This is a genomic window from Chryseobacterium sp. NFX27 (assembly GCF_049887855.1).
Taxonomy (GTDB): Bacteria; Bacteroidota; Bacteroidia; order Flavobacteriales; family Weeksellaceae; genus Chryseobacterium.
In genome coordinates this window covers 1-57,671 of sequence record NZ_JAGEKK010000016.1, presented here as the reverse complement: position 1 = coordinate 57,671, position 57,671 = coordinate 1, and the positions used below count along the sequence as shown (strand labels likewise).

At 36.8% G+C, this 57,671-nt stretch carries 55 protein-coding genes, 1 tRNA gene and 1 pseudogene (1 of these 57 running past the window's edge); 17 read left to right on the top strand and 40 right to left on the bottom strand.

The features are described 5' to 3' along the window. A protein-coding gene (locus J4Q03_RS16440) for a serine hydrolase (protein WP_426049209.1) crosses the window boundary here: on the top strand, positions 1–717 show its final stretch. Its footprint begins 828 nt before the window's first position; only the last 717 of its 1,545 coding nucleotides appear in the window; its start codon lies off the left edge, out of view; it ends in the stop codon at positions 715–717. A 173-nt stretch (positions 718–890) separates the two neighbouring features. Here J4Q03_RS16440 and J4Q03_RS16435 read toward each other — a convergent pair whose 3' ends face one another. Beyond that, complete coding sequence (locus J4Q03_RS16435; RefSeq protein WP_426049208.1) at positions 891–1,367, bottom strand: SixA phosphatase family protein; 477 nt, start codon at positions 1,365–1,367, stop codon at positions 891–893. Positions 1,368–1,482: 115 nt separating this feature from the next. On the opposite strand from J4Q03_RS16435, the gene ruvX reads away from it, so the two are divergent. From ruvX to J4Q03_RS16405, 6 genes are all read left to right on the top strand, one after another. Beyond that, positions 1,483–1,899: a Holliday junction resolvase RuvX gene (ruvX, locus tag J4Q03_RS16430; protein WP_426049207.1), complete on the top strand. Its 417-nt coding sequence runs from the start codon at positions 1,483–1,485 to the stop codon at positions 1,897–1,899. Continuing rightward, the gene (gene def / locus J4Q03_RS16425) at positions 1,896–2,468 is read left to right on the top strand and encodes a peptide deformylase (protein WP_426049206.1); all 573 of its coding nucleotides are present in this window, start codon (positions 1,896–1,898) and stop codon (positions 2,466–2,468) included. The genes ruvX and def overlap by 4 nt, the downstream gene beginning before the upstream one ends. An 80-nt stretch (positions 2,469–2,548) precedes the next feature. Beyond that, complete coding sequence (locus tag J4Q03_RS16420; RefSeq protein WP_426049205.1) at positions 2,549–3,106, top strand: DUF5606 domain-containing protein; 558 nt, start codon at positions 2,549–2,551, stop codon at positions 3,104–3,106. Positions 3,107–3,256: 150 nt separating this feature from the next. Further along, on the top strand, positions 3,257–4,024 hold the full coding sequence (mazG, locus tag J4Q03_RS16415; RefSeq protein ID WP_426049204.1) for a nucleoside triphosphate pyrophosphohydrolase: 768 nt from the start codon (positions 3,257–3,259) through the stop codon (positions 4,022–4,024). A gap of 1 nt (position 4,025) precedes the next feature. Beyond that, positions 4,026–5,108 (top strand): FUSC family protein, encoded by a 1,083-nt coding sequence (locus J4Q03_RS16410; RefSeq protein WP_426049203.1) that lies wholly within the window; start codon positions 4,026–4,028, stop codon positions 5,106–5,108. Positions 5,109–5,110: 2 nt separating this feature from the next. Continuing rightward, positions 5,111–5,986 (top strand): hypothetical protein, encoded by an 876-nt coding sequence (locus tag J4Q03_RS16405; RefSeq protein ID WP_426049202.1) that lies wholly within the window; start codon positions 5,111–5,113, stop codon positions 5,984–5,986. 38 nt (positions 5,987–6,024) lie between these two features. Here the strand turns inward: J4Q03_RS16405 and J4Q03_RS16400 are convergent, their stop codons facing one another. Continuing rightward, a complete protein-coding gene (locus J4Q03_RS16400) occupies positions 6,025–6,744 on the bottom strand; it encodes a hypothetical protein (RefSeq protein WP_426049201.1) in 720 nt (239 codons plus the stop codon). Positions 6,745–7,013: 269 nt separating this feature from the next. Further along, entirely contained in the window at positions 7,014–10,727 is a 3,714-nt protein-coding gene (locus tag J4Q03_RS16395) for a metallophosphoesterase (RefSeq protein ID WP_426049200.1), read from the bottom strand. A gap of 25 nt (positions 10,728–10,752) precedes the next feature. Here J4Q03_RS16395 and J4Q03_RS16390 point away from each other — a divergent pair, with 25 nt between their 5' ends. Both J4Q03_RS16390 and J4Q03_RS16385 read left to right on the top strand, forming a co-directional pair. Continuing rightward, positions 10,753–11,922 (top strand): Pycsar system effector family protein, encoded by a 1,170-nt coding sequence (locus J4Q03_RS16390; protein ID WP_426049199.1) that lies wholly within the window; start codon positions 10,753–10,755, stop codon positions 11,920–11,922. Positions 11,923–11,937: 15 nt separating this feature from the next. Next, a complete protein-coding gene (locus J4Q03_RS16385; protein ID WP_426049198.1) occupies positions 11,938–12,861 on the top strand; it encodes a bestrophin family protein in 924 nt (307 codons plus the stop codon). Here J4Q03_RS16385 and J4Q03_RS16380 read toward each other — a convergent pair. From J4Q03_RS16380 to J4Q03_RS16295, 18 genes are all read right to left on the bottom strand, one after another. Beyond that, positions 12,858–15,164: a GAF domain-containing protein gene (locus tag J4Q03_RS16380; RefSeq protein ID WP_426049197.1), complete on the bottom strand. Its 2,307-nt coding sequence runs from the start codon at positions 15,162–15,164 to the stop codon at positions 12,858–12,860. The two genes, J4Q03_RS16385 and J4Q03_RS16380, sit on opposite strands and share 4 nt — an antisense overlap. A gap of 537 nt (positions 15,165–15,701) precedes the next feature. Further along, positions 15,702–17,087: an NADH-quinone oxidoreductase subunit N gene (locus tag J4Q03_RS16375; RefSeq protein WP_426049196.1), complete on the bottom strand. Its 1,386-nt coding sequence runs from the start codon at positions 17,085–17,087 to the stop codon at positions 15,702–15,704. 157 nt (positions 17,088–17,244) lie between these two features. Further along, positions 17,245–18,738, bottom strand: a complete 1,494-nt coding sequence (locus J4Q03_RS16370; protein ID WP_426049195.1) for a complex I subunit 4 family protein — start codon at positions 18,736–18,738, stop codon at positions 17,245–17,247. Then, positions 18,738–20,651, bottom strand: a complete 1,914-nt coding sequence (gene nuoL, locus J4Q03_RS16365) for an NADH-quinone oxidoreductase subunit L (protein WP_426049194.1) — start codon at positions 20,649–20,651, stop codon at positions 18,738–18,740. Before nuoL ends, J4Q03_RS16370 begins: the two co-directional genes overlap by 1 nt. 3 nt (positions 20,652–20,654) lie before the next feature. Further along, the gene (gene nuoK / locus J4Q03_RS16360; protein WP_099765818.1) at positions 20,655–20,984 is read right to left on the bottom strand and encodes an NADH-quinone oxidoreductase subunit NuoK; all 330 of its coding nucleotides are present in this window, start codon (positions 20,982–20,984) and stop codon (positions 20,655–20,657) included. 3 nt (positions 20,985–20,987) lie between these two features. Next, the gene (locus J4Q03_RS16355) at positions 20,988–21,485 is read right to left on the bottom strand and encodes an NADH-quinone oxidoreductase subunit J family protein (RefSeq protein ID WP_116012811.1); all 498 of its coding nucleotides are present in this window, start codon (positions 21,483–21,485) and stop codon (positions 20,988–20,990) included. Beyond that, positions 21,485–22,042 carry a NuoI/complex I 23 kDa subunit family protein gene (locus J4Q03_RS16350; protein WP_040996950.1) on the bottom strand — a complete coding sequence of 186 codons (558 nt, stop codon included), beginning with the start codon at positions 22,040–22,042 and terminating at the stop codon, positions 21,485–21,487. Before J4Q03_RS16350 ends, J4Q03_RS16355 begins: the two co-directional genes overlap by 1 nt. Before the next feature lie 110 nt (positions 22,043–22,152). Then, on the bottom strand, positions 22,153–23,217 hold the full coding sequence (gene nuoH, locus J4Q03_RS16345) for an NADH-quinone oxidoreductase subunit NuoH (RefSeq protein ID WP_426049193.1): 1,065 nt from the start codon (positions 23,215–23,217) through the stop codon (positions 22,153–22,155). 77 nt (positions 23,218–23,294) lie between these two features. Next, entirely contained in the window at positions 23,295–24,296 is a 1,002-nt protein-coding gene (locus J4Q03_RS16340; RefSeq protein WP_426049192.1) for a 2Fe-2S iron-sulfur cluster-binding protein, read from the bottom strand. A 44-nt stretch (positions 24,297–24,340) separates the two neighbouring features. Beyond that, complete coding sequence (locus J4Q03_RS16335; RefSeq protein WP_426049191.1) at positions 24,341–25,231, bottom strand: hypothetical protein; 891 nt, start codon at positions 25,229–25,231, stop codon at positions 24,341–24,343. Between the two features lie 11 nt (positions 25,232–25,242). Continuing rightward, positions 25,243–26,601, bottom strand: a complete 1,359-nt coding sequence (nuoF, locus tag J4Q03_RS16330) for an NADH-quinone oxidoreductase subunit NuoF (protein ID WP_426049190.1) — start codon at positions 26,599–26,601, stop codon at positions 25,243–25,245. A gap of 12 nt (positions 26,602–26,613) precedes the next feature. Continuing rightward, positions 26,614–27,123, bottom strand: coding sequence for a complex I 24 kDa subunit family protein (gene nuoE, locus J4Q03_RS16325; protein ID WP_034703555.1), 510 nt, complete (start codon positions 27,121–27,123; stop codon positions 26,614–26,616). A gap of 128 nt (positions 27,124–27,251) precedes the next feature. Continuing rightward, positions 27,252–28,475, bottom strand: coding sequence for an NADH dehydrogenase (quinone) subunit D (nuoD, locus tag J4Q03_RS16320; RefSeq protein ID WP_426049189.1), 1,224 nt, complete (start codon positions 28,473–28,475; stop codon positions 27,252–27,254). Between the two features lie 68 nt (positions 28,476–28,543). Beyond that, positions 28,544–29,038 (bottom strand): NADH-quinone oxidoreductase subunit C, encoded by a 495-nt coding sequence (locus J4Q03_RS16315; protein WP_426049188.1) that lies wholly within the window; start codon positions 29,036–29,038, stop codon positions 28,544–28,546. A 7-nt stretch (positions 29,039–29,045) separates the two neighbouring features. Beyond that, positions 29,046–29,606, bottom strand: a complete 561-nt coding sequence (locus J4Q03_RS16310; protein WP_047397471.1) for an NADH-quinone oxidoreductase subunit B — start codon at positions 29,604–29,606, stop codon at positions 29,046–29,048. Between the two features lie 100 nt (positions 29,607–29,706). Beyond that, the gene (locus J4Q03_RS16305) at positions 29,707–30,078 is read right to left on the bottom strand and encodes an NADH-quinone oxidoreductase subunit A (protein ID WP_048502955.1); all 372 of its coding nucleotides are present in this window, start codon (positions 30,076–30,078) and stop codon (positions 29,707–29,709) included. A gap of 121 nt (positions 30,079–30,199) precedes the next feature. Continuing rightward, a complete protein-coding gene (locus J4Q03_RS16300; RefSeq protein WP_306846607.1) occupies positions 30,200–30,376 on the bottom strand; it encodes a hypothetical protein in 177 nt (58 codons plus the stop codon). Between the two features lie 109 nt (positions 30,377–30,485). After that, positions 30,486–31,622, bottom strand: coding sequence for a GTP cyclohydrolase (locus J4Q03_RS16295; protein WP_426049187.1), 1,137 nt, complete (start codon positions 31,620–31,622; stop codon positions 30,486–30,488). 108 nt (positions 31,623–31,730) lie between these two features. Between J4Q03_RS16295 and J4Q03_RS16290 the strand changes: the two genes are divergently transcribed. Beyond that, positions 31,731–32,438 carry a zinc metallopeptidase gene (locus J4Q03_RS16290; protein WP_426049251.1) on the top strand — a complete coding sequence of 236 codons (708 nt, stop codon included), beginning with the start codon at positions 31,731–31,733 and terminating at the stop codon, positions 32,436–32,438. On the opposite strand, the gene J4Q03_RS16285 is transcribed toward J4Q03_RS16290, so the two are convergent. The 9 genes from J4Q03_RS16285 to rbfA all read right to left on the bottom strand — a co-directional run bounded on the left by J4Q03_RS16285 (position 32,435) and on the right by rbfA (position 40,886). Further along, a complete protein-coding gene (locus J4Q03_RS16285; RefSeq protein ID WP_426049186.1) occupies positions 32,435–33,040 on the bottom strand; it encodes an IMPACT family protein in 606 nt (201 codons plus the stop codon). The two genes, J4Q03_RS16290 and J4Q03_RS16285, sit on opposite strands and share 4 nt — an antisense overlap. 121 nt (positions 33,041–33,161) lie before the next feature. Continuing rightward, entirely contained in the window at positions 33,162–33,344 is a 183-nt protein-coding gene (locus J4Q03_RS16280) for a bacteriocin-like protein (protein WP_426049185.1), read from the bottom strand. 19 nt (positions 33,345–33,363) lie between these two features. Next, positions 33,364–33,525: a bacteriocin-like protein gene (locus J4Q03_RS16275; protein ID WP_426049184.1), complete on the bottom strand. Its 162-nt coding sequence runs from the start codon at positions 33,523–33,525 to the stop codon at positions 33,364–33,366. A gap of 163 nt (positions 33,526–33,688) precedes the next feature. Next, a complete protein-coding gene (gene ribD / locus J4Q03_RS16270; RefSeq protein WP_426049183.1) occupies positions 33,689–34,723 on the bottom strand; it encodes a bifunctional diaminohydroxyphosphoribosylaminopyrimidine deaminase/5-amino-6-(5-phosphoribosylamino)uracil reductase RibD in 1,035 nt (344 codons plus the stop codon). Positions 34,724–34,785: 62 nt separating this feature from the next. Next, positions 34,786–36,591 (bottom strand): DUF349 domain-containing protein, encoded by a 1,806-nt coding sequence (locus tag J4Q03_RS16265; protein ID WP_426049182.1) that lies wholly within the window; start codon positions 36,589–36,591, stop codon positions 34,786–34,788. A gap of 75 nt (positions 36,592–36,666) precedes the next feature. Then, complete coding sequence (locus J4Q03_RS16260; RefSeq protein WP_426049181.1) at positions 36,667–37,404, bottom strand: shikimate dehydrogenase family protein; 738 nt, start codon at positions 37,402–37,404, stop codon at positions 36,667–36,669. Between the two features lie 62 nt (positions 37,405–37,466). Next, positions 37,467–39,248: an endonuclease gene (locus J4Q03_RS16255; RefSeq protein WP_426049180.1), complete on the bottom strand. Its 1,782-nt coding sequence runs from the start codon at positions 39,246–39,248 to the stop codon at positions 37,467–37,469. A 69-nt stretch (positions 39,249–39,317) separates the two neighbouring features. Continuing rightward, a complete protein-coding gene (locus tag J4Q03_RS16250; protein WP_426049179.1) occupies positions 39,318–40,523 on the bottom strand; it encodes an ABC transporter permease in 1,206 nt (401 codons plus the stop codon). A gap of 3 nt (positions 40,524–40,526) precedes the next feature. Then, positions 40,527–40,886: a 30S ribosome-binding factor RbfA gene (gene rbfA / locus J4Q03_RS16245; protein ID WP_116012826.1), complete on the bottom strand. Its 360-nt coding sequence runs from the start codon at positions 40,884–40,886 to the stop codon at positions 40,527–40,529. 95 nt (positions 40,887–40,981) lie between these two features. Between rbfA and mce the strand changes: the two genes are divergently transcribed. From mce to J4Q03_RS16220, 5 genes are all read left to right on the top strand, one after another. Further along, positions 40,982–41,380 carry a methylmalonyl-CoA epimerase gene (gene mce / locus J4Q03_RS16240; RefSeq protein WP_034742337.1) on the top strand — a complete coding sequence of 133 codons (399 nt, stop codon included), beginning with the start codon at positions 40,982–40,984 and terminating at the stop codon, positions 41,378–41,380. 62 nt (positions 41,381–41,442) lie between these two features. Beyond that, positions 41,443–41,516 (top strand) — tRNA-Ile (locus J4Q03_RS16235). Positions 41,517–41,629: 113 nt separating this feature from the next. After that, the gene (locus J4Q03_RS16230; protein WP_426049178.1) at positions 41,630–42,574 is read left to right on the top strand and encodes a hypothetical protein; all 945 of its coding nucleotides are present in this window, start codon (positions 41,630–41,632) and stop codon (positions 42,572–42,574) included. Between the two features lie 214 nt (positions 42,575–42,788). Then, positions 42,789–43,097 carry a helix-turn-helix domain-containing protein gene (locus J4Q03_RS16225; protein ID WP_426049177.1) on the top strand — a complete coding sequence of 103 codons (309 nt, stop codon included), beginning with the start codon at positions 42,789–42,791 and terminating at the stop codon, positions 43,095–43,097. A 22-nt stretch (positions 43,098–43,119) separates the two neighbouring features. Then, positions 43,120–44,655, top strand: a complete 1,536-nt coding sequence (locus tag J4Q03_RS16220) for a primase-helicase family protein (RefSeq protein WP_426049176.1) — start codon at positions 43,120–43,122, stop codon at positions 44,653–44,655. 201 nt (positions 44,656–44,856) lie between these two features. Here the strand turns inward: J4Q03_RS16220 and J4Q03_RS16215 are convergent, their stop codons facing one another. From J4Q03_RS16215 to J4Q03_RS16205, 3 genes are all read right to left on the bottom strand, one after another. Then, positions 44,857–45,564, bottom strand: a complete 708-nt coding sequence (locus tag J4Q03_RS16215) for a metallophosphoesterase (RefSeq protein ID WP_426049175.1) — start codon at positions 45,562–45,564, stop codon at positions 44,857–44,859. Between the two features lie 597 nt (positions 45,565–46,161). Next, positions 46,162–46,587, bottom strand: coding sequence for a hypothetical protein (locus tag J4Q03_RS16210; protein WP_426049174.1), 426 nt, complete (start codon positions 46,585–46,587; stop codon positions 46,162–46,164). A gap of 46 nt (positions 46,588–46,633) precedes the next feature. Next, on the bottom strand, positions 46,634–47,098 hold the full coding sequence (locus J4Q03_RS16205; protein ID WP_426049173.1) for a hypothetical protein: 465 nt from the start codon (positions 47,096–47,098) through the stop codon (positions 46,634–46,636). A gap of 150 nt (positions 47,099–47,248) precedes the next feature. Here J4Q03_RS16205 and J4Q03_RS16200 point away from each other — a divergent pair, with 150 nt between their 5' ends. Next, positions 47,249–47,503, top strand: coding sequence for a helix-turn-helix domain-containing protein (locus J4Q03_RS16200; RefSeq protein ID WP_164463263.1), 255 nt, complete (start codon positions 47,249–47,251; stop codon positions 47,501–47,503). A 452-nt stretch (positions 47,504–47,955) separates the two neighbouring features. Here J4Q03_RS16200 and J4Q03_RS16195 read toward each other — a convergent pair whose 3' ends face one another. Together J4Q03_RS16195 and J4Q03_RS16190 are read right to left on the bottom strand one after the other, a co-directional pair. Then, positions 47,956–48,402, bottom strand: a complete 447-nt coding sequence (locus tag J4Q03_RS16195) for a JAB domain-containing protein (RefSeq protein WP_426049172.1) — start codon at positions 48,400–48,402, stop codon at positions 47,956–47,958. Positions 48,403–48,647: 245 nt separating this feature from the next. Next, positions 48,648–48,998 carry a hypothetical protein gene (locus J4Q03_RS16190; protein WP_426049171.1) on the bottom strand — a complete coding sequence of 117 codons (351 nt, stop codon included), beginning with the start codon at positions 48,996–48,998 and terminating at the stop codon, positions 48,648–48,650. Positions 48,999–49,503: 505 nt separating this feature from the next. Between J4Q03_RS16190 and J4Q03_RS16185 the strand changes: the two genes are divergently transcribed. Beyond that, positions 49,504–50,670, top strand: coding sequence for a WG repeat-containing protein (locus tag J4Q03_RS16185; RefSeq protein ID WP_426049170.1), 1,167 nt, complete (start codon positions 49,504–49,506; stop codon positions 50,668–50,670). A gap of 91 nt (positions 50,671–50,761) precedes the next feature. Here J4Q03_RS16185 and J4Q03_RS16180 read toward each other — a convergent pair whose 3' ends face one another. The 5 genes and pseudogenes from J4Q03_RS16180 to J4Q03_RS16160 all read right to left on the bottom strand — a co-directional run. Then, a complete protein-coding gene (locus J4Q03_RS16180) occupies positions 50,762–51,259 on the bottom strand; it encodes a hypothetical protein (RefSeq protein ID WP_426049169.1) in 498 nt (165 codons plus the stop codon). Positions 51,260–51,263: 4 nt separating this feature from the next. After that, positions 51,264–53,480 carry a cysteine peptidase family C39 domain-containing protein gene (locus J4Q03_RS16175; RefSeq protein WP_426049168.1) on the bottom strand — a complete coding sequence of 739 codons (2,217 nt, stop codon included), beginning with the start codon at positions 53,478–53,480 and terminating at the stop codon, positions 51,264–51,266. Positions 53,481–53,941: 461 nt separating this feature from the next. Next, complete coding sequence (locus J4Q03_RS16170) at positions 53,942–54,325, bottom strand: hypothetical protein (RefSeq protein WP_426049167.1); 384 nt, start codon at positions 54,323–54,325, stop codon at positions 53,942–53,944. 2 nt (positions 54,326–54,327) lie between these two features. Further along, positions 54,328–57,123 carry an RHS repeat domain-containing protein gene (locus J4Q03_RS16165; protein ID WP_426049166.1) on the bottom strand — a complete coding sequence of 932 codons (2,796 nt, stop codon included), beginning with the start codon at positions 57,121–57,123 and terminating at the stop codon, positions 54,328–54,330. A gap of 225 nt (positions 57,124–57,348) precedes the next feature. Then, a pseudogene (locus J4Q03_RS16160) lies at positions 57,349–57,543 on the bottom strand (DUF6443 domain-containing protein); the annotation flags it as partial. Positions 57,544–57,671 lie beyond the last annotated feature (128 nt).

The following is a 57,671-nucleotide window of genomic DNA, read 5'->3' as shown; positions in this document are numbered from 1 at the left end:
AAACTGGTTTCAGATAAAAACGTACAGCAGTTATGGAGTTTACAGATCCCTGATAGGGTCGCGACAAAAAATCCTTATGATACAAGCTTTTATGGATATGGATTAGGATGGTTCCTGAGTGACGTGAAAGGACACAAACAGATTCAGCATACGGGAGGATTAATTGGAACTGTTACCCAATTTACGCTGATTCCGGACCTGAAACTGGGAATTGTAGTATTAACAAACCAACAGTCCGGAGCCGCTTTTAATACAGTTACCAACACCGTAAAAGATTCTTACCTGGGAGTAGCAGACAGAAACTGGCTGAAAACCTATGGTGAAAGAATGACCAAAGTAAATGCTGAATATGAAAAGCAGAAAAAAGAAGCTTTTGCCCAATCAGAGGCTTTTAAAAAAGAAAAAAATCTTCATCCTAAAGCCGAACAGTTCATTGGAAAATATAATGATCAATGGTTTGGCGATGTAGAAATTTCTCAACAGGGAAATACATACAGGATCTCCTGCCAGAACTCTCCAAGACTGAAAGGCGAACTGCTTCCGTATTCCAATAATTCTTTCATTATAAAATGGGATGACAGAAGCTATGATGCCGATGCCTATATTATTTTCAATTACAATGAAAATGGAAAAGCAGAGTCTGCAAAACTAAAACCAATATCAGATATTACAGATTTCAGCTTTGATTTTGGTGATCTGGATCTCAAAAGAAAATAACTGAAATGAAATTGCTGAAAGCAAAATTGTGAGTAAAAAGATAATTCAATAGGAGCGGGCTTTAGCCCGCTTTTTTATGAATGAAATTTGGCTTTAGCCAAAATATAGATCAATATAGGTTTTCTCCTTTTGATACATGAAAAAGGAATAGAAACAGACAACAAAAGATATCATTATATTTTTCCCGGCTCATAAAAGAACAGGAGTTTCTTCTTGGCACCATCAAACTCAGACCATGAATTGCAGTCTATTTCAAAACCGGCAACTCCGCAGGTTGGAAAATGGAAAATATCTTCTGAGATGGAATTGGCAAAATTGGAAATTCCGTTGTTATGGGAGAAAAGAGCTACGGAGCTCACCTTGTCATCCAGGTCGTAGATCACAGATTCAAAATTTCTTTCCGAGGGATTATAGAGCTTATCCTCCGTAGAGACATTAAGCTGATAGGTCTGGTTAAAGATTTTACACGTATTCAGAGCACGCACAGCCGGGCTGGAAACAAACTGGTCAATAGAAATATTATTGTTTTTCATGAATCTGGACATGTTCATAGCATCTTTTAATCCTTTGTCTGCCAAAGGTCTGTCGAAGTCCTCCGTTTCTTCCGGCCAGTCGCTCTTCGCATGTCTTACGAGGATGAGTTTCTTCATATTTTCGTTTTTTGGAAGATTAAAATTATAAAAAAAATAATGGAATAAAACATGATTTTTATAAAAAAACTGCGTTATGAATAAAATCATTAAATTTTACTAAATTTGCACACTTATGGGACAGATCCTTGCAATAGACTATGGAAAAGCACGCTGCGGTATCGCTGCAACAGATGATATGCAGATTATTGCAAGTGGCCTGGATACCGTTGAGACCCGGTTTTTGATGGAATTTCTCAAAAAATATTTCACCGAAAATAAAGTGGATGACTTGGTAGTAGGCCTTCCTACAGATTTGAAAGGAAATGTTTCCGAAGTGGAGACGGATATTTTAAAATTCATTGAAGAATTTCAGAAAGAATTTTCAGGTATCCCGGTTCACCGTTTAGACGAAAGATTTACCTCCAAAATGGCTTCTTTTTTTATCTCCCAAAGTGGAAAAAGTAAAAAAAAGAAACAGGAAAAGGGGTTAATAGATAAAGTAAGCGCAACGATTATATTGCAGAATTTTTTAGAACAAAGAATAAGATGATTTTACCGATAAGAGCTTTTGGGGATCCTGTTTTAAGAAAAGTGGGAAAAGATATAGATAAAGATTATCCCGGTTTACAGGAACTTATAGATAATATGTTCGAAACGATGTACAGTGCGAATGGCATAGGACTTGCAGCACCGCAAATCGGGTTGGACTTACGCCTGTTTGTGATCGACGTGACTCCACTTGCAGATGACGAGGATTATGAAGATATCAAAGACGAATTGGCTGAGTTTAAAAAAGTTTTCATCAATGCTACGATTCTTGAAGAATCCGGAGAAGAGTGGAAATTCAATGAGGGATGTCTTTCTATTCCGGATGTAAGAGAAGATGTGAAGAGAAAAGGAACGATCGTTATTGAATATTATGACGAAAATTTTGTGAAACATACAGAAACTTTTTCCGATATTAGAGCCCGCGTAATTCAGCATGAATATGATCATATTGAAGGTGTGCTGTTCACCGATCATCTGAGCGTATTGAAGAAGAAACTCGTAAAAGGTAAGCTGGCAAAAATCTCACAGGGTGATGTAAGCATCAACTATAAGATGAGGTTTCCAAAGTAATTTAAAACAAGGATTAAAAAACAAAATAATAAACAGCAAAAAGCCCCGTGCTGATTGCAGAATTTACAAAAAATAAAATTATGCTGTTAGAAAAAATAATTTCAATTTCTGGAAAGCCAGGACTTTTCAAATTAGTTTCCCAACTAAGAAACGGTTTCATCATTGAAGATGTTACGACTAAGAAGAAAGTTAGCATTGGGAACTCAAGTCAGGTGAGTTTATTGGATAATATCGCTATGTTTACATTTGATAAAGAAGTTCCTTTGTTCGAGGTTTTTGAAAATATTGCTAAAAACTACGATTATAAAGAAACAATTTCTCATAAGTCTTCTGACGATGTTCTGAAAGAATTCATGACGGCTTCTCTTCCTAACTATGATACAGAAAGAGTATATGCTTCAGATATCAAGAAACTGGCTCAGTGGTATAACCTTCTTCAGAAAGCAGGATATATTACTCCTGAGAGCTTCGTAAAAGCAGAGCCTGAAACATTGGATGGTGCACAGGAAGAAGTAAGCATTGAAAAAGAAGCTCCTAAAAAAGCAGCTCCAAAAGCAGAAAAGCCTTCAGCTCCAAAAGTAAAAGCTACTTCTGCAGCCAAAGCAGCTCCAAAAAGTACACATACTAAGAAAGGATAATTTTTCCCGAATTGTAAATATAAGCCCTGTCAAGATTCTTTGACAGGGTTTTTATTTTCAACACAAATTACTTTTCATTCTTTTTGTTTCAAGACAAAAGAACTTAATTAAAGATTTACCCTAAATTTGCATCACTTTGAATCCTCAATTATGAATACCAGACAAGAAAAACTAGAAGCTTTCGGAAGATTATTAGACATTATGGATGATCTGCGCGAAAAATGTCCGTGGGATCAGAAGCAGACCCTTCAGTCACTCCGCCATTTGACCCTTGAAGAAACGTACGAGCTTTCGGATGCCATCCTGCAGGAAGATTTACAGGAAATCAAAAAAGAGCTGGGCGATGTTTTGCTTCATCTTGTCTTTTATGCTAAAATAGGATCTGAAAAAGAAAGTTTCGATATTGCAGATGTCATCAATTCTTTAAACGAGAAATTAATTTTCCGTCATCCCCATATTTACGGTGATACAGAAGTGAAAGATGAAGAAGAAGTAAAACAGAACTGGGAAAAGCTAAAGCTGAAAGAAGGTAATAAATCTATTTTGGGTGGTGTTCCGAAAAGTCTTCCAAGTTTGGTAAAAGCCTACAGGATTCAGGATAAAGTAAAAGGAATCGGGTTTGAATTTCATGATGCAGAAGACGCCTGGAAAAAAGTGGACGAAGAGATTCAGGAATTTCATGCAGAAACAGATTCAGGTAAAAAAGAACTTGAGTTGGGAGATGTGTTTTTCTCTCTGATCAACTATGCAAGAATTTCAGGATTGAATCCTGATTCTGCGCTGGAAAGAACCAATTTAAAATTTATCTCAAGGTTCCAGAAAATGGAAATGCTCGCAGAAGAATCAGATGTAAAGCTGGCCGATCTGTCTCTGGAAGAAATGGACGTGTTGTGGGAAAAAGCAAAACTGATGTCATAAAATGAAGGTACAGCGTCCCGTACATCACAGATTTCAGTATCTGCTGGAATTCAAAAAAACAGAAAGAAAATGGCATTTTCCTTTCCTTGCGGCACTTTGTATAGGAAGCTGTCTTTTTATCGGTTATTTTTTAGGAAAACCCAACTACGGCAGTCTGTCGAGTCTGGGAGCTCTGACGATTTTATATTTTACTTCAGCACCGATCACACAACGGATGGTGCATCTGGCAGTTTGTGCATTCGGGATGATTTTTTCCTTTACTATAAGCCTGTTTTTCAGCTTTAATGCTTATGCAGCGGGATTATCTTTAGGAATTGTATCTTTTCTGGCGCACTTTATAACTTCCTATTTTAAAGTTCCTCCACCCGGAAATTTTTTCTTTATCATGCTCGCGGCTATGGCAAGCACCTACCAGTTCGATCCGGAAATGATCCCGACAAGAGTAGGACTCGTGGCTATGGGAGCCATTCTGTCATGCACACTTGCTTTTCTGTATTCTGTTTTTATAGAGAAAGAAAATGTTATATCCATTCCAAGGAGAAGACGGTTTAATAAAAGAAGATATACCAAATTTGTAGAAAGCAGCATTATCGGTTTCTTTATGATGCTGACCCTGATTGCAGGACATCTTCTGAAATTTGAAAACACCTACTGGATCTCCATTGCTGCAGTAGCCATTATACAGGGACGGAATTTTGAGCATGTACGCCAGCGGAATATGCACAGGATTCTGGGGACCTTTATTGGAATAGGTTTTGCATGGCTTATCCTGCTGTTTGATCCTGCCAAAATAGAGATGATCATTATTATTACGGTACTGCAGTTTATTATAGAATTGCTCATTGTGAGGAATTACGGTTTTGCGGTGGTATTTATAACTCCCTTAACGATTCTTTTAACGGAAACCGGAAGCCTGATTCAGCATAATGTAGAAAACCTGATGCATGCAAGACTGCTGGATACCATTATCGGAAGCTTAATTGGTTTGGCAGCCGGCTTTTTCCTCCATCATCAGCAGATTATTAATAACTTAGAGAAAAATATACGGTACTCGTATTTTCAGTTTAAAAAATTAAAAAAATAGCTATGTTGCGTATTCTTACCTTATCCGCTTTTTTACTGTGGAGCTGTAATCCGAAAGCTCAGGACAGTCCTAAAACCGATGAATTGACAGTGGAATTTTCCCTGCCGAAAAAACTGAAAGAAGTTTCAGGAATTGTTCTGTCTCAGGATAAAAATACCATTTGGGCTATAGAGGACCAGGGAAATAAAAATGTAGTTTACGGCTTGGATAAGCAAGGCCAGCTGGTAACGGATGTCCTGGTAGAAAATGCTGAAAACAATGATTGGGAAGATATTACCAAAGATGCCCAGGGAAATATTTACCTTGGTGATTTTGGAAATAATGATAATAACAGACAGAATCTGGCTATTTTAAAGCTGGATTTAAAAGATGCATCTCAAAAAAACACTAAGGCTGTTCAAACTACAAAATTTCATTACGAAGGGCAGACTGAATTTCCTCCAAAGAAATCGAACTGGCTCTATGACTGTGAAGCTTTCGTAGAAATGAACGGAAACTTCTATCTTTTCACCAAAAACAGAAGCAAAGGTTTTGACGGAACTTTCCTTGTATTCCAGATTCCCAATAAAGAAGGGGATTTTGAAGCCAAATTGGTGGGGAAACTTAAGCTTGAAGGAAAATATAGCGATGCAGCCATCACGTCGGCGGCTGTGAACAGTACCCATGATAAAATAGTTCTGCTTACCCATAAAAATATTCATGTACTTTCCGGATTTACGGCAGATAATTTTAATGCTGCTAACATTGAGAAGGTATCATTAAATCATAATTCGCAGAAAGAAGCTGTTGTTTTCCTGGATGATAAAACCCTGCTGATTGCAGACGAAAAAGATAAAGAAACAGGAGGAAATGTCTATAAATTTGAATTGAACCCTTAGGCTAAATAAATAGCTCAAGGGTTAAATTCAAAAAAATCTTATGGGGTAAGATAAGAAATATGAATGTTTCCAGCGGATAACCTGAAATTTTGGGTGTATACGCAGCGTACTCTAAATGTATCATTCGTATTAAAATACGTAATTGAAGACAGATTATGGTTGACTGCTAATGTCCGTTCACCGTGCCCGGTAGATATGGATGCCAGTGTTTCTGCAGCTGGAGAAACCTTTTGAATAGAAGACTTGGCTGTTCCTGCCGTATACCCGTTGCCATTTAAGCTGAGGTCATACGTGACATAGGGAACAATATTATAATAACCGGGTTTTACAACAGTAAACAAACCTGTAGTTGAATTGTACTTGAGATAATTGTTGTCTATCTTATTACTTACATTGTATACATAAGTTTTTGTATAGCTCTCGTGAGTGCTTATCGGATTGCTTCCGGTACCGGTATAACTTCCTGAACTGGGATTGATATCGGTCTTATTCCCGACAAATATTACTTTTAAAAAGTTCTGAGATTCAATAGTCCCCCATGAAGGAGCGCTGCCTGATCCGTTGGACATCAGGACTTCACCACGGTTTCCTGAATTTCCTTTAGTTTTCGCATCGCCGCCCACATTAAGATCTTTTACAACCTGAAGGCTCCCGTTAACATGCAATGTATTCTGGGGCGTTGGTGTTTCTATGCCCACTTGTGCTTTTACGTTTAAAGACATGACCAATAGTGCCATGTATAATAGCGTTTTTTTCATCCAATAGTTTTTTTGTTGAAATAATTTTAAACAAATATAGATTCTTTTAAAAACTTGGAATTTTTAAAAGATACATAAGCATATAGCCCTATGGATGTGCTCTTTTAAAGCAGTAAAAAATATGAGTCAGTTTTTCTGACTGTATTTAGTTTATACGTAACGATATACAAATGGAAAATAAAGATTAAAAATATATTAAAATTAATACACAAATTAACCTTTCTGTATGGTAAATACAGATCTAAACGTAAATAAAAAAATGGATTAGGTTAGAAAGTCATTCCTACACCTGCAGAAATCCGTCCTCCGTCAGAACCGTAAAAATAATTCAGTCTTGCGGAAAACATTTCTACAACGCTCAACCAGAACCCTGCTCCTACAGACTGATGCCACTTTTTAGAATCCTCACCGTCATTCCAGACACGTCCAAGGTCATATCCGATCAGGACGCCCATATTGGCAGGAATAATATTATTTCTCACCCTTCCGAAGTCCCAGCGGATCTCAGAATTGTTGGTGAAGTAAGACTTACCTGAAAACCTGTCGTTCCGGAAAGCCCTCATCCCATTGTTGCCGCCTATGCTTGCTGCTTGATAGAATTCAAAGTTATTATTGCTGATCCACATGGCATTGCTGGAGTTCGCAAACACAAAGTTTCCTCTTTTGTCAAGCCTGTGGTCTATAGTCAGTGTCCCGTTCAGGGTAAAGAAATTTTTGTCGGTATCGGACAGATTGGTTTTCCAGTCTGCATTCATCAGTAATTCCATTCCTAAAGTAGGAAAGGCATTGTTATCCAGATTTTTGAAGCTGAAGGTATAATTAGCTCCTGCGAACTGCTGGCTTTTGAAAACTTCAGGCCTCACGTCAGGTGACTGATCTACAAAACGGTCTCCGTTCCTCTGTACCTTATTATCTTCAAACGTCAGCTGGAACTGGTGCTGAAGATTCATCCAGCTCTTTTTAGAGATCGAAGGGGCGAAATTGAATTTAGAAATTCTGGCCCTGTTGTATTCCCTTTCCGTATTTTCCTTGTCGTATTTACTTTCATTGGACAGTCCGAAGAAGTTTTCAGAAAACCGGGGCGTCGTATAAGACGCATCAAGGTTGAAATCCCATCCGGATATTGCTTTTTTGAAAATCCCCTTATAAACCGCGTTAAAACCTCCGGTTGCTGTATAAAAATTTAGTTTAAGGCTATGTTTTTGGGTGTAAGGGGCACGGATGAAATTATTTACTGTATAATTGGCGAGAACCCCTAAGATCACACCGTCATCCGGATTGTAATCTGCATTCGGATAGCCTGCATAGAAGTTGTATTTCGGATGCTTATAATTGTAGGTGTTGATGTCGTAATCATCAGAAATATTTTTCGTTCCGGAGCCGTTGTATGTGTTTTTCTGACTTTTAAAGTCATAAATTTTTACACTTTTTCCGTCCGCAATATTATAGACATCGTGGTTGTAACCGCCAATCAGCCTTATATTTGTCTTAGGTCTTCCTTCACCGGACACTTCATACATATCATCATCTTCAAGACCGTAGATCCAGAGCTCCTTTGTTTTGGAATCTTCGTATGTTTTTTCAAAAACCAATTCAGGATTCTCCTTGTTTTTATCTAATTTATACTGCTTTACATTAATGGAATGGGCCGTTTTTGTAATGACGAACTTATCAGGATTCACCGTCCCGGCAAGAGGAACCTTTTCCTGCAGTACATCATAATACCGGGCAGCATAATCCTGCAGCTTTGTTTTTCTGATTTTTAATTTACGCTGGATATCGGCAATGGTCTCGTCTTTTACTTCTTTAGGAAGATTAACGAATGCTTCATCAATGTCCGCATCAGTAAGATGCTCCTGGATATACTTTGCCTGCGCAGTCCATTCTTCCTGTGAAGCACCCTTTAAAAAGATGAGATCCAGCGGATATGGCTCCATATTCATCCACTTTACATTTTTGATTTCCTCCTTAAAGGTCTTCATGTGACGGATAGCCGGAACATTCATAATAAGCTTGAAAGCAGCGCCGTCATAGCGGCTGAAGGCCTGATCCCGGTCTTTCGGAATCGGTTTGTAAACAACATTGTCACCATTCTGATATTCTGCCCATTTCCACTGATCCGAATGCCTGTCCCAGTCGCCGATCAGCATATCAAAGATTCTTGCTCTTATGTACGATTCGCGGTCTACGGAATATTTATAATTTTTGGTGAAGTTTTTCAGAACATCATCTGTAGAAACAATGTCTTTAGCATTGTCCAGCGAGGCCAGGGTTTTAGGATCAGAAGAAAAACGCTCCTCGATCATGTACATTTCATCACCATAGTTTTTATTATATTCTCCTAAAGTATATTGCTTCGGAATGTAATATAATTTAGGATTGCTATGGAAAATACCGACTTTATCAGCCATATTTCCTACTGAAAAAGGAGTAAACGGATGATTGGTCGTATAAAAGTCAAGCAGGAACTTTTCAGGAAACGTATTGTTCAGCTCGTTTCCGAAAGTACTCTTTTTGAAGGCCATATTATTCAGAAAACGGACTGCACTTTTTTTCACGCCCCGCATCACAAATTCCTGCCCGTCTGCTGCCTTCAGTCTTAAGCTGTTCGACTGGTTTCCTCCGCCTTCTCTGAAAGGGGTAAAGCCACCATTCAGGAACGCAAGATCAGCCGTAGGTGCCTCAATTGGAATTCCGTAATATTTCCTGTAATGCTCGCCCCATAACCAGCGGTAAACAGGCCCTTTTTGGGTAAGCTTCACAGGATAAATACTTGAAGTAGCTGTGGCCGGAAAATCTTTTGGGTAATTATTCACAAAAACATCCGGTTTGGAGATCACCGAAATATGGGCAAGCTTTTTAATGCTCTTATCTTTTGTTGAAAAGTATTCTACATCTGTACTCTGGTCTTTTCTGATATTCAGAACGGCAAATCCACTGCCTCCGTAAGAGAAGTCAGTTTTTTCAGCAATGGTGGCAGGATCTGTTTTGGAGCCCGCACCGCTGATGATCTGCCTGATATTCCTTTCCTCGTGATACTGCAGATTATGATCATGTCCGGAAACGAAAATAATATTTTCCTTATCCTGAACGATGCTTTTTAACCGGTTGGCCAGATCTGCATAGTGCTGATTATTAATATCCTCCGGATTTGCTCCTGAAGAACTTCTTAGTATATTGATGAAACTTGCTGCAATAGGAAAAGGAACCTTGCTTTTCAGCGGATAAAGATGTGCCTTTGCAGAATTGAATCCTGCATGTGTTCCGCTGCTGATCACAGGATGATGCAGGGCAACGATGATTCTTTTATCCTGGTTTTTGGTAACAAGATCTTTAAACTCTGTGAAGAAATCCTCACGTGTTTTAATCGTACAGTTTTTATTGATCCCAGGATATTGATCCCAGTTTGCAAGTGCCCATTCGGAATCAATGACGATAAGTTTGATATCTTTCGATAAGTTGATATCATCAATTCCGCAGGAATTTTTAGGAAGAAAAGCTTTTTTGTCATTAAAATAGGCTTTCACAAGATCTTCCTGTGCTTTTAATCCGTCCAGACCACTGTTCCAGTCATGGTTTCCCGGAATAATCAGAGTTTTCCCTTTGAAATTTTTGGTAATGGCAAGCTGGTTTTCCATTTTTTGTTTTGCCAGTGCATACTCTTTATCAGATTCTTTCGGCAATCCGTTGGGGTAGATATTATCACCCAGGAAAATCAGCATGGAATTACTGTCTGCTGAATCCAGTTTGCTTTTGAGTAAATTTAATGTGTTTTGTGCCTGAGGTTCATCCGAATTTCCGGCATCCCCAATCAGGAAAACTTTAAAATCATTCTCAGATTTTACATCAGAATTTTTAACTTCAAATAAGTTTTTACCCTTTTTTACGTTATATGTTGCGCAAGAATAGAGAACTCCTGCAGATAATACGGTCCGAAAGGCAATAGAAGTTTTTTTTAAATGAGTTTTAAAGGATAAATTCATAAATTTACATTAACAAAAATTCAGGATGAATATTTTACACAAAGCTAAAGATTATGTAGAAATCTTATTCAAAGATAAGTTATCTTCTGTATACTTTTATCATAATTTTATTCACACGACCTATACGGTAAATAAGGCCGAAGAGATCATGCGGAATACACCTGTTTCCAAAGAAGATCAGGAAAAGGTGCTTCTGGCACTGTGGTTTCATGATACAGGCTATGTAGAATGTGCACAGAATCATGAAGAAAAAGGAGTGGCCATCCTTACCGATTTCCTGAAGCAGGAAAATTATCCTGAAAGCTTTATTGAAGATGTCTCTCAATTGATTCTTGCCACAAAAATCACCTATGAACCGCGGAATCTTCTGGAAAAGATTGTAAAAGATGCGGACTGCAGTCATTTTGCCAGCCACGATTATAATGATATTTCCGATGCGCTCAGAAAAGAATGGGAGCTGACCAACGTAAGATGTTTTTCCAATGACGAATGGAACGCCGGAAATCTTGAAATGCTTAAAGACAAGCATCATTATTATACAGACTATGCCAGGGAGAACTGGGAACCGCTGAAAAAGAAAAATATAAAGAAAATAGAAAAAAAGCTTGAAAAAGAAGAGGATAAAAAAGAAAACGCAGATAATAAAAAAGAGTCCAAAGAGCCAAAATCTGACCGCAGCGTAGATACCCTGTTCAGAGTAACGTTGAATAACCACACCAGGCTTAGTGATATTGCTGACAGTAAGGCGAATATTCTTCTTTCCGTTAATGCTATCATTATTTCAGTCTGTCTTTCTGTACTGGTTCCTAAATTGGATACCCCAAAGAATGCACACCTGATCATTCCTAGCTTTGTATTGCTTACATCTAGTGTTCTGACCATTATATTTGCGATTCTGTCCACCAAACCGAATGTGACGAAGACCAATTTTACGGCTCAGGATATTGCAGACAGAAAAGTAAACCTGCTGTTTTTTGGAAACTTTCATCAGATGCTGTTCAATGACTATCATGATGCCATGAAAGATTTGATTAAAGACAGAGATTATATTTATGACTCTATGGTGAAAGATCTTTATTTCCTGGGAAAAGTTCTCGACAGAAAATACAAGCTTTTATCTGTAACCTATAAGATATTTATGGCAGGAATTATTATTTCTGTACTTTCTTTTGCCTATGCTTTTCTTTCCCTTTAATAAAAACAGAGACCAATGATTGTAAGACAGCGGACCAACTGGCTGAAAATGTTGTTTATATGGAGAGGTTCCGTATTGAAGAAGATTGTTGTACAGCTGGGTGTTATTCTAATATTTTCACTGCTGATCTATTTTTTTAAAGGAAAGATCTTTGATTATAAAGTACATCTTAATCCTACTATTTTTACACTCATAGGCCTGGCACTGGCTATTTTCATGGGGTTCTGCAATTCTGCAAGCTACGACCGTTTCTGGGAAGGACGCAAGCTGTGGGGATCTTTGGTGATAGAAACAAGATCTTTTACAAGACAGATCCTTTCATTGGTGAATGATTCTTCACCTGAAGCTAAGGCAGAAAAAGAGAAAATCATCAAAATGGTTTCGGCATTCTGCTGGTCGCTGAATGATCAGCTGAGAGACAAATCCGGAACAGAACATTTAACGAGACTTCTTTCTCCAGAACATACAGAACAACTGAAAGGTAAAAAATTTATCCCCAGCATTATTCTCGGTTTTATTGCCGACTGGCTGAATGAACTGCAGCAGAAAGGAAATATAGATACAATCGTGATGACTTCTATGGATCACCAGCTGAACCAGTTTTCCAATATTTCAGGAGGATGTGAGAGAATTTACAATACACCTCTGCCTTTTGCTTACAGTGTTCTGCTTCACCGGACGGTTTATCTGTACTGTTTCTGGCTGCCGTTCGGGTTGGTAGACAGCCTTGGCTGGATGATGCCTTTGATCGTTCTGCTGATCAGCTATACATTTATTGCGCTGGATGCCATTATCCAGGAAATAGGGGAGCCGTTTGGAGAGGAGGAAAACGACCTTGCCCTGAACAGCATATGCAGAACGATTGAATATTCTATTTTCGAGCAGGCTGGAATGCCACAGGGTGAGCTGAAAAAGCCGGATTCTTATTTTATAGATTAATCTTGAGCCAAAGAAATCCTCAATGCCAGCAATCCCGTAATTCCCTGAAGGTCTTCCACTTTTAAAAATTCTATATCATTCTGCAGAATTCCTTTTTTCTGAAGCTTATTGATGTATTCCAGGTATTCTTTCTGGTTTTCCATACCGAAATAAACGATGGTAATTTTTCCGGGGCAGGTAATTCTTTCCGAAGAATCTTTGACATGGGCTTTATCCAGGCGTTTTTTTACAATTTCATAATACGAATTGTAGGCACCGTCTACATCGAAACGCTTTTCATCCATTCTGAAGCGGATGTCTATCTTTTCATTATATACAAAAAGCAGTGAGGCAATATCGAGCTGTATCGGCAGGCTTTTCTTAAAGGTCTGGAATTCACGTTCCATGCTGCAGATTGTCTTGAGCTGCCAGTATCTTAATTTGTGGACCACTTTGGATGTATAGCTGAGATCCGGAGCAATATTATGTCCGATATACAGATTGTGCTCTACACCATCGGATTTAAACCTCTCATAATAGTGCGGAAAGATCTGCTGGGCTTTGACCTGGCCTTCATCCAGCATATCGGCCAGTTTTCTGTTGACCAGCGTTATAGAATCATCTAAATTTTTTCTGTTGGCATAAAATAAATCGGTCTGGGTAAAAACCTGCACAAAATAATCTTTGATTTTATTTTTTATTTCCCTGTCGGTTTTCAGTTCGAGTTTCCCTTGCAGATAAGGATGTATTTCTTCCCTCAAAAGGCGCTGAAGGCGCTGTTCCGTATCAGCTTTGATCTCGTTGTTCAGTTCGTTTTCAAAAACATCAAGAGCCAGAAGGTATTTTTCTGAATCGGAATTGATGAGTGTGAAAATATCATGAAGGCTTTCAAGCTGCTGGTTGAGGTCTTCAAGCATCAGATTAAAACGCTTGTCTGAAGAGGAGCGGATATCCGAGAACCCAAACAGGGGTGTCAGGTTTTTGAAGGAGATCTGTTTCAGCGTGTACATTTTTTTTCCCAGCGAGGCATTGAAATATTTTTCGGCTTCATTTCTGAATTTCCAGACCACACTGTCGTGGATGGAGGTATATTCGCGTTGGATAATGGCTTCTATCTGGTAGTTTTTTTCAAAGCTGAATCTGTTGAGGGAAAAGAGAATCATATCGGTGAAAAATTCCATTTTTTTCAGCTTTAATCCGTTGAAACTGTTAGCTTGCGGAGATGTAAATTCCATAATGGCCAAAAGCTCGTTATCTTTCATGATCGGGATTACCATGAAGCTGTTGATATTGTTGTCCCTTAAAATACTGAAAGAGGGAAGATCTTTGATGTTGTCATCCAGATTGTCCACATTCGAGATGACGATTGGCTTGGAATTGTGATTTAAATTGGTAAAAGTACTTTTTCGGGTTTCCTCGTCAAATGCATTGATCCAGAAATCCAGAACATGATGGGTGAAAACATTTTCGTAGATCGGAAGTCTGCCGAGCTTCTGATCTTTCTTATCGAAAAGCATCAGCCCGAAATTAAGTTCCGGGACCTCAAAATAAGATTTAAAAATTTCAACAAGATTTTCATCCGGGCTCAAATCTTCCGGATCAATTTCTATCATGCTCGATTTAAGATCGGACAGGGCCACCTCAGAAGTACAGTCTACCAGGGAAACAATAGTGAAGCCTTTTAAAACCCATGATTTTGAAGGGAAATATTTTTTCCAGAGTTTAAAATCATCGAGGTTTTCCAACAGCATATCCAGTACATCATCAGACGGTATTTTTGCCTCTTCAGTAGGATATATATCTGTAAAATCTGAATTGACCGTGATCTTATAATGTTTCATGATTCCCAGTCTGTTCGGGATATCATAATAAAGAGGCATGGTAATTTTGATATCTCTTTTGAAATAACTCTGAAGGATAAGACAGCAGCAGAATACATAAAATTCATCGTCCCCGATATTCCTCAGCTCTATTTCAAAGTCTTTTCCGGCATCTTTAAGTATCCCTTTAAATCTTTCGGTATAGTTGAAAGTGGTTTTGGAAAGCGGAATACTGGCGGCTTTAATTTCATTGTGTGTAAGGCCGGTAGGGAAGAGGTCTGCAAGCAGCTGCCTGATGAGGTCTTCATGTTTTTTGAGAAGGGCTTCATCCAGGAATCCGTCTCTGAGCTCAGGAAATTTCTTTGTGCTCTCAATTAAAGACTCAGCATAATTGACACGGTATTCCAGGCGGTCATTATAACGGATATGTTCCAGAACATCCAAATATTTTTTGAATGATATGAGAACCTGAAATGGAGCGTCTTTTTTGTAAAGGTTGGCCAAGGGCTGAAATTTAAAGTAAAGTTATGAAAAAAAGATCACTTCCGACTGTATTACAAATTGATGAAAGCCATCTTTATAAGAGCTTTGCCTATTCTTCTTAAACAAAATTCGAATATTAATAAAGAGTTATTTGCTAATTATTTTCTTTTTAAAAAATTCTGCAGTTTTGTCAAAAAATTAGGATAAAATTCTAAGGTTCCAATTTTAATTCTCTGATTACAGGGAACAGCAATTTCATAAGCGGAACAGTAAATATGAAGGGCGAAAGCTGCGAGTATATTTTTTAACGCAAAGTTTTATTTTGATACTTTATATTTTAGGTTGCAAAGAAGAAATCAATCTTTGATTGATTTGATGAAGCACATGTTTTATCCTGCAGCTTAATCAGCGGATTGTTGAGCCTCTTGCTTTCCTTAAATTGAGCGGTATTTAAAATAGAACTTTGCATTAAAAATCTATTAAACTTTAATATCCGTTATAGCCACAAAAAAAGCACAACCGAAAAAGTTATGCTTCTGTATATTTTATATTGGGATTTTATAATCCGAACTGTCTTGCAAAGAGATCAGGGAAAACGCCCAACAGAATTATTGATGCAATGACAAATACCGCTACGATATTGTAAGTAAGGGTTACTTTTTCTGAAGATTTGAATGTAGAATCTTTGAAGAAGAACATTGAAATAATCAGTCTTAAATAGTACGCAATAGATACTGCGGAACCTAATACGGCTACCAATACTAAGAAAACTCCATGCGTTGAATTCATCGCCTGAGAGAATAAAGCAAATTTCCCCATGAAACCGGCTGTTAGCGGAACTCCTGCCATTGAAAGCATAGAGATAGCAGCAACTGTGGCCAATAGAGGTTCAGATTTTGCCAACCCTTTGAAAGCTCCGAAAGAAGTTTCTCTTTTTAATTTTTCTACATAAATCAGGCACATGAAAACGCCTACCGTTGATAAAGCATAAGCAAATAAATAGAATGCCAAATTATAAGTGGAAAGGCTCGTCATTCCGAAGAAAACCAATCCGATATATCCTGCGTGGGAAACCGAAGAGTAAGCCAGCATTCTTTTTGCATTGGTCTGGGCAAGACCCATAACGTTAGCTAAAAGCAGTGTGATGATCAGAAATACGCCAAACACATTGATCCATTCTTCAGTAACACCTCCGAATCCGATGGTCATTAATCTGAATAAAGCAAAGAATCCTGAAATCTTTACCACACTCGCCATAAATGCCGTGATGAGTGAAGGGGCCCCATAATATACATCAGGGCTCCACATATGGAAAGGTGCCAGGGCTACTTTGAATGCCAGTGCGCAAAGAATAAGAAGAACTCCTAAAATGAACATGACATCTTTAGGGTTTTTAACTCCAAAGTCCTGGATTTTATATAAATCAAAGCTTCCGGTGCTTCCGTAGATAAATGCAATTCCGAACAGTAAGAAACCTGTCGCAAATGCACCCATCAGGAAATACTTGATCGACGCTTCATTTGATCTTAAATCTGTTTTGTTGGCACCCGCCATTACATACAACGGAATGGAAAGGATTTCTACCCCTAAGAATAGAGTAACCATATTCTGGAATCCAAAAAGAATAATTCCTCCGCATAATGCAAAAAGCATCAGTGCATATAATTCCGACTGGTGGCTTCTGTGATTGCTGAACGCAAAACCTCCCAGGAAGAATAACAATAAGGTTGTTACAATAGATATCTTGGTGAATAACGCTGTATTTGCAGTATATTCATACATGTGTCTGTACTTTTCAAAGAAAGCACATTCAGGTAAGAAGCTTACATATAAAGCGGCAATCAATCCTAAAATCCCAATGTATCTTGCGAATTTTCCCTGTTCAAAAACTCCTGAAAATAACGCAATAACTGCCGTTAGGAAAACAATAATTAAAACACTCATAATATAGATTTGAGATGTGAGATTTTAAGTTGAGATTAAGTTTAAGGTTCAGAGTTTAAAGTTCAGTGGAATAATCTCCAGTCTCTAATCTCCTTGTCTCCTTTCTTTTACTCTTCTCTGATCTCTTAATTTTTTAATTTTTAAATCTTTTAATTTTTTAGCTGGCCATCGCTGTATAGATAAACGTCAGCGAACTATTCACCATATCGATTATCGGTTGCGGGAAGATACCAAATACAATCACAAAAACCGCTATACTTGCCAATACAGAAAACTCTACTGCAGATAAGTCTTTTACGGAATTCAATACTGCATCATTTCCCTGTCCGAACATTGCTTTTCCGTAGAATCTCAATAAATATACAGCCGCAAGAATTACCGTAAGACCAGCAATTACTGCTGCCAAACCGTTAAAATCATAAACCGATTTCAACAGGATAAATTCTCCGATGAATCCATTGGTTAATGGAACTCCCATTGAACCTAATATAATGATCAGGAACAACACCGCAAATTTAGGGGCCACTTTCGCCAGACCTCCCATTTGTCTGATGTCTCTTGATTTAAATCTCTTGTATAAAATATCACAGCAGTAGAACAATCCAACTACGTTGATACCGTGGGCAAAAGTCTGTACCAATGCTCCTTCAGCTCCTTCAATATTAAATGTTCCTCTTAAAGTGATCACAGCAGAAGAGAAAATCCCTGCCACCATTAATCCAACGTGGGAGAAAGAAGAGTATGCGATGATTCTCTTCATATCTGACTGGATGATTGCGATAAGCGCCCCGTGAACAATTCCTATGATAGCCAAAATAATGACGATCTGCCCCGAAATTCCGGCAATTGGAAGCGGAGTGATAGGAAGAAGATAACGGATAACTCCATATATCGCCATCTTCAGCATGATCCCTGATAAGAGCATGGATCCCTGAGTAGGAGAGTAGGTATACGTATCCGGCTGCCACGTGTGGAAAGGGAATACCGGTAACTTCACTGCAAATGCAAAGAAAATAAACCAGAATACCACTGTTTGCTGTACTTCATTAAGCTGAGCATTATAAAGATCTGTTAAGGCAAATGATGCAGAGTGATTGTACACATAGATCAATCCTGCCAACATAAATAATGACCCAACGAATGTATACACGAAGAATTTCGTAGTGAATTCAAATCTTTTGTTTTCCTGGCCCCAAAGTCCGGCAATAAACCAGATCGGAATCAGGGTTACTTCCCAGAAAATGTAGAACAATAGTCCGTCTAAAGAAGTGAACACCCCAACAAGACCGAACTGCATCAGCAGGATCAGACCGTAGAATGTATTTCTGTAGCTTACATTTTCGTTGAAAGATGATAAAATAATGATTGGCGTCAAAATATTGGTCAGCAATAATAGAAGCAGACTCATTCCGTCTATTCCGAAATGAAGTGAGCTTTTAATGAATTGCGACCAAGGATAATTGATCTCATGCTGCAGTACACTGTCTACCGTTGGATTAAAATCAAAATCCGCTGTGATGTAGAAAGTAATAAGCATCTGGACCAATGCAATTCCTAGCGCCAAATATTTGCTGGATTTATTTTTCCATGCAAAAACTAATCCCGAACCTACTAGAGGTAATAGTAATAATGTTAATAATAAACCAGACATTATTGTAATATAAAGTTAACAATCAGTATAATTCCCACTGCTAAAGACATGATAAGAATATAAGTCTCCACATTTCCGTTCTGGATACGCTTCATCGCTTTTCCGCTGTCTTCAGCGCCTTCGCCCACGAAGTCTACAAAACGGTCTAAGATCCCTTTATCAAACATCTTTCCTCCGCGTCCTAATCCTTCAACAGTTTTTACAATCAATGCATTGTAAAGTTCGTCTATATATAATTTCTTAGCAGAAAGTTTCTCCCATCCGGTGTAGCTTTCTTCTGCCAGAGCCATCTTTTTCTTTTTCACGTAGGTATTTTTTACGATAAACCATACGGAGAAGAACATCAGTACTGTAGCGCCTAATAAGATCATTTCAGTTCCAAACGGAACTCCCGAAAGGGTAGCTTCCATCTGTTTGTAGCTCTGCTCGGTAAGAACGGGCTTCAGCCATTCCATTAATTTTGCATAATGACCGTGCCCGATGAAGTGAGGAAGGTTAATAAAACCTCCCAGCACAGAAAGGATAGCCAGAACGATCAACGGAAGGGTCATATTGGAAGGGCTTTCGTGTAAGTGATGCTTCTGATCTTCTGTTCCTCTGAACTCCCCGTGGAATGTCAGGTAATACAGTCTGAACATATAGGTGGCAGTCATTGCCGCTAAAACAAATAAGATCACCCAGTAAACAGGATTTTTAGCGAATGCTGCTACTAAAATTTCGTCTTTTGAGATCATCCCCGATAATAAAGGGAAACCTGAGATTGCCAATGTTCCGATAAGGAAAGTAGCGTGGGTAATAGGAATGTATTTTTTAAGACCTCCCATGAAACGCATATCCTGCTCGTTGCTCATCGCGTGGATTACAGAACCTGCTCCCAGGAACAATAGTGCTTTGAAGAATGCGTGCGTCATTACGTGGAACATCGCTGTAGTATACGCTCCCAATCCTAAAGCAATGAACATAAATCCAAGCTGTGAAACGGTAGAGTAAGCCAATACTTTTTTGATGTCGTTCTGACGGAGTGCATAGAATCCGGCCAGAGCAGCTGTCAGGAATCCGATGAATAAAATCCCCCCCTGAACCGTTGGTGCCAGAGTAAATAAGAAGTTTGATCTTACCACTAAGTAGATACCTGCCGTTACCATCGTTGCCGCGTGGATCAACGCTGATACAGGAGTAGGACCGGCCATCGCATCCGGTAACCATGTATATAAAGGAACCTGAGCCGATTTACCGGTAGCTCCGATAAATAAACTGGCTGTAATAAATATAATTACTGTTCCGTCTAATTCAAATTTTGAAGAATTCTGTGCTACTGTAAGGAAATCCACTGCATTGGTCTGAGCAGCGATCATGAAGATCCCGATCAGTAAAGCAAGGTCACCAATTCTGTTCATGATGAAAGCTTTTCTTGCTGCTTTACCATATTCTTCATTGGTATACCAGAATCCGATTAGTAAATAAGAACACAATCCTACACCTTCCCATCCGATGAACAGGATCAGGTAGTTGCTTCCCATTACTAAAAGTAACATAGAGAAGATGAAAAGATTCAGATAAGTGAAAAACTTATAGAAACCTTTGTCGTGGCTCATATATCCGATAGAATATAAATGGATCAGGGAACCGATACCTGTGATGATCATCACCATCATTAAAGAAAGCTGATCGATCTGGAATCCGAAATTGATCTGAACCCCGTTGACTGTAAACCACTCAAATGCTTTTACGATGATCGGCTGGCTTTCAGAATCAAATTTCATGAAAAGACTTACCGCGATACAGAACGACCCGAAAACCATTGCTGTAGCCAGAGAGCCTACAAATATTTTTGGAAGATTTTTTCCGAATAAACCGTTAATAAGAAACCCTAAAAGTGGTAAAAGTACTATTGCATACACTAAATTTTCCATTCCTTATCCTCTTAATTTATTAAATATACTAACATCTACAGAACGGGTATTTCTATACAGCATAGCAATAATTGCCAGACCTACCGCAACTTCAGCGGCGGCTACCACCATAATGAAGAAAACTAAAAGCTGTCCGTCTCCGTTTCCTTTATAGGCTGAAAAAGCAGCCAGTAAAAGGTTTACAGAATTCAGCATAAGCTCTACACAGCCCAAAATAACAATAGCGTTTTTTCTCAACAATACACCCAATACTCCCAAAGAAAACAATACCGAGGAAAGAATGATGAAATAATTAAGAGGGACGCTTTGTATAAATGTATTTACTTCTCCCATAATTTATAAATCTTTTTTACCGATTAATACCGCACCTACAATACCTGCCAAAATCAGGATAGAAGCAAGCTCAAACGGTAAAACATATTGATTAAACAAAAGTCTGCCCAGATTTTTAGTAAGACCTACACCCTTGTCTACATTTTCAACAACAATGTGATTGTCCTGAACACCTCTGAATACGCCTAAAATTCCAATTAATAAAAGACCGGCTGTAAAAACTCCAACAAATTTTAAAGTATTGTTCTTCTTACTTTCGTCTTGTTTATTAAGGTTAAGCATCATCAGGATATAAAGGAATAATACCATGATGGCTCCTGCGTACACTATGATCTGAATGATTGCAAGGAACTGGGCATTCAGAAGAATGTACATTCCCGCAATGGAAAACATCGTAACAATTAATGACAGAATAGCATAGAGAGGATTTCTTGCAAATACAAAATATACTGCACTAGCTACTGCTAAAAACGCCACCAAGAAAAATAAAAACTGATCCATTATTTTACCGCATTTTTTTGTTTCTCGGACTGTCTTGTCGTAATATCAATCCTTTCATTTATTTTTTCAACCAATTTATCTTTTCCATAGATGAAAGAACCTCTGTTGGTTTCTACATCCACCAATCTGTCTGTAAGATAAATGGCAGATTTCGGACAGGCTTCTTCACACATTCCGCAAAAAATACATCTCAGCATATTGATTTCATATACAGAAGCATATTTTTCTTCTCTGTAAAGACCCTTTTCCTCTTTTGTTCTTTCTGCAGCCGTCATGGTAATGGCTTCTGCAGGACAGGCTACAGCACAAAGTCCGCAAGCCGTACATCTTTCCCGGCCTTCTTCGTCTCTTTTCAGAACGTGCTGACCTCTCCAGATGGTAGTTCTCGGTTTCTGTACTTCCGGATATGAATATACTGCGGGAGCACCTTTTATCACGGTTCTTACAGCATGCTTAAATGTAATCCCCATCCCTGTAAAAATAGCAGGAAGGTAGATTTTTTCAGCAAGGGTCATTTCTTTGTTGGAAACAACTTTTGATCTGTTTGTAAGTTTCATTTAATTATAGATGTTAGATGTTAGACGTTAGATGTTAGAAGATGGAAGTGGGTATGTATTCCGCATCACCATATTATCACATCATCACATCATCTCATTTTCAAATTATTCTAGTTCGCAAATGCTAAAATTACAGCACCTGTAATCAATAGGTTTACTAATGCCATCGGGATCAGAGTTTTCCATCCCAAGTGCATCAATTGGTCATATCTAAATCTTGGAAGCGTCCATCTGATCCACATAAAGATCAGAATTCCGATTACCGTTTTTGTTAAAAATGCTACGATACTCAGGATTCCTGCAGCGTTCTCACCCCAGTTCTGAGTTACCCATTCAATTCCCGGATAGTTGTATCCACCGAAGAAAAGAACAACCATAAAAGCATTGGAGATAAACATGTTCACATATTCACCGAACATATATAATCCCAGCTTCATGGAAGAGTATTCCGTAGAATATCCTGTTACCAATTCGGATTCACACTCAGGTAAATCGAAAGGGTGTCTGTTGGTTTCTGCCAAAGCAGCTACAAAGAATACAAGGAAAGCAATCGGCTGGTAGAAAATATTCCAGTTCATCCCGGAAACCCAAGGAATAACTCCCCATAATTTTCCGCCTGTCTGGCTTTCTGTAATTTCCTTTAAATCTAAACTTCCTGTCATCATGATGATAGAAAGTAATGCCAATCCCATTGCCAGCTCGTAAGAAATCATCTGCGAAGAAGCACGGATAGCACCTAATAATGAATATTTGTTATTCGAAGCCCAACCTCCGATCATGATTCCGTATACACCGATGGAAGCCATTCCGATGATGAAAAGTACACCAACATCAATATTTGCTACTTGTAAATCGTAAGAAACTCCACCAAAATTCAAGGTTTTACCCCAGGGAATAACAGCTCCCGTGATCAATGAAATAAACATGACCAAAGCCGGCCCTAATACGAAAAGAAACTTTTCAGCATTGGCAGGGGTAAAATCTTCCTTAAAGAAAAACTTTCCACCGTCTGCAAGAGGCTGCAGCAATCCGAAAGGTCCTGCTCTGTTGGGACCAATTCTGTCCTGCATGATAGAGGCTACTTTTCTTTCTGCCCAGGTAGAGTAGGCTGCTATTGTAAGAGACAACAGGAAAAGCGCCAGTACAAGTATAATTTTAAATGTTAGTAAATCCATTCTGAATTTTAGATTTTAGATTTTAAGTTTTAAATTTTAAATGAATTCAAAATCTAAAACTTAAAATTTATAATTTATTATAAATTTTCGTCTTTTTCACTGATTTCTTTTGCCATAGGATTGTCCAATACTCTTAGTTCATCCTTAGGTTTTTCGTAGTGGTTCAATGAAATTACCGAGTGTCTGTCGATATGTCTAGGACCTTCAATATTCCAGTCAGACAGTTCCTTTCTTTCGAAACGACAGGTATCGCAGATAAATTCCTCCACTTCTCCCCACTGGTCTTTTCTGGCAGTAACTCTTACAATTTCATCACCCTTCATCCAAACTACGGCTTTTCCTGAACATTTACCGCATTTACAAGAAGCATTCATTGGTTTTGTGAACCAAACTCTGCTTGCAAAACGGGAAGTTCTGTCTGTTAAGGCTCCTACCGGGCAAACATCAATAATGTTTCCGATGAAGTCGTTATCCAAAGCTTTATTTAAATAAGTGGAAATTTCAGCGTGATCTCCTCTGAAAAGAATTCCGTGTTCTCTTTCACCTGTTAACTGGTTTGCTGCCAATACGCATCTTGCACAAAGAATACAACGGTTCATATTCAGCTTGATATTCGGACCAAGATCGTCGGCTTCGTAAGTATTTCTTTCGAATTCGGTTCTGGTCTCAAGGTTTCCGTGCTCATACCCAAGATCCTGAAGGTGGCATTCACCGGCCTGGTCACAAACCGGGCAGTCCAGAGGGTGGTTCACCAATAGGAATTCGGTAACAGCTTTTCTGCCTTCCTGAGCTTTTTCGGAAGAAAGATTCTTCACTTCCATGCCGTCCATCACGTTAGTTCTGCAACTCGCGACTAATTTTGGCATAGGGCGCGGATCTGCTTCGGATCCTTTTGAAACTTCAACCAAGCAAGTTCTACATCTCCCTCCACTGGTTTCCAATTTGCTGTAATAGCACATTGCAGGAGGTACAGATTTTCCACCGATTTGTCTGGCAGCTTCCAAAATAGAAGTTCCAGGCAAAACTTCAGTAGTCTGTCCGTCTATAGTTATTTTGAATTTTTTAACCTCTTCGCTCATATTCTATGCTTTTCGCTTATGCTTTTAAGGCGTTAAGCTATATTTTAATTATACTTCTTCGTGTTAAATGTATAGCCGACTCCTGCAAGGACCTGTCCGAAAACAAAATCCTGACGGGCTTTATCCGGCTTATTATTTAATGTAGTTTTAATATCCCACATATTGATATATCCCGCTTTTGCTTCTGCTCTGATCATCCAGTTTTTCCAGAAAACCAGGTTAAGGCTGGATCTAAGATCGGTTCCCATTCCTGCAACATGAAAACGGTCACTTCTTTCATTTCCAAAAAGCCTTACATTACTTTTAGGAAACATTACCCCGATTCCCGCTCCATAAGACCATACCAAATCTATATTTTTCTTATGAATAAGATTTTTATATTTCTCAAGACCTAAATTTTCATAATTAAGTCCGTCTGTATGCTCGAAAGTAAGGAACTCTGTATCTGCCAGATTTACCTGTCCGTTCTGTACCATCGCTGCATATTTAGGATCTGAAATTGTTCCTGAAAAACCAACGGTCTGGTCCTGCTTCATCACATATTTCATATGATCAATTCCTAAAACAAGGGCCAGGTTATCTTTTATAAAATATCCTATTCTGAAATTGTACTGCGTTACGGTAAACCAGCTTGGATCAATATAAACGATTCCGAACTTGGTAGGTTTATCCCTTGCCTGTACATTATTCAACTGAAAATCATAACCGTTCCCGGTAAAATGAATATCAGAATTGCTGAAAGCGCCTCTGTTCCATCCGAAAAAAACGAAGACCTGACCTTTTTTACTTAACGGATTCGGTTTCTGTTTCTTTTCAGTTTTATCTTTATAAGGAGTTACCTCCAGTTTATATTCTTTGTTTAATGTATCTTTTTTTATTTGCCCAAAAGCAATAACCCCCGACATCATTAAGCCGACAACCAATAACTTCTTCATTAATTTTTTTACTACGCATTTTTCTCAACAGCCGGAATTGGTTCTGCATAATTTGCCAATCCATAATTTTGTGTTTGTGACAGTTCCGGGTTTTTAATGTGCCATTCAAATTCATCTCTGAAATGGCGGATCGCTGCTGCAACCGGCCAAGCTGCGGCATCACCCAACGGACAAATAGTATTTCCTTCTATTTTCCTCTGTATATCCCAAAGAAGGTCAATGTCTTCCATTTTTCCTTCTCCTTTTTCAATTTTTTTCAAGATTTTGTACATCCATCCTGTTCCTTCACGGCAAGGTGTACATTGCCCACAACTTTCGTGATTGTAGAATCTCGCTAAAGTCATGGTGTGTTCTACAATACACTGATCTTCATCTAAAACGATGAACCCCCCTGAACCCATCATCGTTCCGGTAGCGAAACCACCGTCAGCTAATGATTCATAGTTCATGTATCTTGGCTCTCCGTTTACGGTTCTTAACAGTAAGTTGGCAGGAACAATTGGCACAGAGCTACCTCCAGGGATACATGCTTTCAGCTTTTTCCCGTTGGCAATACCACCACAATATTCATCAGAATAAATAAATTCTTCAACTGTAATGGTCATATCAATTTCGTAAACTCCCGGTTTGTTGATGTTTCCACAGGCTGAAATTAATTTTGTACCTGTAGATCTTCCTACTCCGATTTTCGCATATTCAGCTCCTGTGATATCAATAATCGGTACGATGGCTGCGATAGATTCCACGTTGTTTACCACCGTTGGTCTTTCCCAAAGTCCTTTTACAGCCGGGAATGGCGGTTTTAATCTTGGGTTTCCTCTTTTACCTTCAAGGGATTCAAGCAATGCAGTTTCTTCACCACAGATATAGGCTCCACCTCCTCTCTGAACATAAATTTCACAGTCGAAACCGGTTCCCATGATGTTTTTACCTAAAAATCCTGCTGCTTTGGCTTCTTCAATCGCTTCTTCTAAAATATCAGGAATCCATGAGTATTCTCCACGGATGTAGATATAAGAAACATTTGAACCTAAACAGTAAGAAGATATCAGCATTCCTTCGATCAGTAAATGAGGAAGAAATTCCATCAGATATCTGTCTTTGAAAGTTCCCGGTTCAGATTCATCAGCATTCACGACCAGGTGTCTTGGTACGCCTTCCGGTTTTGCCAGAAAACTCCATTTCATTCCTGTTGGAAATCCTGCTCCACCGCGTCCACGAAGTCCTGAAGCTTTTACTTCTTCAAGAATTTCATCAGGGGTCATTTTCAAGGCTTTTTCTGCTGCAGTGTAACCTCCCTGTTTGCGGTAAGTTTCAAAGTAGCGAATACCTTCTATATGTGCATCTTTAAGTAAAAGTTTTTTACTCATCGTATATTTTAATTAATCTAAAGCAACCTGTCCCTGTCTGCAAAGATCAAGGATTTCGTCTACTTTTTCTATCGTTAAATTTTCATGAAAGAATTTTCCAAGCTGAAGCATTGGTGCGTATCCGCAGGCTCCAAGACATTCAGCAGGCTTCAGGGTAAACATACCGTCTTCGGTAGTTTCTCCGTCTTTAATATTCAGTTTGGTTCTGATATGATCAAGGATTTTTTCGCTTCCGCAAACCATACAAGGGCCCGTTCTGCATACTTCCAAAACATATTTACCAACCGGTTTCATATTGAACATGGTATAAAAAGTAGCTACTTCATATACTTCAATTGGCTTAATACTTAATAATTCAGCAACATAATCCATTACAGGAACGTCTAACCATCCTCCGAATTCTTTCTGTGCTAAGTGAAGGACAGGAAGAAGAGCAGATTTTTGCCTTCCCTCAGGATATCTTGCGATAATTTTGTGTACCTGTTCTAAACTTTCCGGTTTAAAAGCTATTGTTTCGCTCATTTTTTATCTGAGATTAAAGAGTAAAGAACAAAGAAAAAAGATTCTAAAGTCCGTTATTCTAAATTCGTATTTATATTGGGTTGAAGAAAGTCTTTTATCTTTCTTCTTTTATCTTTTTGTCTAATGTATTATGCGTCTAATTCCCCCGCAATAATATTCATACTACACATTGTAACGATCGCATCCGAAATTACAGAACCTGTGATCATCTCAGGATATGCCTGGTAATAGATGAAGCACGGTCTTCTGAAGTGCAGTCTGTAAGGGCTTCTTCCTCCATCACTCACTAAATAGAAACCTAATTCTCCGTTTCCACCTTCTACAGCGTGATAAACTTCACCTTTAGGCACATCAGTTTCTCCCATTACAATTTTGAAATGGTAGATCAAAGCTTCCATTTTCTGATAAACATCTGCCTTTTCAGGAAGATAGAAATCAGGAACATCCGCATGGAATGGCCCTTCAGGAAGGTTGTCGTATGCCTGATTGATAATTTTAAGGGATTCCCAGATTTCCTGCTGACGAACCATGAAACGGTCGTAAGTGTCACCTGCAGTTCCTACCGGAATAATGAAATCGAAATCTTCGTAAGAAGAATAAGGCTGTGCTACTCTTACATCATAATCTACTCCTGATGCACGTAGATTCGGACCTGTAAAACCATAGCTTAATGCTCTTTCTGCTGAAATAGCTCCTGCTCCGATGGTTCTGTCCATAAAAATCCTGTTTCTTTCCAGTAAAGTACCGAATTCTTTAAATCTGGCAGGAAAGGTTTTCAGGAAGTCTTTTAATAACTCATGGAACTTTGGAGTGAAATCTCTTTCAAAACCTCCGATTCTTCCCATATTTGTCGTCATTCTCGCGCCACAAATCTGCTCGTACATATCATAAATACGTTCTCTTTCGATGAACATATAAGTAAGACCTGTAATAGCTCCTGCATCCATTCCGGTTACCCCGTTGCAGATCAGGTGATCACCGATTCTGGCTAATTCCATTAAAATAACACGCATATAATCTACACGCTTAGGAACTTGTACGCCGATCAGCTTTTCTACTGTCATGTGCCAGCCAAGGTTATTGATAGGTGCTGAACAGTAATTCATACGGTCGGTAAGGGTAGTGATCTGAGAATAGTTTCTTCTTTCGGAAATTTTTTCAAATGCTCTGTGGATATAGCCTACTGTTTGCTCCGCATGAAGGATTCTTTCTCCGTCCATCGTTAAGATATTCTGGAAGATCCCGTGGGTTGCAGGGTGGGTAGGTCCTAAATTGAGGGTATAAAGCTGCCCGTCAATCTGCTCCTTACTTTCGTATTGGTTAAGTATATTAGATAATGAGTTATCTTTCATAATATATAATTGATAATCGATAAGCGATAATTGATCATGAACCAATCATCATTAATCATTTATATTTTTTATCTTCCGAACATGTTATCATCCTTATCTGTTCTGGTACCATCTTCAAGACGGTATTCCTTCAGCATCGGGTGGTATCCGAGATCTTCCATATTCAGGATAGGTCTCAGGTCAGGATGTCCTTTAAATTTAATTCCGTAAAAATCAAACGTTTCTCTTTCCATCCAGTTGGCTCCGGCAAATAAATCCACAAGCGAATCCACTTCGATATTTTCTCTGGACATAAAGATCTTCAGACGTAATCTGACATTAGCCATCATATTGTGCAGGTGGTACACGACACCGATTTCCTTCTCGGGAAACTCAGGGTAATGGATACCGCAGATATCAGTAAGGAAATTGAATTCCAACGTTGAATCTTTCAGATAATGAATTATCTTTTTGATGTCATCCTTTTTTACTTCAATAGTCAACATTTCATAAGGCTCTGAGCTAGAGATTACAGACTCCGGAAATTCTCTTGTGATTGCTTCTAATACAAATTCGTTCGTCATTTCCGTTTTAGTTGCTAATGTTGTAAGAATCTAACAATTTTTGGTATTCAGGCATATCTCTTCTTCTGATGCTTTCGCTTTCTGCCAAAGCCTGAACCTGCATTACGCCTTCAATAATCTGCTCCGGTCTTGGAGGGCATCCCGGAACATAAACGTCTACCGGAATAATTTTATCAATTCCCTGTAAAACAGAGTAGGTGTCAAAAATACCACCGCTGGAAGCACAGGCTCCAACAGCAACCACCCATTTTGGCTCAGCCATCTGAGTGTACACTTCTTTTAGGACAGGTCCTAATTTTTTAGATATAGTTCCGCAAACCATCAGCATATCTGCCTGTCTTGGTGAGAAAGAGTTTCTTTCCATACCAAATCTGGAAGCATCATATGTTGGGTTCAGGGTAGCCATAAACTCGATACCACAACAAGAGGTTGCAAATGGTAACGGCCAAAGAGAGAATTTTCTGGCCATCCCGATTACACTGCTCAGTTTCGTTGCGAAAAACCCTTCTCCTTCAAATCCTTCGGGAGCAGGTGCATCTGTTCTTATTACTGGTTTGTTATCTGACATTTGATTGATTTAAGATTTTAATTTAGATTCTAAATTGGTGTTAATGTTAACTTAACTCTAATTTTCTTGATCTAAAACTGTCATTTAAAATTTCTATTCTTTATTTATCCCAATCTAATGCGCCACGCTTCCATACATAGAAAAATGCCATAAAGAAAATTGCCACGAATGTAAGTACAGCAAGGAAGCCTTCCATTCCGAATTCTCTGAAGTTTACAGCATATGGGTAAAAAAATACGATTTCAATATCGAAAAGCACGAATAATACCGCCGTCAGGAAATATTTGATGGAAAACGGTGTTCTCGCATTTCCTTCTACAGGAACTCCACATTCCCAGCTTTGGTTTTTTACAGAATTTCCTTTTTTCTGTTTTGGTCCCAGAAAATGGGCTCCAAGCAAAGAAACGGCTACGAATGCGATAGCTACACCTGCTTGAATAAGGATTGGAATATAACTTTCAGGTAAATTCATTTTTGCATTATTATCTCAATTTGCAAATTTAGCGAATAAACAAGAAAGCATGAAATTAATAAGCTTAAAAGTGGGATTAAAATGGGGAAAAGTGGTAATTTAGAATCAATAAAAATAGTACTTATTTCTTCATTTTTTTGAGGAGAGAATAGGCCATGAACGATATATATCCAAAAAGAATGCTGGCAAGTGTTATATTAACTACAGTATTCATCCGGTCGTCTTCGATCTGAAAAAAGAAGTTATAGGCGATAAATGCTGCAATCAGAACAGCAAAAACAATGAGGTGTGGTTTCATAGGTCAAATTTACAAAAAGAATTCAGGCTTTCATGCCTGTTTTTTTGAGGTACAAAATATGAGTTATCAGCTCCTGATTTAAAATAAGTCACTAATAACTCATCATTTACTATTGCTGGTCATTAATCATTAATGAATAGGTTCTTCTTCTTTTGTGATTTACAGGGTTGTAATCCTGCCAAAGCACCTGAACGCTTTTATTTTCTTCCAGTTCGGGGTTTGTTTCAGCAAAATCAATTCCCATACTGGTAAAACGTACAAAAATTTCTTTGAAAATAATGGCTGTAACACCTCTTCTCTGGTATTCGGGGTGAATTCCGATCAGATAAAAGTTGGCCCGGTCATTTTTTTTTCCAGCCTGTAGAAAATGCCACCATCCGAAAGGAAACAGTTTACCTTTCGATTTTTGCAAAGCTTTTGAATAAGAAGGCATTGTGATGGCAAATGACACCAGCTCGTTATGTTCATCTACTACGCAGATCACATAGTTTTTGTCTATAAATGGGAAATATTTTTCCCTGTAAGTCTGTATCTGTTCATCCGATATGGGAGTGTAGGTGGAAAGGTGCTTGTATGTTTCGTCAAGCAGTTTAAACATAGGTTCTACAAACGGCAGGATTTCCTGTTTTGATTTGAAATTGAGAACTTTAAGTTTGTATTTCTGTGCGATCAGTCCACTGAATTTTTCCACCTTTTCCGGTAGAATCTTCGGGAAATTCATTTCATATTCCACCCATTCCTTTTCTTTGGTCAGTCCAAGTTTTTCCAGGTGTTTCGGATAATATTCGTGATTGTAGATTCCAATCATGGTGGCCAGCTTATCAAAGCCCATGGTAAGCATACCCGCTTTATCAAGGTTGGTAAAGCCCATTGGCCCTTCAATCTTGTCGATGCTGTTTTCTCTGGCGTAATCTATAGCTTTTTGAATCAGAGCCTGAGAGACTTCTTGATCATCAATAAAATCAATCCATCCAAAACGTACTTTTCTGATGCCTAATTCCTTTTCTTCCTTGTGGTTGATGATCACGGCTATTCTTCCAACTACTTTATCGTCTTTCAGGGCAAGAAACTGTTTGGATTTTGAATAATTTAAAGCTGGATTTTCTTTTGCATCCCAAATTTTAAATTCGTCTTTGATAAAGGAAGGAACATAATAAGGGTTGTTTTTATAAAGATCCATTGGAAACCTTACGAATTTTTTTAAATCGCTTTGGTTTTTCACTTCAATAACTGAAACTTTAGACATAGATAAAAGGATAATTAGAGAACAAATATAGATAATAAAATGTAATACTTTGGCACAGTTTTTACATCATTATGCTTAAAATTTAAACACAAAAATCTATATAAAATGATGGGTTATTATATTATTATCGGTGTTTCAATGCTGATAAGCTGGTGGGTTTCGTCCAGATTAAAATCGAAATTTGAATACTATTCCAATGTACATCTTAGAAATGGGCTTTCAGGGAAAGAAATTGCAGAAAAAATGCTTAGAGATAACGGGATCACTGATGTACAGGTAATTTCTGTTCCCGGCCAGCTGACGGACCATTATAATCCAGCAGATAAAACAGTTAACCTTTCAGAAGGAGTCTATATGCAGAGGAATGCAGCAGCTGCTGCAGTAGCGGCACACGAATGCGGACATGCAGTACAACATGCTGTAGGGTATTCGATGCTGAACCTGCGTTCAAAACTGGTTCCTGTTGTTAATATAAGTTCCAATCTGATGCAGTTCGTCCTTCTTGCGGGGATCGGGATCATGGCGGCAACAAGATCTATTGATGATCCCAATGGTAATACAACCGTTCTGGCGATAGGAGTGGCCATGTTTGCGATGACTACGCTTTTTGCTTTTGTAACTCTTCCGGTGGAATATGATGCGAGTAACAGGGCAATGAAATGGATTAGAGAGACAGGAACGGTTACCCAGGAAGAATTTGTCGGGGTACAGGACAGTTTGAAATGGGCGGCAAGAACCTATGTTGTAGCAGCTCTTGGATCGCTGGCCCAGCTTCTTTATTGGGGCTCTTTGCTGCTTGGCGGAAGAAGAAATTAATCTATAAATTCAAATGAAACATACTGCATCTCAGATAATTTATCTGAGATGCTTTCTTTTTGGGCTAATTTTAAAGAAGCGGTGAGAATGCAGTTTTCATTGGCGTCAAAATTTAAAACCTTAGCATCAAATTTGGAAAGCAAAGTGAAGATGGTATTCTGCTGATTGAAGTTGAACTGGATTTCAATTTCTGTTTCAAGCTCTCTTGTAATAATATTGGCTTCTTCCAATGTGATCTTTGCACATTCTTTATAAGCTTTTACAAGTCCTGAAACTCCGAGCTTTGTTCCTCCATAATAACGGACTGAAATTACCAAAACATTGGTGACTTCATGCGCTAAAAGCTGATTGTAGATCGGAAGACCTGCACTTCCTGAGGGCTCTCCATCATCATTTGCACGGTAGTTTTCACCTTCCAAACCCATTCTGAAAGCATAACAGTGATGGGTAGCCTTAGGATGCTCTGTCCTGATTTTTTCCAATGCATCTTTCAGCTCCCTTTCGTTATTGACAGGAAAGGCAAATCCGATGAACTTGCTTCCTTTTTCTTTTAGTAAAATGTTTTCTATGGGTTTTTCTATGGTTTTATATTCGAACGTCATTACAGCCGGCTTTATAAATGCAAAAGTATAAAATGCTTTATAAGTTACACAATCATAAATAAAGAAGCCGTCAAAATATTGACGGCTTTCTGTATCTTTTTAACGGAATACGTTGAATCTTCTAAGATCCACAATAGTCTAATGGAAGTAAGCACATATAGCTTGTCGATCCGCAAAAATCCTGAGGACACTTGTCTCTGCATCTTGTAGATTCCCCGGTAGGTAAAGCACAGTCTACAAATACAATTGTACCACCGCTAATATTTTTTAAACCGATTCTTGAAATTTTCTTTAGATTTTTCATTTTAATTTAGTTTTATCAGTTATACACAAATAACGTCTCCACCGCCACCGCCCGGGTTTCTCCAATAACATGTTCTTGTGTTTGGAGGGCATCCGTAGAGTACAACGCAATTTTCCAGTTTAACTAATCCTCCTTTTACTTGTTTTAGATTTTCTCTGGAAATTTTCTTTAGATTTTTCATTTGATTACTATTTGGTTTATATTTTAATTCACCATAAAGTTAATTATTTATTTTAAATTAAAAATGGGGTTTTGCAACAAATTTGTTATGTTAAATTGATGTATGATGATATTAAACATTAAATAGTAAAAAAGGGTTATTTTGAAGCTATAAATAAGCTAGCCTATACGTTTGGGCGGTAAAATTGAATGATATTATCTCTAATCGGTCTAATCTCGTAAGGCGTTAAATGATCTAGCTTCGGTGCTTTAGTCCCATTCTGCAGTTTCAGGTCTTCGTTTTTGATTACAATAGCTTCATCCCAAAGCCCTTCATTAATAAACTGTTGTAGGGTATATCTGCCGCCTTCAATAATAACAGACTGTATCTGCTCCTTGTAAAGAGCATTCATTAGGTTCTGCAGGAAGAAGTTTTCTTTTCCGGTTTTTATAAATTTAATGTTGCCTTCAGTGCCTTCTTTTTTGCTGTTGAATACCAAAGTCGGTGCTTCATTATTATAGATTTTGAAATTTCCGGGTACTTTCAGATCAAAATCAATGAGAATCCTTACTGGATTGATTCCTTCAGTATTTCTTACGGTGAGGCCCGGATTGTCATTTAAAGCAGTCTGTGTTCCCACTAATATAGCATGTTCGTCGGCTCTCAGCTGATGCACAAACTGGCTGGCCAAAGAATTTGAAACGGCTGTTGGTTTAAAATCTTTATCTAGAAATCCGTCTCCTGATTCTGCCCACTTCAGAATGATGTAAGGTCTTTTCTTTTCATGGTAGGTGAAAAATCTTTTATTCAGTTCAGTACATTCCTTTTCCAGTATTCCTGAAACAGCTTCAATACCCGCATCCTGAATGATTTTTTTTCCTTTTCCATTCACTTTATCATGAGAATCCATGGCGCCGATAACTACTTTCCTGAAACCAAGTTCTTTAATTTTTAAAGCACACGGCGGCGTTTTTCCGTAATGGGCACACGGCTCCAGTGAAACATAGATCGTAGATTCTGGTATAAGATCTTTGTTTTCTACAGAATTGATGGCATTGATCTCAGCGTGGTTTTCTCCGGCTTTATGATGGTATCCTTCCCCGATAATTTTTCCGTTATGGACGATCACGCTGCCTACAAGAGGGTTGGGGTAGGTTTTGCCCAAGGCTTTTTGAGCGAGCTCAATGCATCTTTTTATATATAATTCGTCGTTGTTCATAAGGTAAAAAGAAAAAGCGAAGACAAATTTCTTTGCTCCGCCTTTTTTATATTGTTTATAGATTAATCTCCGGTAATGATATTGTGAAGATTCTGTCTTAAAGTTTCCAGATGAGCCTTCTTCTCGTCGATTGTATTGAACGTATCCCTAAGGAGAGGATTTTCTCTTGACGGTTTGTTGAAGAATGCCAGGTTGTTTTCCAGTTTTACAATTTCGCCTTCAAGATCAGAAATCTGGCTCTTGATTTTTCTGGCTTTATCTGTAAGCTGGTTTTCCGTTAAACCTTCTTCTTTCAGCTCAAGTTCGTTAATCTTATTCAGCTTCAGCTTCTCTCTTAACGTTCTGTTGAATTCGGTATTGATTGAGATTTTGTCTCTCGGTACTTTTCCGATATTGTTCCAGGCAGTTTTTATGGCTTCTATTCTTTCAATACTGCCTTCGTCATTGGAAACGGTTTTCAGGTCTTCAAGAATTTCTTTTTTCTGCTTATAGTTCTCTTTCCAGTTATCGTTGGATGCATTGTTTTTCTCTCTGTAATTGTTGAAGAACGTGTTACAGGCATCGCGGAATTCGTCCCAGATTTTATTGGTCATGCTCTTTGGAACGTGCCCGATTTTTTTCCAGTCTTCCTGAAGTTTTTTGAACAGAGGAACGGCGATATCCCATTCTTCACTGTTCATATTGTCCTGAGCTGTCTGGATGAGTTTTAATTTTTCCTCCAGATTGGTTTGCTGAGAACCTTTGAGAGATTTATAGTAATTATTTTTTGTTGTATTGAAAGCTCTGAGTGTCGTTTTGAAATCATTCCAGTTTTGGTTGGACAATTTTCGGGGAACACTTCCTGTTTTTAAGAATTCGGTACGAAGGTCTTCAACTCTTTTGATTGAATTCTGCCAGTAGCTGTGGTTAGGAGTTTCGGAGGGCTCAGATAATTTTTTGATTTCTGCGATGATCTGGTTTTTCTTTTCCAGATTATTATTCTGTTCGCCTTCAATAGCTGCAGAAAGTTCAGATTTCCTTTCGTGAATCTTATTGGATATTTCCTTAAACTCTTCCCATGTTTTTTCACGGAATTCTTCTGCTACAGGCTCAGCTTCTTCTTTCCAAAGTTTGTGAAGATATTGAAGCTCGTTGAGGGCTTTCTGAATTACAGGCTCACTTTCCAGTTCTTTAGCACGCGCAATGATATGCTGTCTTTTCTCTAAATTATGACTGAATTCCTGCTCCAGAAATTCTTTGTTCAGGTCCAGCATCTGATAAAACTGATTCAGATGGTGAAAGTAGTTATTATTAAGGATTTTGAATTCAGATTTTGCAACCTGACCGGCTTTTGACCATTCTTCTTTGATCTCACGGATGGATTTGAAAAGATTGGTTCCCGGTTCAGAATTGGTATAAAGATTTTTAAGCCTTTCTATAATATTCTGGCGGTGATCAAGGTTTTTTTTCTGCTCTTCATCCTGAGATTTCTGGTAGCTGTCATGTTTTTCCCTGAAAATATTAACCAAAGCAGAGAATTTGGACTGTAAAGGATGTTCGTAGCTGAAGTTTTCGGGAGCATTCCCTCCTTCTATATACTCATGCTTTTTGTCTTCCACTTCATCATGAATGTAATGACTTGCTTTTTCTTTTAACTGACTGAATCTTTTGAAATTTTCACCGGCATTGGCCGAATTGATAATGGTTTCCATTTCTTTCAAAGCATCAGCCAGGGAAATATCCTCAGTATGTTCCTCTTCCAGATGTTCCGCATCGTCATCCTGAGCATTTTCGCCCTGAGATGCGGAGGTTTTTGGGGTTTCCTCTTGAGATACTTCGTTAGAATTTTTATTTTCTTCGTTTTCAGAAAGATTGTTTTCTGTAATCATAGCAAATCTTTTATGTGAGTGGCGTTAATATCCTTTTGTATATAGCAGTAAAGCCAATTAAGGTACTAATTTAGGTTATTTTTTTTGAAAATTCCAAATTTCCCAAGCTTTTTCTGCTTGCTGTTCAAGCATATAATAACCATTGACTGTTTTGGCTCCTTTTTCGGAGGCTTTAATGATGAATTGGGTGTAATTGGGGTTGTAGATGAGATCAATAATCAGGTGTTCCGGGGTGATTCCTTCGAAAGGAAATTCCAGGCAGTCTTCCACGTTGGGGAATGTGCCTACCGGAGTACACTGAATAATGATCTTATGGTCGCGGACCGTCTCGCTGTCCAGGTTCTTAAAATTAATTTCGGTGTTTCTGGAAATGGTAATCGATGGAATTCCATGTTTATCCATGATATATTTCACGGCTTTTGCAGCACCTCCGTTCCCCAGAATCAACGCTTTGTCCTGATGGGCTTTTTTGTGAAGCAGAAGTGTTTTTTCAAAACCGAAAGCATCGGTATTATAGCCTGTTTTTTTACCGTTTCTGATAAGAACACAATTGACGGCGCCAATTTTTTCTGCTTCGTCGCTGAGCTCGTCAAGATAGTCAACAATCTTTTCTTTGTAAGGAATAGTAACATTGAATCCCAAAAGCTCAGGATCATCCAGGAGGATTTCTACTTTATCAATTTCATTCAGATCAAAAATATCATAGGTGAAGTTTTTCAGCATCAGCTTCTGAAACTTGTCTTCAAAGAATTTTTTAGAAAAGGAATAGGAAATATTCTTTCCTATCAGTCCTAATTTTTTATTGGAATCCATGTATCAAAAATAAAAAAAAGACCGAATAAAATCGGTCTTTGTTATCAAATATTTTTTACAGTTTAGTCTACGATGAATTTTGTAGAGAAATGGTCTGTTTTTAAGATATAATTTCCTTTAGCCAGTCCTTTAAGATTAATCTTATTGGAATTTTTGAAAGGATTTGCAATTGTTTCAATCAGTTTTCCTGAAAGGTCATAGATCTCAGCTTTTGATATTTTGCTTAAATTTTCACCTTTTACAGATAATTCATTGTTTTTTACCGGGTTAGGGTAGATAGTGAATTCAGATTTGTCCTTATTCAGATCTGAAGTTCCTAATGAACCGAAGCATGTCCATGTAAGGTCATCTATGGCAACTCTATTCGAACCTGGATTAATGACCTTAATAATTGCATTTCCACTGATATTTGCGTTAATTGTTGTCGTGGTTACTGTTGTGCTGTATGGAACCGTTCCTATTACAGTTCCATTAACTTCAATATTTAAATTACCATTTGACCCATTAGTGAATTTTCGTTGAGTGGTTATTGTTATACTTTGTACTCCTCCTGAAATTGTAGAACTTGTTAAATCTCCACCTTGAAGAGTAATTGCTCTTCCGTTAATGGTCTGGTCTGTTCTTGCAAAGTTAGCTGTCCATGTAATATTATTGTTTGTCCATGTTCTTATTAAATAACCTGAGTCTGATGCCGGAATATTTTCAAAGTTTTCTGTTCCACAGCTGGTATTTCCAGGCTGTCCTGCCAGCGTAGTTCCAATTGCGCTGTTACTTGGTGGAGAAGAGTTTCCTGAAGCGTCTTTAGCAATTACATAGAAAGTATAGGTAGTTGACGGAGATAACCCCTGAACTGTTGCTGTAGTTCCTGCAACTGTAGTTTTCAGCATTCCATTAGCATAAACATCATAAGCTGTAACACCGATATTATCTGTAGCAGCTGTCCAGCTTAAAGAAATAGTATTGGAGGTTGGATTCTGAGTAATAAGATTGGTGGCAGCGGTTGGAGCCTGGGTATCTATAACCGGTGTTCCCCAGATCTGTTCAGCGTAAGAAGGGTTGTCTATAAATGGATTTCTGTTTCCCTGATAAGTATAAGATGCGTTGTTTCTGGAAATCTCTTCAGGAGAAACGGGATCCATTGCATGCCATACCAAAAGCTGGTTCAGCTCCCATGCCTGAAGTCCCGGATAGGTAGATCCACCCAGCATATTTCCGGTACTGAAATTTGAAAGTCCAGCTTCATATCTCGTCACAAAATAGAAGATCATTCTGGCTACATCACCTTTAAAAGCATCAATGGGCTCAAATACAGTCCCTCCATATCCAGGTGATACTGAATTTCCAAGTTTAGATCCGTTTTCTGATGTAAAAGAGGCAATTTGTACTTTACCGAACGGGTAGTTTGATCTCTTATTATTCACCTCTCCATCGGTTGCACGGATGAAATGAATATCTGATACCATTGGACTGGCTTGATTAAATAGGCTTTGAGGAACAATATGTTCTCTGTTGTAGCAGTCTCCTTCACCGTTGTACCCACTACTGCCACACTGGTTTGTACCTAGAGTGTATGTGTAAGGGTCCGAACTGTTTGGTCTTTCAGAATAAATATCCAGAATCGTTCCGTCATTTTCGTAAAAAAAATCACGGTCAGTCGTTGCGTAGGCTGTCCATAAGCCGCCGTAACCATGATCCTGATGACCTTGTTCAATGATGCCTTTAAGTGCAGTTTTAAGTGGAGCCCCCGTAAGCCCGGCAGCTGCATTATAATAACCGGCAGGAGCCTGTGCTGAAGCAAAAATAAATGTAATGCTTAACAGGAAAAAAGATAAAATTCGTTTCATTTAAAAAAAATTGGGCCGTAAAGGTACAAAAAATTGAAAATGGACTGATTTTATTTCAAATGGTGTATATTAACTTTTAGTAATATAGTCTTTGCTGATTTTGGAAAAGAACCAGGAAATGATGATCCCGAATAGGGAAGCGGTAAACGCTACGATAAGATAATTTTTTCCAACGATCTTTACAGGGAAAGGAAGTATCTCATTAGCTCTGAAGAATTCTGTGTAAAGTTGGAAATAGCAGAGTAGGGTTCCTGCAATTAACCCGGAGATCACTCCGGAAATCACGATAAGAAGTCCGGTATAGAAATAGGTCATTCTCAAATGACTAATCGGAAAGCCAAGTGAAATAAGAGATCTTGACTGTTCTCTTTTGTCAAGCTGAAGAATGATAATTGCTCCGGCCAGATTGAAGGTCGTAATGAAGATCACCAGTGCAAAGATAAGATAGATGAACAGTTTTTCTGTATTGATCATCTTCCAGAACGCCGCATTTTCTTCTTCTTTGGTTTTTATTTCAATATTTTTCCCCAATGAAGTAAGAAGGCCCTGCTTTACGGCATCAGCATTTTCCGGATTTTTTAATTTGATTACAATCTGGTACGCTGATTTTTTTGGAAGGCTGAGTAACTCCTCGGTAAGTTCTATGGGCGCAATGATATAACTGTCCAGCTGCTCTTTTCCCGGAAAAACTCCTGTCACAAGAAAATCTCTTTTATTATAGATATCCTCTTCCTTGTTAATGATGCCGGTTCCCGGCTTGGGCATAAAGATTGTGGCATAATTGCTTGTAGAATCTATAGGAATAGAAAGCCTGTTGTGCAGGTTCGTTTCCATCAATACTTCATTAGAGTACTCGAAACTTGGGTAAGTTCCATAAAATACATCTTTATCAATGGGATTGACACTTATATAAGCGGAATCAACTCCTCTTAAGTAAGCAATATCGCCTTTGCCTTTATAATTAACATATACTTTTTCCTCAATGACGCGGGAAAAACTGCTGATTGCTTTATTGTTTTTTAAAACTGTAGTGACCTTATCCAGATCTTTCACTGTTTTTCCTGAAGTGCTTTTCAGGGTGAGATCTGCGTGAAGATTGGAGATCAGGTCTTTGTTCAGGGTTTCGAGGCCTGAGAATACTGAAATAATCACAAACATTGCAGTGACAGCAACCGTCATGGCACCTACCGAAAGCCACGTTATGAACGTCACGGCGGTGCTCCCTTTTTTAGCCAAAAGGTATCTGGATGCTATGTAAAATGCAATATTTTTCAAGATTTATAAAACCGGATTGTCGCCTTCACCTCTTAGTTCTCTTTCCAATTTTTCAACATCATCAAGAGCGGTGTCCAGATAAAAGTTAAGCTGCGGAATTATACGTACCTGTTTTGCCATTTTCTGGCCGATAAAATTTCTGTACTGAGGTTTGTTTTCTTCAATTTCTTTCATCACCGCAGACCGGAATTCCTGCGGGAAAATGCTTAAATAAATTTTAGCAATACCCAGATCTGCCGATATTTTTACATCTGAAACGGATACCAATATACTCTGCTTGCTTTCTGAAGCCTGTTTGCGGAAAAGCTCTGCGAAGTCTTCCTGGATGATCTGTGCTACTTTTCTTTGTCTGTTACTTTCCATAAGTTATGCAAATTTAGTACTTTTGTTTGAATTGATACCTTTGAAATTCAGCTCCGGTATCAAATTTACGATTTAATTATATTTTATTAGTACTTATGAAGCTAGAACATATCGGTATTGCCGTAAAATCTTTAGGAGTCTCAGATGACCTTTTTGCCAAACTGTTAGGAAAAGAATCTTATAAAAAAGAAAGTGTGGAAAGGGAAGGGGTAGTGACTTCTTTTTACGGAACCGGGGAAAGCAAAATTGAGCTGTTAGAAGCCAGCAATCCGGAAAGTCCGATCTCAAAGTTTATTGATAAAAAAGGTGAAGGTATCCATCATTTAGCATTTGGTGTGGAAAATATTCTTGAAGAGATCGAAAGATTAAAAAAAGAAGGTTTCCAGTTTATCTCCGAAGAACCTAAAGAAGGCGCTGATAACAAATTAGTTGTCTTCCTGCACCCAAAATCCACGAATGGGGTATTGGTAGAACTTTGTCAAGAAAAGCAATAAAAAGTTTTGTGGTGAAGGAAATTTTACTATTTTTGCAATCACAAAATTTAACCAAGTTTTGAGGTCCTATAGCTCAGTTGGTTAGAGCACCTGACTCATAATCAGGTGGTCCCTGGTTCGAGCCCAGGTGGGACCACTTTTTAAATCAAGCACTTACAGAAATGTAGGTGCTTTTTTGTTTTGTTGGGTAACACATAGGTAACACTTTTTGTGGTTGCCTTTTTTCTGTTTTTTCTTTACTTTTGAAATATGAAGAATCCTTTATACTATTTTGAAAACTTGCTTAGTGCAGATCTATCCGAAGAGAAAAAAAATATTTTCTTTTCTGATAATGAACAAAATTGGAATTATAATATTACAAAAGTAGATAGAGAAAATGGCATTATAGAACAAGAATTGAAATTTTATGATAAGTATGAAGATATTTGGCATTTGGATACAGGAATTTCTAGTTTTAAAGATTCTTTCAAGAATGAAATAGATAGAGAGTACAAAGAGGCTATTAAACTACTTTCTCAACAAATATTAGAAATATCCTCAAAATCTATTAGTCCTGAGATGTTCATTACTCAAATAAAAAATAAAACACTAAACTTTAAGAGAAAATCAGAACAGTATTATTCTGCATATCCTTTTGTGAAAGAAGCACTTATTAAAATCGATGAATATCTAACAGAATACTCAATAGATACTGAAATTATAAAATCAGCAAACATTACTATTCCCAACATTTCAATAGAAGATAGGGAACAAGTTAATTATGCCACACCGGCTATCACAAATTATTCTTCCCTCTCCTTTAAATGGGATTTAATAAATCCTAATGATGTTGAAAGTGAACTTTCGAGGCTATATGGACTCCTTACTGCAAATCCTCCTTTAATACAGTGTGACAGACAAGATTTCATTAATGGGTTTTCCCAAAGAGAAGTTGTAGCAGGTATCAATTGGAAGGTTATGGCAAAAAGCAAGACCTGTTCAAAAGGCTCACTAATCTACTTATTATTACAACTCATTGAAAAATGTGATTTAATGGATGAACCAGATGATTTTAATAAAAAAGTAGAATATGTATTCAGAGATCATCTAGGGGAAAGGTTGAGTAATATAAAACAATCTAAAAGCCAAATGTCTGATAACCCTGCACAAAAAGAAAGAATTGATGAAATCATAGAATCATTCCTCCAAGCATAAATTATTCTTCAAAATATTAACTAACCACTCTTATTCTTTAAGGGTGGTTTTTTGTTGGTTTTATTTTAGAATTTAGAGATACACTATACCTAGACCCAAGATAGCTTTACCCTGTGGTAAAGGTAAAGTAAATATAGGTAAGGGTTTGATGTTCGGAACTTTGCAGTAGAGAATTACAGAAAATCTGTAATCAGAAATTAAAAATTTCAAAAATATGAACAACACAATTTCAATTGCAAAAGTTTCACTGGAAGAAACTGAACCACAGACTCAGGGTTATCTTGCCAAAGAGGTCTTAACCTTCAAGGAAGCATCTGCTCTACTGGGAGTATCCTCCAGTATGCTGTACAAGCTGACCCACAAAAGAGCAATCACTTTCTACAAGCCCAATGGGAAGCTGATTTATTTCAAAAGGGCAGATTTACTCAACTGGATGCTCAGCAATAAAGAAGAAGCAATTGAGGAAACAAACACCAATTTTTTAAACCAATTAATAGAAAGAAAACATGCAGGAAGAAACTAAAAACTAAGACCAAAACCAAGTAATGACAAATCAAGCTCAACAACTTTCAGGCACAGCACAAGAGGTACAAAAAGTACCTCTTGACAACCCTGAAAGTTTTGATATCAATTTAACCACTGAAAGCACACAAGACTGGAATTTTTACACCATAAGAACTACAGACAGTGGAAACTTCATAGATATGAAGATTGCCAATATTCTGAAATTCTTTGAAATCAAGGGATTCAGAAGACTTAAAATGCCTAATGGGGGTTACGAGCTAGTGAAGATTCACAAAAACAGTATTCTAATATTCTCTGATACTGCTGATATGATGGAAACTGTAAGAAAACAGCTTATTGAGATTGACAGACAGCCGGAAGTTTGGGAAGCTTTTATGGAAAGAAATTATCTTACTTCGCAAGTGGATAATGCAATGGAAAGGATAAAAGAAGTAAAGCTCAATCAGGCAACCAAGACCCATTCCTACTTTTTCTTTGAGAATGGTGTAGTAGAAGTAACCAAAGATAAAACCAAAATGATCCCTTATGAAAACTATCATGGATATATCTTTGAAGACCAGATGATTAAACATCCATTTGAAATTCAACACTTTGTAAACAATGACAATGCTATGTTTGATGCATTTTTACAGAATGTTACCAATAATGATTCTAAAAGATATGATTATTTAACCTCTTCTTTAGGCTACTTAATGCACACCTACAAAGATAAAACCCTTACCAGGGCTGTAATTCTGGTGGATGAGGAAATAGATTTTGAAGGAGGAGCAGAAGGAGGAACAGGAAAAACCTTAATCACTGAAGCTGTATCTTATCTGGTTAAAAGTGCTGTAAAAGACGGTAGAGCCTTAGTTACAGGCGGAAACAGATTCTTTTATCAGGATATTGACCTTTCCCACAGATTGATGATTATAGATGACATCAGCTCAGATACCCATTTTGAAAAATTCTTTTCAGTAGTAACAGGAGGAATGACTGTAGAGAAAAAAGGAAAACAATCTTTTTCAATTCCTTTTGACCTTTCCCCTAAGCTTCTTATCACTTCCAATTATATGGTCAATGGAGCAGGAGGAAACTCTGAGGAAAGAAGGAAAATTGAAATTGAAATTTCACCTTACTACAGAAGTAGATCTATTAAAGAGGAATTTGGATGTTCTTTCTTTGGAGATTGGGATGCAAAAGAATGGAACTTATTTTACAACAAAATGATTACTTACTGTCAGAAATTTTTGAAACACAGCATTATGTATTCTGAACCTATTAATCTGGTAGAAAATAAGTTGATCTCTGAAACTGATTTTTCATTTGTGGAGTTTATGGATTCTAATGTAAGTTTAGATGAAGAAAAGACTGAGCTCAAGGCTGAAAAAGCTGAGTTTTTCAAGGCATACAAGGAAAAGCACCCTTTAGAATCCAAACAGCTTACCATTAATATGTTCAAAAAATGGTGTGGTAAGTATGCAATTGTAAGAAATTATGATATAGAGCATCAGAAAAGCAACTCCAAAAGCTATCTGAAAATCTCTGTAAAACTAAAGCCAGAAAAGGAAACTTAAAAAAAAAACAACGCCACTCCTGTAGAAGTGCCAAAGTGCTAAAAATATTGAAAACTAACTTTATGCTTCCCTGTTCAGTGCAGGGAAGCTTTTAAACAAAATAAAAAATATGTATTGAAATCATACAAGAAAAAAAATTAAATTAAATATAAAGGCTCAATTAAGAGCCTTTATTTAGTTTTTAGCTACGAACCTTTTTCATCAGTACAGGCTAGAAACTGGATCACTCTGCCAAAATTTCTTAGTAGTGGCATCTATAATAGTAAGTTTTCCTCCAAAACCCGCTCCTGTATCTAGATTCCAAATGTTATATTTGTTCATAGGTTCTGTTTCATCCCAATTAAGTGTAGGAGTATGGCCTATGTATATTTCTTTATGGGCTTCAAATATTCTCATTTCCTCAGGAAGCTTTTTATTTTCATCACTTAGGAGAGCTAGTTCCCAAAGACTTCTATCCCAATAGTATATTTCAGAATTGTCATTTTCTAAACCTTCAGGAGATGTGAAACCTGCATGAACATATCCTCTGTTCTTAGTATCAATGTAGAAATCAAACATTTCATTAAAGAAGTTTAAATGCTCTTCACTATCCAAATATCCTGTTCTGATGTAAGAATCAATAGTTTCTGTACCACCATTTATTAACCATTCCATACTGATTTCTCCTGATTTAAGCCATTTATGACAGTAGTCATCATGGTTTCCTCTGATAAACAAAGGCTTATAAAGACACTCTTCTGAAAGGTCTATATAAAACTGAACTAATTCAGCACTTTCTGTACCTCTATCAATCACATCTCCTAAGTTTATTAATAAGTCTTCATTTGGATTGAAATTGCATCTTTCTAAAGCTTGTTTTACAGCTATTAAATTTCCATGATTGTCAGTCGTAATAAGTATTCTTCCCATCTTAATGTTTGTTCTTAGATTAATATTATATTGTGATTTTCAATGCTCTTTTATTCCAGTAGAGTTTTAGTATAAGGAAAGGCATTAGAAAAGTAAATCAGCCTGATTTCTTTATTCATAGGAAAATAGATATTCCAATAAGTTGCCTTCCTAGTTACAAACTTTTGGATAATCATCCCATCAGAAAGAATTTCAAGGCTTCCCCTTACTATCCTTTCTGATAAAGCTTTACTCATTCTGTTATAGTAGTATTCAGACTTCCTATCAAACTCCAGTATTACAACCTCCAATATATCCCATAGAATATTAGTTCTGTTCTGTGAGGTGTAAAGTTTAGAAACTTCTTAATCTCACTTCCCACCCACAGATAGCTACAGTAAGAGTTATCAGAAATACTGTCTACTATGCTCATTAGGTTTAACTCCCAGTTGCCATATTGGTAGCCTATACGAAATGGTATTTTAGGTTTCATATTAGTTTTAAGATTAAAAAACCACTCTTTGAATAGAGTGGTTTAAATAGAATTACTTTTTCTTTTTTATAAGCCTAACAATCACAATTGCAATCATGGCTAAGACTATTCCTTGTACCATATTATTATTTTAATTGTTTGAAAACTGATATTATTCCATTTGTATTATCTGCACCTATACGCATTGTGCTATTTTCATAATACTTTGTACTTTTATAGCTGTATGCATATTGAAAATCTGATGTAAGAATCTTATTTCTTAAAATTTCATACGTAGTATACTCTGGCCTATAAGTAATCATGAATAGCTCTGTATTTTTCCCTACTTCAATTTTTTCTATTCCTCTTGAAGTTTTCTTTGCAAATTGATATATGGGATAACCTTCTGAATTATCAACTCTGGTTTGAAAACCAAGTTGCTTTAATTCTTTTGTTATTGTTTCACTATTCTGAATATTAATATAATCAAGCAATTTTGAAGCACTAATAGATTGTGATGTATATAATAATGGAAGGAATAGAAGCAGATACAGATGTAAGTATTTTTTCATGTAAAAAAATTAGTTATTATTTGAATCTCTTAGAATATAAGCTTTGTTAATCAACATATTTCACTTTAGGTTGTGGGAACTTTTTAATGTACTCTTTTGCTTTGTCAGGCTCAATAATATCAAATGAAGCTTTTCCTGTTGTTAGACCATAAGCTGGACTAAGTCTTATGTAGTATGTCTTTCCTTCTTTTGCATTTACTGTGAAGAAATCTTTATTCTCAGTCTGATCCCTTCTGATCTTATTACCCTCAAAAGCTCCTTCTAAATTATATTTACCAGCATCTACATCCCAACACAGATAGTTCTTATAGTCAAGCCTCCCAATCATGCTTCCATTAGATGATAGAGTTATATAATAGTGGCTTAATTTTCCTGTTGGTCTTATAACATAGATTCTGGCTTTATTAACAGGTACCTCAGAGTTTACATCTGGAAACTCTACATATTGAGAGGTCTGAGAGTATAGGTAAGTTGAACATACTAAGATGAATAATAGTAAAGTCTTTTTCATTGTTTTTAAGTTTATTTAATTAGCAAATTATATATAAATAGTTTCTGTTCCTTACGGGAGTCCGTAAAATTACAAAACTTTTATTGTCATATATGGCATTACAATACGCAAACTTAACCATTTCCTTTGATGTTGCCAAATATGTCAATAATGGATAAGATAGAACTTCAAAAGTTAGTAGGTAGAAAAATTAAAGAACTTAGGGAGCAAGAGGATTTGACTCAATTACAATTGACTGTAAAGATTGTTGAGTTGGGAGGAAAAATGGATGCTACCAATATTTCTCGCATAGAGTCTGGAAGAACGAATATTAGCCTCCATCAACTTTATAGAATTGGTCAGGCATTAGAAATTCCAATGAAAAACTTTTTAGATATAGATGATTTGGCTATTTATGATTTATAGCCTTTAAAATAATAGTTCCTTATCCTATTCGTTACCATTTTCACTAGGAACTAATCAGTATCTAATTCTGTTTACTCTCCAACTTACTAGTAGCCCAAGATATTACAATTTCGCTATAATATATATGTAATAGGATTTTGGCTATTAGCCTAAATCTAGTTGGTTTGGGGTAATGTTCTGCTCCTATGCGTGAGTGTACATGATTTAAAAAAAACAATTACTTACCATTTTACTAACATAGTAGAGATATATTAGTGACAAAGTGCTGAAATATTTGAAAATTCATTTAATATTATTCCTGTTCCTCTAGTAAAGTGGTAACCTTTTGATATTGTTTAGTTTATGTTTTTAGACTAGCTCCAAAGCTGAACTTAGAATAAAATGGCACTTTGGCACTGTGAATATATCTACATTAATCTGTAATACTAGAAACAAGGAAAGTCAAATGTCAATTATAATAACCCATCATCTGCAAAGCTAAAATAGCTTTCCTTTGATATAATTAAATGATCTAAAAGGTTTATTCCCATAACATTACATGCTGACTTTAATTTCTTTGTAATATCTAAATCTGCTTTACTAGGTTTAAGATTACCAGTAGGATGATTATGAACTAAAATAATTCCTGTTGCTATAGCCTTTAAAGCTACTGATAAGACCAACCTAATATCAACTATACTAGATGAAATTCCTCCTTTTGATAAAGAGTAAAATCCTAGCACCATAAGAGCATCATTGAGAAGTATTACTTTTACTTCTTCCTGTATTTGAATGGTATTGAGGTTCCAGAGATTTATAACAATATCATAGCTGTCTGCACTGTTACTTATTTTTTGTTCAGAACTTATATTGTTGGAATAAGAAACAAGTAATTCTGCGACTTTTGTATTTGTTTTCATATAAAGACTTAGGGTTGTTAGTGAATGAATAATATAAAAAGTATGAGTTTCTGTATTTACTATATATACTTCTGCAAAAACTCATACTTTTTACTAGTAGATAAAGATTAGAAATGTCCATTTTATGCAGGAATATATAGTATTACCACACAGAATGGACATTTTCTTGTTATTTAAGAGAAATTAAATACGTCCAAAATTCTTAAAACCTATATATGGATTCAGGAAAAAAGGACGTATTGATTTTATGCAAAGGCTTCTTCAAGTTGTTTTGCCATTTTCTCTTCAGAACTTTCTACACCTTCAGGAAGATAGATGTATTTATGGTTTAAAGTAACTTCCTCCCCAGATTCTTTGATTGTGTACTGATAAGGTTCAGTAGTAATTTTGGAGATTTTACCTGGCATTTGAGAACCTAGTAAGCCTTTACAGGTTTCTTCATCAAATGTAGTTGATACAGTAGCTTTCTTAGTTGTTGCATAGTATTGACCTGTAGCCTTGCTTAATACCATTTCAATACCTCCCTGTACCTCTAGAAGATAAAAGTTTGTTCCATCTTCTTTTTGTCTTTGTTTGTAGCCTAAAATTCTTACCATTGTTTTTGATTTTTGAGTTAAAAATTAATGATAGAGCCTTCTTGTTACAGACTCTAAGAATAAGTGGAGGTGTTTCGTGAGGGGTGCAGTGTAAAAAGTAACAGGTATTATCTTATTTTTTCTCTACATTCCTAAGTTCATGTAAAGTAGAAGGCTAGCAAACTAAGCAGGAACATTTTAATGGTAGGTAAAAAAAATAGAGATAAAGTCTCTAGAGAGTAAATAAAATAGATTTAGATCTGTAGCAGAATAGAAACTTACACTATAGTTCCAAGAATAATATTTACCTCCAATAAAAAGGCTTTATTCAGGTTTGGGTAGGGGTATTGGGGAAGAACAAATGGATAGGGGTATGCTTTGCAAGGACATTCACGTGAGAATAAGCACTATAAAAATTTTGTTTTTTATAAATTTTTCCAGAGTATTAAATGCTAGGTTCTCTAAATTACCATTACAGTTCGCATAGTAATATCATTTTTATACATTTGTCAACAAAATGCTTTTTATGAAGATTAATATTATTTTGCTTATTCTGTTTGGAAATCTACTAATAGCACAAACTTTACAAGATAAGGAGTTACTAATTCCTTATAGGGAACATAATTTATGGGGATTTTGTGACTCTCTTGGAAACATAAAAGTTAAGCCCTTTGCCTCTGAAATAAGAGATGTAAAGTATGATGTTTTTACTCCCAAATCAAGATTTATAGTAAAAGAAGAAAGTACGGACTATTATGTTATGGATAATCTTCAGAAAGTTTTGATTCCTAGAAATAATAAATATGATTCTTTACAAATAAGACAGTATGATTTGGATGAAGTTTATGTTTATAAAAATGGAAAAGTAGGGCTTTACAAAGACAGTAAAGAGGTTATACCATGTTTATATGATAATATTTCCACAGAGTCCAATAAAAGCTTTATTGTAAAGAAAGAAGGATATTATGGACTTATTAACTCTTCAGGAAAACAAATAATCCCTTTAGAGTATAAGTACATAACTTTTTCAGATAAAAACAGTAACAGTACTTCAAACTTTATATGGAAAGCTTCAAAGGAGGGGATGTGTATGAACTGTAAAATGGATGAGTTTTATGATACAAAAGTAAAAGCCAGTAAGGAAAGCTCTCTTAAGGAAATGGGAGGAATACAAAATTCATCAGAAAGAAGACGTGTTTCTAATGAAACAATAAGTAAGATAGAGCAGCATCTTACAGGTAAATATGATTCCTTTAAAATAGATAAAAATAATAATTTGATTTTTGTTGAAAAGGGAGGCTTTAAGGGTATTATCAGTTTATTGGATGGAGCAAAAATTGTTAAATTAGACTTTGATGAAGTTGACTTGTTTGTTGCAAATGGAAAAAATTCAATATTTAAAGTAAGCAAGGCTGGTAAATATGGTCTTGTGTGCCTAAACAAGGTTGTTGCTCCTGTAAAATATGAAAAAATAGATAGAACTTTTGAAGAGTTAAACATATTGATTAACAGTAATAAACAAGGCTTTTTTGATGATGATAGTCTGAAGTATGTAGATGCTAAATATAAAAAAATATTAAAAAAAACTAGGGTTAATATTGACTTTAATAAAAGCTTTAATCTATATAAAATCCTTCTTGACAGTGGAAAGGAAGCTTATGTTGGAGAAAATGGTGTTGAATATTTCAAATAGTTGAATTAGCCAATATTTATCCTTACAGCTATAAATAAAACCACTCCTAATCAGGGAATGGTTTTGTTATTTGTGTAGGAGACTTTAAATTCTATTTTAATATTTTATATGAAGTGTAGTCCTTAATTGTTTTCAATTCATAAAATTCTTGTTTATCAGCATCTATAATCCTAATATCATCTAAAGGAACATTTTGACAATGGATAAAATTAATGAATTTCCAACTATTAAATTTGCCTTTCACAATGATGTCAAATCCTTTTTCTACTTCTATTGAGCTGTACCATTCCCAATCTCTAAGTCTTTGATAATCATCAATACTTGAATTAATACTATACAAAAATTCATCATACTTTTTATCATCATCATCTAACTGATTAATTTTAGATACAATTCCTTGTGGTAAAAGTTTTTCCCATTTAGGATCTTCATCACTTAAATTTTTATTTTTCAAAATTGTTAGAACGGCTTCCTTAAAATTGGTCAATACCTCTTTAGCGTTGTTTATATTTCTTATTCTCACAATTTGATAACCTTTTAAAGGCTTTTCACCTTTTACATTAAGTTTTATGTTTCCTTGTTCTGTCATCACTTTATTTTTTAATAATTACGGCTTTTTTGTTAAATATTTTTTCAAAAGCTTCTATTGACATGGAATATGAGGAGCCTTGATTCATAGGTAATGGGTCTCGTAAAAATACTTTTCCATTTTCTACTTTTTCCAGTACTACTGCGTGTCCTTTAAACTCTGCTGTACCAATACTTACAACTGCTTTATCTCCGTCCTCTAATTTTTCTAATAACTTTGATAACTTGATGTCTTTTTCAGCAATAGCTGTTACTTCATCTTCCAATCTTTTAAAATATAGAGCATCAGGGATATCTAAAATTGAAGCCCCATAAGTATCAGTTTTTAAAGCTCTTGCCAATTCATCTTCTAATAATAAAATACCTTTGTCATGTAATGTCATTCTCAAAGAAGTAGCAGCACAAGTATAATCTGTAGATTGTCCAAAGACTTTAGCTTCACTTATCCATCTTTCTATTTTAATTCCTGCATTCTCAGCAAAGGATTTGGTTGCATCACCGCCTCCTTTCTGAAGTTTCCTGCCTTTGATTATTACTTCCTCTAAATCATGAACTTCATCAGCTAGTTCCTCTGCTTTAGCACCATTCTTAGCTCCTTGCAATAATTCTTCAATGAATCTGGTAAAGCCAGCAAACCCTTTAGCACAAGCTTTTCCAAATCTAACAATAAATCTTGAAAGGAAAGCCAATAAATCTGTAATTCCTAGTGTTGCTACAGAGACAGTTTCCCTTGCCAGAACCTTTAGCAAACTTGCTGCTTTCTGTACATAAGTAGCTCCCTTTACAACATTCCCTGCACCCTCTGTAAAGATTAAAAGCAGAATATTAATTAGTAACTCAAAGGCAAAAATACCAATATAAAAAGCTACAGTATAGCGAGAAATATCTCCAAAGTATTCTTTCATCTTATCCAGTATTCCTTCCATATCAGACTTTGAAATACTTCCACTGGCTTTGAATAGGTCTTTAACTCCTTGTAAGAATTTAGGTACATTCTCTGTTACCCAGTCTATTACATCTTCTGCCTTTTCCATTAAATCTCTTCTTTCAAGATACTGCTGATAAGAAAAAGTAGTTGTAGGCTGTAAAAGGAATTCTAAAATGTAAAGTAAGCATTGGATAAGACTGATAAGTCCCCTGTTAACACCGCAATAGAAGGCATTAGCTAATTTAAGAACCTCTACCCCCTGTTTTACCAATTCACTAAGATCATCTGTTACATTGGTAAGAAAGGATCTAATATCATTAATAACTCCGGTAATTTTATTGATCAGCTTTTTAAATGCATCAGGAAGATGGTCTACAGAAGCATCTTTAACCTTACTTGCTGCCTGTTTCACCATAGACCATACCTGTGAAAAAGCAACCTCTGCCCCCTGAACAAAAGGATTGTCACCTAAGTTTTCAAAAAACTGTGCAGCTTTATTCATATTAACAGGAACTGCAACACCTCCTATAATAGGAATTAATGGAGAGTAATCTTTAGCTTCAGGATTGTAATTTTTCTCTGTAGGCTTAAAAGCTTCTAACTTTTCAGCACACCATCCAATGGCATCAGCAGGAATAGATGAGATATTCCCTATAATCTCTTCAAATCTTCTGTCTCCCGTATAAAACTGATACTCCCTCATCAAAGCCTGATGAACAAGAGTAGCATCTATTTTATCCTTCTCAAAAGCATAAGCTAATTGAGCTAGATAAGCAGCTTCATCTTCCATAGAAGTAATATTCCTAAAGAATTGACCATTTATACTGGAAGACAATGGCTCTGGAAATTTTTTGAACAATTGCACAAAATAATCACCCATTTTAGCAATATAGAAGTCACCAGAGAAGTTTGATTTATTTGGATTAGGTTTCTCATAGAACAGAAATAAAGCCTGTTTCTTTCTTGCATTAGCCTGATAGCTCCCATATACCTGAGAACCAGTATCACAAGGAAGAACTTCTGCATAATACTCATATCCCTTTTCTCCTTTTTCATCCAATCCTGTAGAGGAAAAAATTGAAGATACAGGATTATCAGTAAGATAAGAGTAGCCTAAAGGAGTATTTCTGTAGTCATGGAATGGACTTCTGTAATCAGGAGAATTATCTTTATTAATGATAGTATCACCCAAAGCGCTCTTATCTCCTACAAATCCCTTGTTTAAGTCTTCTATGGAAATGACTTTGAACTCTGATAAATCATCACTCCATTCATCATCAAATAGTTTTTTCATAAGCTGTGTTTTAGCAATTAATATTTTGTTTAATGTTTCTAAAACAAAGCTACATCAGGGATACGCCAAAACTTGACGCATTATATTTTGATTTTTATAGAATTACCTACAAATAAAGTATGGAATCTAACCAAATTTTACTTTCAATTAAAGCTTCATCTCTATTCTAATAGTGTGAGGTAGTGTAGAGAGGAAGTAAAACCATCTATTGAGGTGGCGACGCAACTTGCGGAAGCTCTCGGAGTTTCTTTGGATTATCTCGTAGGTTCTACAGATGTCCTTTTGGAAAAAAGTATTGTTGCTAAAATCCTAGACATCCAAAAACTAAAAGAGAACGACAGACAACACGTCTTCGCTCTCCTTGATGCTTTTCTTAAGCAAACTAAATTGCAAAGCATTATGTAAAACAACAAAGCCAACTCACTTGAGTTGGCTTTTCTTTGTTAAGCTTACACACCTTATCAGGCTTTTATTTTTATAATTCTTTTCCAAGGGATAATAGATAAAATAAAAATTATAACCGTAAGCAACAATCTATTTCTATCTCTTTTTAATCCATCCGGCTTATAAAAATAATCAAATTGTTTATTATAGCTAAGTCTTATTTCAGTTCCTACGGGATATTTTAAACATTCTTCATTTGCTAATCTTATATAATATACCTTGTTATTGTATTTAATGTGAACTGAAGAACTACCCTTAGAATTTCTACATCCTTGCTCAATAATTGTATATGATTTTAGCATATTAGGATTTTCTAACCTTGAGTCTTGATAATAGAAAAACAAAGTATATAAAAAACCTAATATGGCACAAATTGTTAAAATATATTGATTTTTATACATAGTTATTCTCTTATTATTCCTCCTGTTACTTCTCCAACTGTAATGGTTGGTTTTTTAGTTTCTTCTGGTGTCTTTTTGAATAAGTCAATATTCTGTAAAGCTTCAGCTCCTCCTGCTTTATATGCATCATTTACAACTTTAACACCAGCATAGGCTGCTGTGTAACTTTCGTAAGCTTTTTTGTTTTCAGCATATTTTCTATTATTTCTCGCTCTTGTACTGCGACTTCTATTAGCATCATTCTGCATTCTATTTTTATAACGAGTCATCTTCTCTGCACTAATATTCATCTTTCGAGCAAGTTTACTCTCTAGTTTATCTACGTATTTTAATGGTATAAATTTACCAATACCCGCCTCAAGTAATCCACCAGTAAATGATTTCCAAATATCAAATTCACCTGTTTCCAATTGATTAGTAACCGCACTTTCAACAGTACCTACTAAAACATCTACACCAAAATCTATGGTTTTTACTAAGGCTTGTTTTCCTATACCACTTGTAGCTGCTTTGGTTAATGCGCTTATTCCTCCTGTTGCAAAGCCTGAAACACCAGAAACAGCTAGTGACCAACCGCTAATATCTGTTAAAGAGGTTCTAAAATCTTTTCCATCTAAAAAATAGTTAACACCAACCTGCATTATATAATCAGAGAAAATACCTATTATAGCGCCTACAGGACCAGGCATTTCGCCATCATTATCAACAAATCCAATTGGGTCATTAACAACGTAAGCATAAGGTGTAATATCTGGAAAGTATTCTGCGGCTGGGTCTATCACGCCCCATCTTGCAATATCCGACATCATCATCCTAGCTCCATAATCATACATTCCGGTCTCCTGTAGCTCCTTGCCGTTGTACTTGTACTGATAACTGTAATTCCCAGGTAAACTGTTATAACTTTTATGTTTTAATCCAAATGGGTAGTAATTGTTCTCTTCAACCACTTCAAGCATGGCTCCATTATTAAAATAGCTCAATCTTACATTTCCTAAATGATCAATATAATTATAAATATACTTATTTTTTTCAAAATCAAAATAACCTTCTGATGTCGGTGCAAACTTTAATGTCGGAACTGTAGGAACAGTAGATCCTAACGATTCCAGATTGTTGTATTGAAATCCATCTAGGTAATCAGTTTTCTGTTCGGCACCCATTTGTATATACTTTTTCGATACTTTCGTTCCGTCAGCTCTATAGGTATAATAAGTGTTATTGGTAGAGTTAACAAATACTGTTTCTGTAATGCTGCTCGGTAGATTTAGGAAATTATATGTGATAAGCATTTTGTTTTTATCGGGATTACTGGTCATATTCCCATTAGCATCGTACTGCATTGTATTTCCTTTATATCCACCAATAGATGACACTAAATCCATAACAGAGGTAAGCCTATTCCCTTGATACGTATAGTTAAGATTATTAATGAAATTGGCAGCTGTATTTCCTACTATCAATTCAGAAGATCTTTTTAAATTGGTAATATTACCATTCAAGTCATATTCCATTTTTTCAAAATATTCTTTCGCAGAAGGATTGCTGTCTTTCTGATAAAAACCTGCTGAAAGCCTATTTAAGTTATCGTAAACATAGCCGTATCTTCTCAGGTGGTCATTAGCTGCGGTAGAAGTTCGCCAGTCTACCTCTGCAATATTCCCATTATACCTCGGTATTACTTTCAAGTCAGGAAAATCAGTATTGGGCGTTTCCAATCCTTCAACCTGATTGTATTTGATTTTATATCCAAAAAGGTCATTTCCCAAATTGACTGGATCATTGATATTGGTCATCCATCCACGAATGTTATACTTATAATCGATGGTCTGTAAAGGGGACGCTAATGATATTCCTCCTACTTTTTTATTTTCAAGCTGTGAGAGCTCATTATACTTATTCTGAGCCAGATATTCAACCGGATTGCTGCCTACCTGATGGGTATGCGTCAGAAGCCTGTTCTGGAAATCATAAGTGAATTTTTCTACAAAGCCCTTTTCAGGATCCGTGATCAGTCTTCTGTGATAGGTATTGCTCTGAAGGACCATTCCCGCAAAATCAAGCTTATGATTAACAACAGTATATCCTCCCAAATGATTGTTACTTCTTGAGCCTATATTTCTTCCTTTGGTATCATACCAAATAAAGTTCCTTGTCCATTTATCATCTTCTATATTTTTGATATAGGAAGCGGTAAGCATTCCTTTGGTGGTTCGTGAATTGGCCGGGTTATCAGTCAAAAGATCCTGTGCAAATACATTAGTGACTGTTGGGGAGCCTGTGGGATAGGTATCGTAATAGTTGACACTTAACAGCTTAGTGACAGAACTTGGATAACTGAGCGAACCATTATCATAATAGACATCCAGTCCACTGTTGGTGAAGCCTGCAGCAGAAGCCCTGGTTACATTGTTACTGCCCTTGGCATCTGCCAAGGCCTGTTCTGCCGCTCTTCCTGCTACACCATACGCCTGGGTACTGGTATATATTCCTGTGTAAGCTACTCTTCCAAACTGGTCATATTTAGTAAACAGCCACTGTTTTTGAGCTCCCATTACAGCATCCTGGGTCATGATCAGCCTGTCCTGTTTATCATAGACCATATATTCCCAGCCTTTTCCCGGAAGCTTTTTAAGCACCAGCCGGTTTCTCCCGTCATACCGGTACATATAACATAGGCTCCCCAGTACCGTGGTGAGATCTGCAACAGCAGCTGCCTTAGGTGGAATTACAAAAGCCAGTTGGTTGTATTCATTGTATACATAGTAAGTGTCTGCATTTTCTGTGCTGCTTATCACTTTCCTGACTAATAATACCTGTCCCTGTCCGTTTTTAAATTCTATGGTTTTATTGCCGTCTTCATCGGTTATGGTATTTTTATACAGCTGGCTGGCTCCGTAGGTTCCTGATAATGTTATAGCGGAAGAAGTGGCCCCGGAGGAAGTTGCAATATATTTCTTTACCTCACCATCTATATTGGCATCATACTCAAACTTTACGGGCTTTCCCGTCCAGTCATTTCCTACCTGGATCTGCTGCTGGATTCTGTCCAGCGGGGAGTTTTCCAGTATTTTTTCTGCATAGATCTTTTCTGAACCATAAATCCCGGGCTGGGTAGCATTGGCCAGAGGGGTAGGAACAATGGCTCCATTTAAAGTTTGAGATTGTGGAACGGGTAAGTAATCTTTTACCTGTCTTCCGAACTGATCATATTCGATATGGAGTTGCTAACTTTGTTAGGACACGATTCTTATACTCTTTAACTTTAAGAGTATGAAAAAGATCAGAAAAAATTACAGTCTAGAGTTTAAGATCCAAGCAGTATCTTTAAGTGAGCAGCGAGGCA

What these genes read in the sequence shown, in the direction of transcription:
- J4Q03_RS16300 (WP_306846607.1), bottom strand. Translation starts at nt 30,376, where the DNA reads ATGAAACCACACCTCATTGTTTTTGCTGTTCTGATTGCAGCATTTATC.
- ruvX (WP_426049207.1), top strand. Translation starts at nt 1,483, where the DNA reads ATGGGACAGATCCTTGCAATAGACTATGGAAAAGCACGCTGCGGTATC.
- J4Q03_RS16230 (WP_426049178.1), top strand. Translation starts at nt 41,630, where the DNA reads ATGAAGAATCCTTTATACTATTTTGAAAACTTGCTTAGTGCAGATCTA.
- J4Q03_RS16175 (WP_426049168.1), bottom strand. Translation starts at nt 53,480, where the DNA reads ATGAAAAAACTATTTGATGATGAATGGAGTGATGATTTATCAGAGTTC.
- J4Q03_RS16185 (WP_426049170.1), top strand. Translation starts at nt 49,504, where the DNA reads ATGAAGATTAATATTATTTTGCTTATTCTGTTTGGAAATCTACTAATA.
- J4Q03_RS16215 (WP_426049175.1), bottom strand. Translation starts at nt 45,564, where the DNA reads ATGGGAAGAATACTTATTACGACTGACAATCATGGAAATTTAATAGCT.
- J4Q03_RS16315 (WP_426049188.1), bottom strand. Translation starts at nt 29,038, where the DNA reads ATGACGAACGAATTTGTATTAGAAGCAATCACAAGAGAATTTCCGGAG.
- J4Q03_RS16195 (WP_426049172.1), bottom strand. Translation starts at nt 48,402, where the DNA reads ATGAAAACAAATACAAAAGTCGCAGAATTACTTGTTTCTTATTCCAAC.
- J4Q03_RS16190 (WP_426049171.1), bottom strand. Translation starts at nt 48,998, where the DNA reads ATGGTAAGAATTTTAGGCTACAAACAAAGACAAAAAGAAGATGGAACA.
- ribD (WP_426049183.1), bottom strand. Translation starts at nt 34,723, where the DNA reads ATGAACAACGACGAATTATATATAAAAAGATGCATTGAGCTCGCTCAA.
- J4Q03_RS16335 (WP_426049191.1), bottom strand. Translation starts at nt 25,231, where the DNA reads ATGAAGAAGTTATTGGTTGTCGGCTTAATGATGTCGGGGGTTATTGCT.
- J4Q03_RS16170 (WP_426049167.1), bottom strand. Translation starts at nt 54,325, where the DNA reads ATGTATAAAAATCAATATATTTTAACAATTTGTGCCATATTAGGTTTT.
- def (WP_426049206.1), top strand. Translation starts at nt 1,896, where the DNA reads ATGATTTTACCGATAAGAGCTTTTGGGGATCCTGTTTTAAGAAAAGTG.
- J4Q03_RS16435 (WP_426049208.1), bottom strand. Translation starts at nt 1,367, where the DNA reads ATGAAGAAACTCATCCTCGTAAGACATGCGAAGAGCGACTGGCCGGAA.
- J4Q03_RS16340 (WP_426049192.1), bottom strand. Translation starts at nt 24,296, where the DNA reads ATGAGCGAAGAGGTTAAAAAATTCAAAATAACTATAGACGGACAGACT.
- nuoH (WP_426049193.1), bottom strand. Translation starts at nt 23,217, where the DNA reads ATGGATTTACTAACATTTAAAATTATACTTGTACTGGCGCTTTTCCTG.
- J4Q03_RS16255 (WP_426049180.1), bottom strand. Translation starts at nt 39,248, where the DNA reads ATGAAACGAATTTTATCTTTTTTCCTGTTAAGCATTACATTTATTTTT.
- nuoF (WP_426049190.1), bottom strand. Translation starts at nt 26,601, where the DNA reads ATGAGTAAAAAACTTTTACTTAAAGATGCACATATAGAAGGTATTCGC.
- J4Q03_RS16225 (WP_426049177.1), top strand. Translation starts at nt 42,789, where the DNA reads ATGAACAACACAATTTCAATTGCAAAAGTTTCACTGGAAGAAACTGAA.
- J4Q03_RS16390 (WP_426049199.1), top strand. Translation starts at nt 10,753, where the DNA reads ATGAATATTTTACACAAAGCTAAAGATTATGTAGAAATCTTATTCAAA.
- J4Q03_RS16210 (WP_426049174.1), bottom strand. Translation starts at nt 46,587, where the DNA reads ATGAAAAAATACTTACATCTGTATCTGCTTCTATTCCTTCCATTATTA.
- J4Q03_RS16410 (WP_426049203.1), top strand. Translation starts at nt 4,026, where the DNA reads ATGAAGGTACAGCGTCCCGTACATCACAGATTTCAGTATCTGCTGGAA.
- J4Q03_RS16395 (WP_426049200.1), bottom strand. Translation starts at nt 10,727, where the DNA reads ATGAATTTATCCTTTAAAACTCATTTAAAAAAAACTTCTATTGCCTTT.
- J4Q03_RS16180 (WP_426049169.1), bottom strand. Translation starts at nt 51,259, where the DNA reads ATGACAGAACAAGGAAACATAAAACTTAATGTAAAAGGTGAAAAGCCT.
- J4Q03_RS16310 (WP_047397471.1), bottom strand. Translation starts at nt 29,606, where the DNA reads ATGTCAGATAACAAACCAGTAATAAGAACAGATGCACCTGCTCCCGAA.
- mce (WP_034742337.1), top strand. Translation starts at nt 40,982, where the DNA reads ATGAAGCTAGAACATATCGGTATTGCCGTAAAATCTTTAGGAGTCTCA.
- J4Q03_RS16285 (WP_426049186.1), bottom strand. Translation starts at nt 33,040, where the DNA reads ATGACGTTCGAATATAAAACCATAGAAAAACCCATAGAAAACATTTTA.
- mazG (WP_426049204.1), top strand. Translation starts at nt 3,257, where the DNA reads ATGAATACCAGACAAGAAAAACTAGAAGCTTTCGGAAGATTATTAGAC.
- J4Q03_RS16290 (WP_426049251.1), top strand. Translation starts at nt 31,731, where the DNA reads ATGGGTTATTATATTATTATCGGTGTTTCAATGCTGATAAGCTGGTGG.
- J4Q03_RS16385 (WP_426049198.1), top strand. Translation starts at nt 11,938, where the DNA reads ATGATTGTAAGACAGCGGACCAACTGGCTGAAAATGTTGTTTATATGG.
- J4Q03_RS16405 (WP_426049202.1), top strand. Translation starts at nt 5,111, where the DNA reads ATGTTGCGTATTCTTACCTTATCCGCTTTTTTACTGTGGAGCTGTAAT.
- rbfA (WP_116012826.1), bottom strand. Translation starts at nt 40,886, where the DNA reads ATGGAAAGTAACAGACAAAGAAAAGTAGCACAGATCATCCAGGAAGAC.
- J4Q03_RS16355 (WP_116012811.1), bottom strand. Translation starts at nt 21,485, where the DNA reads ATGGATCAGTTTTTATTTTTCTTGGTGGCGTTTTTAGCAGTAGCTAGT.
- J4Q03_RS16275 (WP_426049184.1), bottom strand. Translation starts at nt 33,525, where the DNA reads ATGAAAAATCTAAAGAAAATTTCCAGAGAAAATCTAAAACAAGTAAAA.
- nuoK (WP_099765818.1), bottom strand. Translation starts at nt 20,984, where the DNA reads ATGGGAGAAGTAAATACATTTATACAAAGCGTCCCTCTTAATTATTTC.
- J4Q03_RS16205 (WP_426049173.1), bottom strand. Translation starts at nt 47,098, where the DNA reads ATGAAAAAGACTTTACTATTATTCATCTTAGTATGTTCAACTTACCTA.
- J4Q03_RS16370 (WP_426049195.1), bottom strand. Translation starts at nt 18,738, where the DNA reads ATGTCTGGTTTATTATTAACATTATTACTATTACCTCTAGTAGGTTCG.
- J4Q03_RS16420 (WP_426049205.1), top strand. Translation starts at nt 2,549, where the DNA reads ATGCTGTTAGAAAAAATAATTTCAATTTCTGGAAAGCCAGGACTTTTC.
- J4Q03_RS16220 (WP_426049176.1), top strand. Translation starts at nt 43,120, where the DNA reads ATGACAAATCAAGCTCAACAACTTTCAGGCACAGCACAAGAGGTACAA.
- J4Q03_RS16280 (WP_426049185.1), bottom strand. Translation starts at nt 33,344, where the DNA reads ATGAAAAATCTAAAGAAAATTTCAAGAATCGGTTTAAAAAATATTAGC.
- J4Q03_RS16295 (WP_426049187.1), bottom strand. Translation starts at nt 31,622, where the DNA reads ATGTCTAAAGTTTCAGTTATTGAAGTGAAAAACCAAAGCGATTTAAAA.
- nuoE (WP_034703555.1), bottom strand. Translation starts at nt 27,123, where the DNA reads ATGAGCGAAACAATAGCTTTTAAACCGGAAAGTTTAGAACAGGTACAC.
- J4Q03_RS16375 (WP_426049196.1), bottom strand. Translation starts at nt 17,087, where the DNA reads ATGAGTGTTTTAATTATTGTTTTCCTAACGGCAGTTATTGCGTTATTT.
- J4Q03_RS16260 (WP_426049181.1), bottom strand. Translation starts at nt 37,404, where the DNA reads ATGGATTCCAATAAAAAATTAGGACTGATAGGAAAGAATATTTCCTAT.
- J4Q03_RS16400 (WP_426049201.1), bottom strand. Translation starts at nt 6,744, where the DNA reads ATGAAAAAAACGCTATTATACATGGCACTATTGGTCATGTCTTTAAAC.
- J4Q03_RS16305 (WP_048502955.1), bottom strand. Translation starts at nt 30,078, where the DNA reads ATGAATTTACCTGAAAGTTATATTCCAATCCTTATTCAAGCAGGTGTA.
- nuoD (WP_426049189.1), bottom strand. Translation starts at nt 28,475, where the DNA reads ATGAAAGATAACTCATTATCTAATATACTTAACCAATACGAAAGTAAG.
- J4Q03_RS16200 (WP_164463263.1), top strand. Translation starts at nt 47,249, where the DNA reads ATGGATAAGATAGAACTTCAAAAGTTAGTAGGTAGAAAAATTAAAGAA.
- J4Q03_RS16350 (WP_040996950.1), bottom strand. Translation starts at nt 22,042, where the DNA reads ATGAAACTTACAAACAGATCAAAAGTTGTTTCCAACAAAGAAATGACC.
- J4Q03_RS16265 (WP_426049182.1), bottom strand. Translation starts at nt 36,591, where the DNA reads ATGATTACAGAAAACAATCTTTCTGAAAACGAAGAAAATAAAAATTCT.
- nuoL (WP_426049194.1), bottom strand. Translation starts at nt 20,651, where the DNA reads ATGGAAAATTTAGTGTATGCAATAGTACTTTTACCACTTTTAGGGTTT.